This window comes from Streptomyces sp. NPDC029159 (assembly GCF_055564055.1).
On the sequence record NZ_JBVHWT010000015.1, the window covers coordinates 57672 to 114583 of the forward strand.

The 56912-nt window shown below is 72.4% G+C and carries 49 protein-coding genes and 3 pseudogenes (1 of these 52 only partly in view); 27 read left to right on the forward strand and 25 right to left on the reverse strand.

All coding sequences use genetic code 11. The features are described from left to right. The 5 genes from ACZ4U4_RS25260 to ACZ4U4_RS25280 form a co-directional block, all read left to right on the forward strand. Positions 1–84 carry the 3' portion of a GntR family transcriptional regulator gene (locus ACZ4U4_RS25260; protein WP_467878469.1) on the forward strand. 669 nt of this gene lie to the left of the window's left edge, so only the last 84 of its 753 coding nucleotides appear in the window; its start codon lies off the left edge, out of view; its stop codon occupies positions 82–84. Beyond that, a complete protein-coding gene (locus ACZ4U4_RS25265; protein ID WP_467878472.1) occupies positions 81–1193 on the forward strand; it encodes a DmpA family aminopeptidase in 1113 nt (370 codons plus the stop codon). The genes ACZ4U4_RS25260 and ACZ4U4_RS25265 overlap by 4 nt, the downstream gene beginning before the upstream one ends. A gap of 127 nt (positions 1194–1320) precedes the next feature. Next, a complete protein-coding gene (gene nhaC / locus ACZ4U4_RS25270; protein ID WP_467878474.1) occupies positions 1321–2838 on the forward strand; it encodes a Na+/H+ antiporter NhaC in 1518 nt (505 codons plus the stop codon). A gap of 70 nt (positions 2839–2908) precedes the next feature. Further along, positions 2909–4309, forward strand: coding sequence for an L-lactate MFS transporter (locus tag ACZ4U4_RS25275; RefSeq protein ID WP_467878477.1), 1401 nt, complete (start codon positions 2909–2911; stop codon positions 4307–4309). Then, positions 4278–4439 carry an MFS transporter small subunit gene (locus ACZ4U4_RS25280; protein ID WP_467878479.1) on the forward strand — a complete coding sequence of 54 codons (162 nt, stop codon included), beginning with the start codon at positions 4278–4280 and terminating at the stop codon, positions 4437–4439. Before ACZ4U4_RS25275 ends, ACZ4U4_RS25280 begins: the two co-directional genes overlap by 32 nt. Before the next feature lie 50 nt (positions 4440–4489). Here the strand turns inward: ACZ4U4_RS25280 and ACZ4U4_RS25285 are convergent, their stop codons facing one another. The 6 genes from ACZ4U4_RS25285 to ACZ4U4_RS25310 form a co-directional block, all read right to left on the reverse strand. Continuing rightward, positions 4490–4900 (reverse strand): RidA family protein, encoded by a 411-nt coding sequence (locus ACZ4U4_RS25285; protein ID WP_467878483.1) that lies wholly within the window; start codon positions 4898–4900, stop codon positions 4490–4492. Between the two features lie 60 nt (positions 4901–4960). Next, complete coding sequence (locus ACZ4U4_RS25290) at positions 4961–5476, reverse strand: MarR family winged helix-turn-helix transcriptional regulator (RefSeq protein WP_467878485.1); 516 nt, start codon at positions 5474–5476, stop codon at positions 4961–4963. Between the two features lie 95 nt (positions 5477–5571). Next, a complete protein-coding gene (gene narI / locus ACZ4U4_RS25295) occupies positions 5572–6315 on the reverse strand; it encodes a respiratory nitrate reductase subunit gamma (protein WP_467878487.1) in 744 nt (247 codons plus the stop codon). Then, entirely contained in the window at positions 6312–6932 is a 621-nt protein-coding gene (narJ, locus tag ACZ4U4_RS25300; protein WP_467878489.1) for a nitrate reductase molybdenum cofactor assembly chaperone, read from the reverse strand. Before narJ ends, narI begins: the two co-directional genes overlap by 4 nt. Further along, a complete protein-coding gene (narH, locus tag ACZ4U4_RS25305; protein ID WP_467878491.1) occupies positions 6929–8560 on the reverse strand; it encodes a nitrate reductase subunit beta in 1632 nt (543 codons plus the stop codon). The genes narJ and narH overlap by 4 nt, the downstream gene beginning before the upstream one ends. 1 nt (position 8561) lies before the next feature. After that, positions 8562–12239, reverse strand: a complete 3678-nt coding sequence (locus ACZ4U4_RS25310; protein ID WP_467878772.1) for a nitrate reductase subunit alpha — start codon at positions 12237–12239, stop codon at positions 8562–8564. Between the two features lie 471 nt (positions 12240–12710). Here ACZ4U4_RS25310 and ACZ4U4_RS25315 point away from each other — a divergent pair, with 471 nt between their 5' ends. Then, positions 12711–13532, forward strand: coding sequence for a lipase family protein (locus ACZ4U4_RS25315; protein ID WP_467878494.1), 822 nt, complete (start codon positions 12711–12713; stop codon positions 13530–13532). Here the strand turns inward: ACZ4U4_RS25315 and ACZ4U4_RS25320 are convergent. Next, positions 13525–13773: a hypothetical protein gene (locus tag ACZ4U4_RS25320; protein ID WP_467878497.1), complete on the reverse strand. Its 249-nt coding sequence runs from the start codon at positions 13771–13773 to the stop codon at positions 13525–13527. The two genes, ACZ4U4_RS25315 and ACZ4U4_RS25320, sit on opposite strands and share 8 nt — an antisense overlap. 208 nt (positions 13774–13981) lie before the next feature. Beyond that, the gene (locus ACZ4U4_RS25325) at positions 13982–14509 is read right to left on the reverse strand and encodes a sugar O-acetyltransferase (RefSeq protein ID WP_467878775.1); all 528 of its coding nucleotides are present in this window, start codon (positions 14507–14509) and stop codon (positions 13982–13984) included. A 114-nt stretch (positions 14510–14623) separates the two neighbouring features. On the opposite strand from ACZ4U4_RS25325, the gene ACZ4U4_RS25330 reads away from it, so the two are divergent. Further along, a complete protein-coding gene (locus tag ACZ4U4_RS25330; RefSeq protein WP_467878499.1) occupies positions 14624–15553 on the forward strand; it encodes a LysR family transcriptional regulator in 930 nt (309 codons plus the stop codon). Between the two features lie 61 nt (positions 15554–15614). On the opposite strand, the gene ACZ4U4_RS25335 is transcribed toward ACZ4U4_RS25330, so the two are convergent. Together ACZ4U4_RS25335 and ACZ4U4_RS25340 are read right to left on the reverse strand one after the other, a co-directional pair. Further along, entirely contained in the window at positions 15615–16124 is a 510-nt protein-coding gene (locus ACZ4U4_RS25335; RefSeq protein ID WP_467878502.1) for a hypothetical protein, read from the reverse strand. Beyond that, on the reverse strand, positions 16121–17056 hold the full coding sequence (locus ACZ4U4_RS25340) for a class I SAM-dependent methyltransferase (RefSeq protein ID WP_467878505.1): 936 nt from the start codon (positions 17054–17056) through the stop codon (positions 16121–16123). The genes ACZ4U4_RS25335 and ACZ4U4_RS25340 overlap by 4 nt, the downstream gene beginning before the upstream one ends. A gap of 472 nt (positions 17057–17528) precedes the next feature. Between ACZ4U4_RS25340 and ACZ4U4_RS25345 the strand changes: the two genes are divergently transcribed. Further along, positions 17529–18203 (forward strand): ribonuclease FAU-1 family protein, encoded by a 675-nt coding sequence (locus tag ACZ4U4_RS25345; protein WP_467878507.1) that lies wholly within the window; start codon positions 17529–17531, stop codon positions 18201–18203. A 1016-nt stretch (positions 18204–19219) separates the two neighbouring features. Here ACZ4U4_RS25345 and ACZ4U4_RS25350 read toward each other — a convergent pair. From ACZ4U4_RS25350 to ACZ4U4_RS25360, 3 genes are all read right to left on the reverse strand, one after another. Then, on the reverse strand, positions 19220–19777 hold the full coding sequence (locus ACZ4U4_RS25350) for a transglycosylase SLT domain-containing protein (RefSeq protein ID WP_467878510.1): 558 nt from the start codon (positions 19775–19777) through the stop codon (positions 19220–19222). Between the two features lie 1162 nt (positions 19778–20939). Continuing rightward, complete coding sequence (locus ACZ4U4_RS25355) at positions 20940–21356, reverse strand: hypothetical protein (RefSeq protein WP_467878512.1); 417 nt, start codon at positions 21354–21356, stop codon at positions 20940–20942. Positions 21357–21603: 247 nt separating this feature from the next. Beyond that, positions 21604–22512, reverse strand: a complete 909-nt coding sequence (locus tag ACZ4U4_RS25360) for a hypothetical protein (protein WP_467878514.1) — start codon at positions 22510–22512, stop codon at positions 21604–21606. A gap of 356 nt (positions 22513–22868) precedes the next feature. Here ACZ4U4_RS25360 and ACZ4U4_RS25365 point away from each other — a divergent pair. Next, positions 22869–23018 (forward strand): annotated as a pseudogene (locus ACZ4U4_RS25365) (site-specific DNA-methyltransferase); the annotation flags it as partial. Here ACZ4U4_RS25365 and ACZ4U4_RS25370 read toward each other — a convergent pair. The 3 genes from ACZ4U4_RS25370 to ACZ4U4_RS25380 are packed head-to-tail and all read right to left on the reverse strand — an operon-like array spanning position 22967 to position 23779. Continuing rightward, the gene (locus ACZ4U4_RS25370) at positions 22967–23287 is read right to left on the reverse strand and encodes a hypothetical protein (RefSeq protein WP_467878517.1); all 321 of its coding nucleotides are present in this window, start codon (positions 23285–23287) and stop codon (positions 22967–22969) included. The pseudogene ACZ4U4_RS25365 and the gene ACZ4U4_RS25370 sit on opposite strands and share 52 nt — an antisense overlap. Then, positions 23277–23591 (reverse strand): CASTOR/POLLUX-related putative ion channel, encoded by a 315-nt coding sequence (locus tag ACZ4U4_RS25375; RefSeq protein ID WP_467878778.1) that lies wholly within the window; start codon positions 23589–23591, stop codon positions 23277–23279. The genes ACZ4U4_RS25370 and ACZ4U4_RS25375 overlap by 11 nt, the downstream gene beginning before the upstream one ends. Beyond that, complete coding sequence (locus ACZ4U4_RS25380) at positions 23576–23779, reverse strand: hypothetical protein (RefSeq protein ID WP_467878520.1); 204 nt, start codon at positions 23777–23779, stop codon at positions 23576–23578. The genes ACZ4U4_RS25375 and ACZ4U4_RS25380 overlap by 16 nt, the downstream gene beginning before the upstream one ends. Before the next feature lie 125 nt (positions 23780–23904). Between ACZ4U4_RS25380 and ACZ4U4_RS25385 the strand changes: the two genes are divergently transcribed. From ACZ4U4_RS25385 to ACZ4U4_RS25435, 11 genes are all read left to right on the forward strand, one after another. Next, positions 23905–24189: a phosphopantetheine-binding protein gene (locus ACZ4U4_RS25385; protein ID WP_467878523.1), complete on the forward strand. Its 285-nt coding sequence runs from the start codon at positions 23905–23907 to the stop codon at positions 24187–24189. Beyond that, entirely contained in the window at positions 24186–27467 is a 3282-nt protein-coding gene (locus ACZ4U4_RS25390; RefSeq protein WP_467878525.1) for a non-ribosomal peptide synthetase, read from the forward strand. Before ACZ4U4_RS25385 ends, ACZ4U4_RS25390 begins: the two co-directional genes overlap by 4 nt. Further along, complete coding sequence (locus tag ACZ4U4_RS25395) at positions 27464–30106, forward strand: type I polyketide synthase (RefSeq protein ID WP_467878527.1); 2643 nt, start codon at positions 27464–27466, stop codon at positions 30104–30106. Before ACZ4U4_RS25390 ends, ACZ4U4_RS25395 begins: the two co-directional genes overlap by 4 nt. Continuing rightward, positions 30103–33384: an amino acid adenylation domain-containing protein gene (locus ACZ4U4_RS25400; RefSeq protein WP_467878530.1), complete on the forward strand. Its 3282-nt coding sequence runs from the start codon at positions 30103–30105 to the stop codon at positions 33382–33384. The genes ACZ4U4_RS25395 and ACZ4U4_RS25400 overlap by 4 nt, the downstream gene beginning before the upstream one ends. Further along, entirely contained in the window at positions 33381–34217 is an 837-nt protein-coding gene (locus tag ACZ4U4_RS25405; protein WP_467878533.1) for a thioesterase II family protein, read from the forward strand. Before ACZ4U4_RS25400 ends, ACZ4U4_RS25405 begins: the two co-directional genes overlap by 4 nt. Beyond that, on the forward strand, positions 34210–34401 hold the full coding sequence (locus ACZ4U4_RS25410) for an MbtH family protein (protein ID WP_467878535.1): 192 nt from the start codon (positions 34210–34212) through the stop codon (positions 34399–34401). Before ACZ4U4_RS25405 ends, ACZ4U4_RS25410 begins: the two co-directional genes overlap by 8 nt. Before the next feature lie 17 nt (positions 34402–34418). Next, positions 34419–36029, forward strand: a complete 1611-nt coding sequence (locus ACZ4U4_RS25415; RefSeq protein WP_467878537.1) for an amino acid adenylation domain-containing protein — start codon at positions 34419–34421, stop codon at positions 36027–36029. A 17-nt stretch (positions 36030–36046) separates the two neighbouring features. Next, positions 36047–39157 carry a condensation domain-containing protein gene (locus ACZ4U4_RS25420; RefSeq protein ID WP_467878539.1) on the forward strand — a complete coding sequence of 1037 codons (3111 nt, stop codon included), beginning with the start codon at positions 36047–36049 and terminating at the stop codon, positions 39155–39157. Beyond that, the gene (locus tag ACZ4U4_RS25425) at positions 39154–40041 is read left to right on the forward strand and encodes a TIGR03621 family F420-dependent LLM class oxidoreductase (RefSeq protein WP_467878542.1); all 888 of its coding nucleotides are present in this window, start codon (positions 39154–39156) and stop codon (positions 40039–40041) included. Before ACZ4U4_RS25420 ends, ACZ4U4_RS25425 begins: the two co-directional genes overlap by 4 nt. A 333-nt stretch (positions 40042–40374) precedes the next feature. Then, positions 40375–40989, forward strand: coding sequence for a helix-turn-helix transcriptional regulator (locus tag ACZ4U4_RS25430; RefSeq protein WP_467878545.1), 615 nt, complete (start codon positions 40375–40377; stop codon positions 40987–40989). A 394-nt stretch (positions 40990–41383) separates the two neighbouring features. Beyond that, complete coding sequence (locus tag ACZ4U4_RS25435; RefSeq protein ID WP_467878546.1) at positions 41384–42004, forward strand: flavin reductase family protein; 621 nt, start codon at positions 41384–41386, stop codon at positions 42002–42004. 48 nt (positions 42005–42052) lie between these two features. On the opposite strand, the gene ACZ4U4_RS25440 is transcribed toward ACZ4U4_RS25435, so the two are convergent. The 3 genes from ACZ4U4_RS25440 to ACZ4U4_RS25450 all read right to left on the reverse strand — a co-directional run bounded on the left by ACZ4U4_RS25440 (position 42053) and on the right by ACZ4U4_RS25450 (position 43696). Beyond that, complete coding sequence (locus ACZ4U4_RS25440) at positions 42053–42289, reverse strand: DUF2277 domain-containing protein (protein ID WP_467878548.1); 237 nt, start codon at positions 42287–42289, stop codon at positions 42053–42055. An 80-nt stretch (positions 42290–42369) separates the two neighbouring features. Next, on the reverse strand, positions 42370–43065 hold the full coding sequence (locus tag ACZ4U4_RS25445; protein WP_467878550.1) for an alpha-ketoglutarate-dependent dioxygenase AlkB family protein: 696 nt from the start codon (positions 43063–43065) through the stop codon (positions 42370–42372). Positions 43066–43117: 52 nt separating this feature from the next. Beyond that, a complete protein-coding gene (locus ACZ4U4_RS25450; protein WP_467878552.1) occupies positions 43118–43696 on the reverse strand; it encodes a hypothetical protein in 579 nt (192 codons plus the stop codon). Between the two features lie 608 nt (positions 43697–44304). On the opposite strand from ACZ4U4_RS25450, the gene ACZ4U4_RS25455 reads away from it, so the two are divergent. Next, positions 44305–45057, forward strand: coding sequence for a DUF4232 domain-containing protein (locus ACZ4U4_RS25455; protein ID WP_467878554.1), 753 nt, complete (start codon positions 44305–44307; stop codon positions 45055–45057). A gap of 302 nt (positions 45058–45359) precedes the next feature. Further along, positions 45360–46133: a glucose 1-dehydrogenase gene (locus tag ACZ4U4_RS25460; RefSeq protein ID WP_467878556.1), complete on the forward strand. Its 774-nt coding sequence runs from the start codon at positions 45360–45362 to the stop codon at positions 46131–46133. Between the two features lie 107 nt (positions 46134–46240). Here ACZ4U4_RS25460 and ACZ4U4_RS25465 read toward each other — a convergent pair whose 3' ends face one another. After that, complete coding sequence (locus ACZ4U4_RS25465; RefSeq protein ID WP_467878559.1) at positions 46241–47185, reverse strand: ScbA/BarX family gamma-butyrolactone biosynthesis protein; 945 nt, start codon at positions 47183–47185, stop codon at positions 46241–46243. Between the two features lie 193 nt (positions 47186–47378). On the opposite strand from ACZ4U4_RS25465, the gene ACZ4U4_RS25470 reads away from it, so the two are divergent. Continuing rightward, positions 47379–48041 carry a ScbR family autoregulator-binding transcription factor gene (locus ACZ4U4_RS25470; RefSeq protein ID WP_467878562.1) on the forward strand — a complete coding sequence of 221 codons (663 nt, stop codon included), beginning with the start codon at positions 47379–47381 and terminating at the stop codon, positions 48039–48041. Positions 48042–48078: 37 nt separating this feature from the next. On the opposite strand, the gene ACZ4U4_RS25475 is transcribed toward ACZ4U4_RS25470, so the two are convergent. Next, on the reverse strand, positions 48079–48738 hold the full coding sequence (locus ACZ4U4_RS25475; protein WP_467878565.1) for a ScbR family autoregulator-binding transcription factor: 660 nt from the start codon (positions 48736–48738) through the stop codon (positions 48079–48081). A gap of 645 nt (positions 48739–49383) precedes the next feature. Between ACZ4U4_RS25475 and ACZ4U4_RS25480 the strand changes: the two genes are divergently transcribed. After that, positions 49384–50496 carry a PP2C family protein-serine/threonine phosphatase gene (locus tag ACZ4U4_RS25480; RefSeq protein WP_467878568.1) on the forward strand — a complete coding sequence of 371 codons (1113 nt, stop codon included), beginning with the start codon at positions 49384–49386 and terminating at the stop codon, positions 50494–50496. Between the two features lie 18 nt (positions 50497–50514). On the opposite strand, the pseudogene ACZ4U4_RS25485 reads toward ACZ4U4_RS25480, so the two are convergent. From ACZ4U4_RS25485 to gntA, 3 genes and pseudogenes are all read right to left on the reverse strand, one after another. Next, positions 50515–50694: pseudogene (locus tag ACZ4U4_RS25485) on the reverse strand (zinc-binding dehydrogenase); the annotation flags it as partial. Between the two features lie 330 nt (positions 50695–51024). Continuing rightward, entirely contained in the window at positions 51025–51459 is a 435-nt protein-coding gene (locus ACZ4U4_RS25490) for a VOC family protein (protein WP_467878570.1), read from the reverse strand. Between the two features lie 141 nt (positions 51460–51600). Next, positions 51601–52269, reverse strand: a complete 669-nt coding sequence (gene gntA, locus ACZ4U4_RS25495; RefSeq protein ID WP_467878573.1) for a guanitoxin biosynthesis heme-dependent pre-guanitoxin N-hydroxylase GntA — start codon at positions 52267–52269, stop codon at positions 51601–51603. Between the two features lie 638 nt (positions 52270–52907). On the opposite strand from gntA, the pseudogene ACZ4U4_RS25500 reads away from it, so the two are divergent. Both ACZ4U4_RS25500 and ACZ4U4_RS25505 read left to right on the forward strand, forming a co-directional pair. Then, a pseudogene (locus ACZ4U4_RS25500) lies at positions 52908–54291 on the forward strand (family 2B encapsulin nanocompartment shell protein). Continuing rightward, the gene (locus ACZ4U4_RS25505; RefSeq protein WP_467878575.1) at positions 54278–55597 is read left to right on the forward strand and encodes a SufS family cysteine desulfurase; all 1320 of its coding nucleotides are present in this window, start codon (positions 54278–54280) and stop codon (positions 55595–55597) included. Before ACZ4U4_RS25500 ends, ACZ4U4_RS25505 begins: the two are co-directional and overlap by 14 nt. 173 nt (positions 55598–55770) lie before the next feature. Here ACZ4U4_RS25505 and ACZ4U4_RS25510 read toward each other — a convergent pair whose 3' ends face one another. After that, positions 55771–55986, reverse strand: a complete 216-nt coding sequence (locus ACZ4U4_RS25510; RefSeq protein ID WP_467878578.1) for a hypothetical protein — start codon at positions 55984–55986, stop codon at positions 55771–55773. Positions 55987–56265: 279 nt separating this feature from the next. Between ACZ4U4_RS25510 and ACZ4U4_RS25515 the strand changes: the two genes are divergently transcribed. Further along, a complete protein-coding gene (locus ACZ4U4_RS25515) occupies positions 56266–56835 on the forward strand; it encodes a GNAT family N-acetyltransferase (protein WP_467878581.1) in 570 nt (189 codons plus the stop codon). Positions 56836–56912: the final 77 nt, after the last annotated feature.

Consider the following 56912-nt stretch of genomic DNA (forward strand, 5'->3'; position numbering starts at 1 on the left):
GAAGTCCGTGGCGAGGAGGCTCCGGGGGCACGGAGTACGGGACGTACGCGGCGTACGCAGCGCACGGGACGTACCGCACCGTGACGCCCGCCCACCGCCCCCGTGACCTGGGCATCGCCCCGGGCATCCTGCCTCCCGGCCCCTCGAACTCCCTCACCGACGTGCCCGGCGTCCGCGTCGGCCACGTCACCCTGGACCACCATCGGCATGACGCGGAACTCCCGGTACGTACCGGAGCGACCGTCGTCGTCCCCGCGCCCGGCTCGCTCTTCCGTGACAAGCCGGTCGCGGGCCTGGAGGTTGTCAACGGATTCGGGAAGGCGGCGGGCCTGAGCCAGGTCGCCGAACTGGGCGTACTGGAAACGCCGTTGGCCCTGACGAACACGCTCTCCGTCGGTTCCGCCTTCGAGGGCCTGGTCCGGCACGCGCTGGACGGGCACCCGGAGATCGGCGCCACCACCGGCACCGTCAACCCGGTGGTCTTCGAATGCAACGACGGCTGGCTCAACGACATCCGGGGCCTGCACGTGCGCCCGGACCATGTGCTCGACGCGCTGAAGGCGGCGTCGGACGCCCCGGTGCCGGAAGGGGCGGTGGGGGCGGGCACCGGCATGGTGTCCTTCGGCTGGAAGGCAGGCATCGGCTCCAGCTCCCGCCTCGTCGATGCCGGCGGCGGCACCGGTTTCACCGTAGGCGCCCTGGTCCTGGCCAACTTCGGGCCGGCCGACGACCTGACCGTGCTCGGCGTCCCGGTGGGCCGCACCCTCACTCCGCACCAGGCGGGGGAGCAGGCCGAGTTCGCGCGCGGCGCCGGCTCCTGCGTCGTCCTCATCGCCACGGACGCCCCGGCCGACGCCCGTCAGCTGCGCCGCATCGCCAAGCGCGCGACGGTCGGTCTGGCCCGTACCGGCGGCATCGTCCAGCACGGCAGCGGCGAGTACGCCCTGGCCTGGTCGACGACGCACCGCGTCCCGCACCGGCCGTCCGGCCCCGTACGCACCGCCTCGGCCCTCGCCGAGGACGGGCCCCTGATCGACATGTTCTTCCGGGCCGTCGCCGAAGCCACCGAAGAGGCCGTCCTCGGCTCACTGTTCGCGGCCCGCCCCGTGACCGGCGTACGAGGCCACCACGCCCCCGCACTTCCCGCGGAGCGGGTCGCCCACCTCGTACACCACCCGGCGTCCACGCCGTAGCGGCACCTCACCTCCGTCACAAGAACCACGGAAGCCACAGCAGTAGGAACCGCAGGGGCCTTCGGCGCGCCGGACCGCCCGGCGGCCGACTGCACCCTGCCCTCAACCACCCTGAAAAGAGCGACTCATGCCAGAAACCGCTCCGGCCGAGGCGTCCCGGCGCACGCCGACCTTCCTCCAGGCCCTCACCCCCGTCGTCGTGATGATCGTTCTCCTGGTCACCGGAACGGTCTGGCTGGACATCGCCCCCGTGATCCTGCTCATCGTCGCCGGCACCTTCGCCGGGGCCTTCGCCCTGCGGCTCGGCCTGGGCTGGGAGCAGATGATGGCCGCCATCTGCCGCAAAATCGATTCGACGATGCCGGCGCTCCTCATCCTGATATCCATCGGGATGCTCACCGGCACCTGGATGGTCGGCGGAACCATCCCGATGATGGTGGACCTCGGGCTCCGGGCGATCGACCCGCACTGGATCATTCCGGTGTCCTTCCTGATCACCGCCGTCGTCTCCACCCTCACCGGAACGTCGTGGGGCTCGGTCGGTACGGTCGGCGTCGCCCTCATCAGCGTGGCGGGCGGGCTGGGCGCCTCGCTCCCCATGACGGCGGGCGCGATCGTGGCGGGCGCGTACTTCGGCGACAAGATGTCCCCCCTGTCGGACACCACGAACCTCGCTCCGGTCGTCGCGGGCACCCACCTCTTCGCGCATATCCGCCACCTCCTCTACACGACGGTCCCGGCCGCGCTCGTCTCGCTGGTCCTCTACTTCTTCCTCGGCCTGACGCAGAGCACCGGCGCGGTGCGGGAACCGGGCCACCAGACGCAGGAACTTCTCGACTTCCTGGGCTCGTCGTTCACGTACAGCCCGCTGCTGCTCCTGCCGCCGCTCGTGGTCCTGGCCGGCGCGGTGCTGCGCAAGCCGCCGCTGCCGACGATCATCCTGTCCTCCCTGATCGCGGCGGTGCTCGGCGGCGTGCTGCAGGGCTTCTCCCTGAGCGACCTGAGTACGGCCGCGTCCCAGGGCTTCAGCGTCGATCTGCTCACCGGCCACGCCGGGGCCCCGCACTCGGTACCGGCCGCGGCCCAGACCCTCCTCAACCGCGGCGGGCTCGCCTCCATGACGAACGTCGTGCTGATCGGCCTCGCGGGCTTCGCCTTCGCGGGCATCATCACCGAGGCCGGCTGTATGGACGTCCTGATGGCCCGCCTGCTCCGGCGCGTACGGCGCACCGGCGGCATCGTGCTGGCGACGGTGGGATCGTCGGTCGGGGTGGCGCTGGCCACCGGCACCTCGTATCTGACCATCCTCGTCCCCGGCGAGGCGTTCAAGAAGGTCTACGCCGACCACGGCCTCGAACCCAAGAACCTCTCCCGCACCCTGGAGGACTCCGGCACCGTGATGGTGCCGCTGATCCCCTGGAGCGAGGCCGGTATGTACATGTCGACCGCGCTGGGCGTCGCCACTCTCTCGTACGCGCCGTACGCCTTCCTCTGCTACCTGGGCGCCGTGTTCGCGGTGATCTGCGGCTACACCGGAATCGGCATCGCCCGGAGCAAGCCGGCCCCGCCGGTGGAACGGACGGAGCCGACCGGGGCGGGGGCGACGGGGCCGGGGGACACGCCCGCCGAGCCCGTACGTCCGTAGGCCCCGTCACGGAACTCGGGTGGCAGGACAACCCTGTTCAACGGCGGGTGACCTTCGTAGGGTGCCGGTCATGACGTCGCCCGGATTCTTCGCGCGTTCCCGCACCCTCGCTCCTCCAGGCTGGAGCCGGTGGCTGGTGCCGCCCGCCGCGCTCTCGGTCCATCTGTCGATCGGGCAGGCATACGCATGGAGCGTCTTCAAGCCGCCGCTCGAATCCTCGCTCGGGCTGTCGGGGACGGCGAGCGCGCTGCCGTTCCAGCTCGGGATCGTGATGCTCGGGCTGTCGGCGGCGTTCGGCGGGACGCTCGTCGAACGGCGGGGCCCGCGCTGGGCGATGGCCGTGTCGCTGGTCTGCTTCTCCTCGGGGTTCCTGCTCGCCGCGCTGGGCGCGTACACCGAACAGTTCTGGCTGGTCGTGTTCGGCTACGGCTTCGTCGGCGGTATCGGGCTCGGCATCGGCTACATCTCCCCGGTCTCCACACTGATCAAGTGGTTCCCCGACCGCCCCGGAATGGCCACCGGCATCGCCATCATGGGCTTCGGCGGCGGCGCGCTGATCGCCTCGCCCTGGTCGGCGCAGATGCTGGAGTCCTTCGGGGACCGCAGCTCGGGTATCGCGGCGGCCTTTCTCGTGCACGGGGTGACGTATGCCGGGTTCATGGCTCTCGGCGTGCTGCTCGTCCGGGTGCCGCCGGAGGGCTGGCGGCCCGCCGGATGGGAGCCGGCGAGGGCGGAGCGGGCGCCGTTGGTCACCACGGCGCAGGTGTCGGCCCGGAACGCTGTACGGACGCCGCAGTTCTGGTGTCTGTGGGTGGTGCTGTGCATGAATGTGACGGCCGGGATCGGCATCCTGGAGAAGGCCGCCCCCATGATCACGGACTTCTTCGCGGGCACCTCGGCCGCGGTCGGCGCCTCCGCCGCCGCGGGCTTCGTCGCACTGCTCTCCCTCGCGAACATGGCGGGCCGGCTGCTGTGGTCATCCGCCTCGGACGTGATCGGCCGCAAGAACGTCTACCGCGTCTACCTGGGCGTCGGCGCGCTGATGTACCTGGTGATCCGGCAGGCCGGAGACACCTCGAAGCCGCTGTTCGTCTGCTGCGCGCTGGTGATCCTCTCCTTCTACGGGGGCGGCTTCGCGACGATCCCCGCATATCTGAAGGACCTGTTCGGCACGTACCAGGTAGGCGCCATCCACGGACGGCTGCTGACGGCCTGGTCCACCGCCGGCGTCCTCGGCCCGCTGATCGTCAACCGGGTCGCCGACTCCCAGAAGGACGCGGGCCACTCGGGAGCCGGCCTCTACGGCCTTTCGCTCGACATCATGATCGGCCTGCTCGCGGTGGGCTTCGCGGCGAACGAACTGGTCCGCCCCGTCCACCCGCGCCACCACGAGCCCGCGCCTCGGATCGGACACCAGCCCACACCGGAGGAGACGACCGATGACGAACCCGGCCCCCAGCGCACAGCCTGACCCCGAGAACACATCCGCTGCCGTCCCTCGCCGCGCCCTCACCGTCGCCGTCTGGCTCTGGGTGGGCCTGCCGCTCGCCTACGGGCTGTACGAACTGGTCAGCAAGGCGACGAAGCTCTTCACCGGCTGAACTGCCGAGGCCGGCGCGGTCGGTCGCCGTGGCAGGGAAGTTCCTTCGGCTCAGGAATCGAGCACCGCGGCGACGGCTTCGATCTCCACGAGCTGGCCGTCGTAGCCGAGCACGGTGACACCCATCAACGTGCTGGGCACGTCATGGTCGCCGAACGCGTCCCGGACCACCTCCCACGCCGTCACCAGGTCCTCCCGCCGGTGGGAGGCGACGAGAACGCGCGTGCTGATGACATCGCGCAGTGACGCGCCGGAGTCCGCCAGAGCGGTCCGCATGTTCTCCACGGCCTTGGCCGCCTGCCCTGCGACGTCTCCGAGCGCCGCAGTGGAGCCGTCCTCGTTCAGCGGGCACGCTCCGGCGAGGAAGATCAGCCGCGACTCGGCCGGAGCCGTGGCCGCGTAGGCGTACTCTGCGACATCGGACAAGGACGCGGAGCGAATCAACGTGACGGCACTCGGCACGGGCTTCCTTTCGCGGGAGATCGGGGGCACTGGAGCGGAGGTGAGGGGTCCGGGCCGGTCTCAGGTCTCGTCCGTCGGCCCGGAGGCAGCTTCGGTGAGGGCGCGCAGGCCGCGGACCAGGCCGGCGCGGGTGTCGGTGGGGAGGGTGCCCACCAGCGCGGCGATCTCGCGGTGCCGGTAGGCGAGGACCGCGCCGACCAGTTCGGTGCCGGCATCGGTGAGGCGTAGGGAGACCTCGCGGCGGCTGTCCGGGTTGGTCCTGCGGTCGACGAAACCGCCGGAGACCAGCCGGTCGATCATCCGCAGCGCCGTGGAGGCGTTCACGTCCAACGTGGCGGCCAGCGCGGCGAGTTTGACCGGCCCGCGCTCGTCGAGGACGACGAGGGTCCGCAGCTGCGGGAGGGTGAGGGTGCTGCTGACCCGGGCGAGGGCGCGGGCCGAGACCGCGACCAGCAGACGGGAGGCGGCCATGACCGCCTCGGTGACCTCGTCCGTCTCCCTGGCGAGCGCCGCGTGGTCGCGGGCCTCGCCGTGTCCGGACGCGGACGGCGTGCGCCGACCGGTCTCCCTGCCCATCGCTCGGCCCCCGTCCACGTCGCCGTTCCGTCGCGGTCGGCAACGTTACCGTGCGAACGTCACCGTTCCGTCGCGGCCGGGCGGCGGGCCCGGCGTCAACGGCGCCGCCGGCCGGGGCTCTTACGGCGGACACCGACGGCAGGGTGACGGTACGGGACGGCCGGGGTGCGGGAGCGGTAGACGAGGTAGGGGCGGACGAGATAGCCGAGCGGCGCGGTGAAGGCGTGCACCAGGCGGCTGAACGGCCAGAGCGCGAACAGCGCCATGGCCAGCAGGGCATGGACCCGGTAGACGACCGGGGCGTGGGCCATGGCGGCCACGTCCGGGTCGAGGGCGAAGAGGCTGCGGAACCAGACCGAGACGCCGACGCGGTAGTCGTAGGAGTGGGCGGACGCCCCGGTGGCGGTGGCGGTCAGCCCCGCGAGCAGCACCGTCGCCAGCAGCGGGTACACGACGCGGTCGCTGCGGGACGTCGCGGCCCGGACGGCGGGCACCCGCAGCCGGCGGTACAGGAGCACGCCGAGGCCCGCCGCGGTGGCGAGCCCGGCGGCGCCCCCGGCGAACAGGGCGTTCGCGTGGTACATTGCCTCGCTGACGTGCAGCCGCTCCGTCAGCCACTCAGGGACGAGCAGCCCGGCGATGTGACCGGCGACGACGAACAGCAGGCCGTAGTGGAAGAGGGGGCCGCCGATGCGGAGCAGGCGGCTCTCGTGCAGCTGGCTGGAGCGGGTGGTGAAGCCGAACCGGTCGTAGTGATGGCGCCAGGCCGTACCGCCGGCGAGCAGGGCCAGGGACAGGTAGGGCAGGACGCCCCACAGGGCGATCTGGAGGTGGGTCATTGCCGGGCTCCTCGGTCGCTCGCTTCCGGCCGTGCGGGGAAGGGGTCGAGGCCCACGGACTCGGCCGGTGGTCCGTCGCGGGTCAGCAGCCCGGCGGCCTCCCGGCTCGCGGCCGTATCGCCCGGCAGGCGCGTGCAGACGGCCCGGAGCAGGTCCGCGTACGGGCTGCGATGGGCGACAAGAGCGTGCCGGAGGGCTTCGAGGGCGGGGCGGTGGGAGGTCAGCAGGGGGATACCCGCATCGGGGACGCGGGCGGCGAACTCCAGCATCAGGGGCAGGAAATCGGGGAGTTCGTCCTCCGGCGGGAGCCAGCCGTGGCTGCGGTAGAGCGCCTTGAGGCGGGCGAGGGAGGCACCGCGGCGCCGGGTGTCGCCGTCGGTGTAGTACGTCAGGTACAGGCAGCGGCGCCGGCTGCGGTCGAAGGTGGTGACGTAGCGGGCGGCGAGCGTGAGCGGGGGCGTTCCTTCCGTCCGCGCGCAGAAGCCGAGCAGCAGCGGCGCTTCGGGCAGCGGGACGCGGGCGAGGGCGGAGCGGACGGCGCGCACGCGGTGCGGCCAGTCCTGCTCCGGGTAGCCCAGGAGCAGCGCGACGGACTGGAGGAGGGCGGAGTCGGTCATCGCCGTTCCCCTCCGCGCGGGAAGAGGCCCTCGGGGCGTCCCACGCCGTTCCAGTTCAGGAGGTTGAGGCGGCCTCGCAGGCCGCCGCTCCGGCCGGTGGGCGGGGCGGGGAAGGCACCCGGGCCGAAGCCGTCCGGCATCATGCCCGGCCCGCCGTCGGCGTCGAGGCTGCATCCGCCGGCGGCGTCGGCGTCGGGGACGGTGCCCTGGTAACCGGTGGGGATGACGTAGCGCTCGTCGTACTTGGCGACGGCCAGCAGCCGGTAGAGATCGAGGACGTCCGCCTCCGTCATGCCGACGGCGGCGGCGATGGCCGGGTCCTGCTCCTCGCCGAGGTTGACGCGCCGCATGTGGGCACGCATCGCGGCGAGCCGGCACAGGGCCGCCTCCACCGGCTCCGGATCGCCGGCCGTGAACAGGTGGGCGAGGTACTCCACCGGGATGCGCAGCGCGTCGATCGCGCCGAACAGCCCGGCCGGCTCCTCGCCGTCGTGTCCGGTCGCGGTCAGCGCGTCCACCACCGGGGACAGCGGGGGGACATACCAGACCATCGGCATCGTGCGGTACTCGGGATGCAGGGGCAGCGCCACCCGGAAACGGGTGATCAAGGCACGGACGGGGGAGCGGCGGGCGGCCTCGATCCAGTCGTGCGGGATGCCCGACTCCTCGGCGTCGCGGACGACCGCGGGATCATCGGGGTCGAGGAAGCAGCCGAGCTGCGCCTCGTAGAGGTCCTGTTCGCTCTCCTGGGACGCGGCCTCGCCGACCTTCTCCGGGTCGTAGAGCATGACGCCGAGGTAGCGCAGCCGGCCCACGCAGGTCTCGGAGCAGACCGTCGGCTCGCCGGCCTCGATCCGCGGGTAGCAGAAGGTGCATTTCTCGGCCTTGCCGGTGGCGTGGTTGAAGTAGACCTTCTTGTACGGGCAGCTGCTCACGCACATCCGCCAGCCGCGGCAGCGGTCCTGGTCGACGAGGACGATGCCGTCCTCCACGCGCTTGTACAGCGCGCCCGAGGGGCAGGCCGCGACGCAGGACGGGTTGAGGCAGTGTTCGCAGATGCGCGGCAGGTGGAACATGAACGCCTGCTCGTACTCCAGGCGCACCCGCTCGCTCATCGCGCGCAGCACGGGGTCGGCCACGAGCCGGTCGGGGCCGCCGCCGAGGTCGTCGTCCCAGTTGGGGCCGCCGGTGACGGCGGTCGGGGTGCCGTCGGTGAGGGAGCGGGGCGGGGCGCTGGGAACGTCGTCGCCGAGGGGCGCGGTGGTGAGGATCTCGTAGTCGTAGGTCCAGGGCTGGTAGTAGTCGTCGAGGGTGGGGAGTTCGGGGTTGGCGAAGAGGCGGGCGAGGCGGCGGGCACGGCCGCCGGCACGGGGGACGAGACGGCCGTGTTTGAGCTGCCAGCCGCCCTTCCAGGTGTCCTGGTCCTCGTAGCCGCGGGGGTAGCCCTGGCCGGGGCGGGTCTCGACGTTGTTGAACCAGGCGTATTCGGTGCCGGTGCGGTTGGTCCAGGTCTGTTTGCAGGTGACGGAACAGGTGTGACAGCCGATGCACTTGTCGAGGTTCATGACCATGGCGACCTGGGCCATGACCCGGCGGCGGGGGCCGGGGCCGGTGCGATTGCGGGCCATGTCAGTACTCCACGTTCTGCGAGCGGCGGCGGATCGTCGTGACGGCGTCGCGCTGATTGCCGTTGGGGCCGTAGTAGTTGGGGGCGAACGACAGCTGTCCGTAGCCGCCGATGAGATGGGTCGGCTTGATGAGCAGCTTGGTGAGGGAGTTGTGGACGCCGCCGCGCCGGCCGGTCGCCTCGGACCGCGGGACGTTCACCAGGCGTTCCTGGACGTGGTACATGAAGACCGTGCCGGCCGGCATGCGGTGGGAGACGACGGCGCGGGCGACGACCACGCCGTTGGCGTTGACCGCCTCCACCCAGTCGTTGTCGTCGGCGCCGATCGCCTCGGCGTCCTGCGGGCTCATCCAGATCACCGGGCCGCCCCGGGAGAGCGTCTGCATGAGCAGGTTCTCCTGGTACTCGGAGTGGATGGACCACTTGGAGTGCGGGGTGAGGTAGCGGACGGTCACCGCGCGGCCGTCCTGCGGACCCGCGCCCGGCCCCGACTCGCCCAGCTCCGCGAGGTTCAGCGGCGGCCGGTAGACGGGGAGTTGTTCGCCCAGTTCGGCCATCCAGTCGTGGTCGAGGTAGAAGTGCTGGCGGCCGGTGAGGGTGTGCCACGGTTTGTGGTGCTCGGTGTTGACGGTGAAGGGCGAGTAGCGGCGCTCCGGCGCCTCCTTGCCGGACCATTCGAAGCTGGCGCCCACCTGGACCGGCCGCGCCTGGGTGTCGGAGAAGAGCACCCGGCGTTCGGCGGCCGACGCGGCGAGGTCCCCGAAGCCGGCACGGGAGCCGACGCGGTCGGCGAGCCGGCCGAAACCCTCGGCGGCCAGCCGGCCGTTGGTGGTGCCGGACAGGGCCAGGATCGCCTCGCACATCTTGACGTCCGTGTCGAGCAGCGGCCGGCCCGTGGCCGCGCCGGACCGGGCGGTGCCACAACGGGCGGCCAGCCAGGCCGCCTCAGGACCGGGCACCACCGTCACGCCCTTGACCGTCATGCCGTGCTCCTCGGCGAGCGGCCCGAAGGCGGCCAGCCGGTCGGCGAGGGCGGTGTAGTCACGCTCCACCAGCGTCACGTCGGGTGCGTTGCGGCCCGGCTCGGGCGGCGTCGGCCCGGTACGCCAGTCGTCGACACGGCCGCCGGGCTGCGCCGTCTCCCCCTTCGTCTCGTGGTGCAGGGCGGTGGCCACCAGGTCGTACGCCACGTCGAGGCGGCCGCGGGCGAGTTCGGCGACCTTGCGGGCGAGGCCGTGGAAGATCTCGAAGTCGGTACGGGCCTGCCAGGGCGGGTCGATCGCGGGGCTGAAGGCGTGTACGTAGGGGTGCATGTCCGTGCTGGACAGGTCGTGCTTCTCGTACCAGGTGGCGGCGGGCAGGACGAGGTCGGAGAAGAGGGTGGTGGAGGTCATCCGGAAGTCGAGGGTGAGCAGCAGATCGAGCTTGCCGTGCGGTGGGTCGTCGCGCCAGGTGACGGAGTGCGGACGCCGGTCGGGCGGGGCCTCGGCGGCGGTGGCGCCGTCCCGGGCGCCCAGGAGGTGGCGGAGGAAGTACTCGTTGCCCTTGGCGGAGGAACCGATGAGGTTGGCGCGCCACACGGTGAGCACACGCGGCCAGTTGCGTGGTGCGTCGGGATCCTGGCAGGCGAAGTCCAGTTCGCCCGAGGCGAGACGTTCGGCGACCCAGTCGTGGGCCTCGCGGCCGCTCTCGCGGATCCGGCGGCCGAGGTCGAGGGGGTTGGCGGAGAAGGTGGGGTAGGACGGCATCCAGCCGAGCCGCGCGGACTGCGCCACCAGGTCGGCGGTGTGCTGCCCGGCGAAGGTGCCGCGACCGGTGGGCGAGGCCAAGGTGTCGGCGGCGTACGACTCGTGACGCCACTGTCCGGTGTGGAGGTACCAGTAGGGGGTGCCGGCCATCTGCCGGGAGGGGCGGACCCAGTCGGCGGCGGAGGACAGCTGCTGCCAGCCGGTGTAGGGCCGCACCTTCTCCTGGCCGACGTAGTGGGCCCAGCCGCCGCCGTTGACGCCCTGGCAGCCGGTGAGGAGGAGCAGGGAGAGGAACGAGCGGTAGATGGTGTCGGAGTGGAACCAGTGGTTGGTGCCGGCCCCCATCACGATCATCGCGCGGCCGCGGCTCTGCTCCGCGGTCCGGGCGAACTCGCGCGCCACCCGGACCGCCGCGGCGGCCGGGACGGAGGTGATCTCCTCCTGCCAGGCCGGGGTGCCGGGCCCGGTGGCGTCGTCGTAGCCGGTGGGCCACTGCCCCGCGAGGCCCGGGCGGGCGACCGCGTACCGGGCGAGGAGCAGATCGAAGACGGTGGTGACCGGGCGCCCGCCGATCTCGCGGACCGGCACGCCGCGGACCACGGTGCGGCCCGGCTCGTCGAACCGGGGGAGCAGCACCTCGGCGCCGCTCGCCGGACCGTCCTGGTGCCCTTGGAAGGAGAGCAGCGGATCGATTCCGTCGAGGTCGAGGTTCCACCGGCCCTCGCCGCCCTTGGCCCACCGTTCTCCCAGCGTGCCCTTCGGGACGACGACGTCCTCGGTGTCCGCGTCGACGAGCACCGGCATCCAGCGCCGGGACTCGGCGTCGGCGTGCGGGGCCAGGCCGAGGTCGGCGGCGGTGAGGAACTTCCCCGGGACGTACCGCCCGCCGTCGCGCTCCTCCAGGGCGACGAGGAAGGGCAGGTCGGTGAAGCGCTTCACGTAGTCGGTGAAGTAGGGGACCTGCCGTTCGACGAAGAACTCGGTGAGCACGACATGGCCCATGGCCATGGCCAGGGCGCCGTCGGTACCCGGGTGCGGGTGCAGCCATTCGTCCGCGAACTTCGTGGCGTCGGCGTAGTCGGGCGAGACCACGACGACCTTCTGGCCCCGGTAGCGGGCCTCGGTCATCCAGTGCGCGTCGGGGGTCCGGGTGACGGGGACGTTCGAGCCCCACAGCAGCAGGTAGGCGGCGTCCCACCAGTCCCCGGACTCCGGTACGTCGGTCTGGTCGCCGAAGACCTGCGGTGAGGCGATCGGGAGGTCGGCGTACCAGTCGTAGAACGAGATCATGGGCGCGCCGATGAGGGAGTGGTAGCGCGCGCCGACGGCGTGGGAGGCCATCGACATGGCCGGGATGGGCGAGAACCCGGCGATGCGGTCGGGGCCGTACTCCGTGAGGGTGTGGACCTGGGCCGCGGCCGCGATCTCCAGCGCCTCGTCCCAGCCGATCCGGACGAGTCCGCCGCGGCCGCGCGCCGACTGGTAGCGGCGCCGCCGCTCCGGGTCCGAGGTGACCTCCGCCCAGGCGGCGACCGGGTCGCCGCCGAGCCGACGCTTCGCCTCGCGGTACATGTCCACGAGGACGCCGCGCGCCATGGGGTGGCGTACCCGGGTCGGTGAGTAGGTGTACCAGGAGAACGACGCGCCGCGGGGGCAGCCGCGTGGTTCGTACTCGGGCCGGTCGGGGCCCACCGAGGGGTAGTCGGTCTGCTGGGTCTCCCAGGTGATCAGGCCGTCCTTGACGTAGACCTTCCAGGAGCACGATCCGGTGCAGTTGACGCCGTGTGTGGAGCGCACGACTCTGTCGTGGGCCCAGCGGTCGCGGTACGGGCTGTCGTTGACGGTCTGGTCCGTGCGGTGGACGGCTCGCAGATCCGCGGTGGCCGGCGCCTTCCGCAACAACTGCCCTGCCCGGAAGAGCTGTTCGGCCACCTCGGACACGGCGCGTGCCGCCTCGGCCCTGGCCTTTCCTCGTCGCCGCACCACGTTCACCGCTCTCTCGCGCAGACGGCAGAGCAACGCCGACCGGAGGCAGGCGCTCTCAGTTGCCAGCCCAGCATGCCGCCGTCGGGCGCCCGGAATTCCCCTCATCCCGGGCATTTGATGAGAGGTGGCCAGACTTTTTCTTGCACTTTGCAATACTTGTCATGCGCATATGTTTTGGGGTGGCGGAGCGCGCGTGTCGTCGCGGCGCGGGGCCGGGGCGTCGAGAGGGGCGGCCCCGTGTTCGGTGACCAGTGGCTGAGCGGCGGTGTCTTCGGCGTCCCGCGCTGGACCGTGTGGGTGGGGGACGGGTGTTGGGTCCGGAAAGGTCGGCGCCGGAGGCGTATGACAGGAAGGGCGGCCTGCATGACCGACGGGCCGGTCAAGCCGATTCCCGGAACCCGGGCGAGGAGCTCTGCTGTGGCTGTCCCCGTGACGATCGATCGCCGTTCCACCGACTACAGCCTCAAGCGCGCCTACTGGCTCGCGCTGGCTTCGGACCTGGCGTACAAGGACGAGGCCACCATCGACGCGCAGGCGGGACAGTGGGGGTTCGGCACCGTACGGCACCATGAAACGCGGTTCACCCCTCCGTTCCCGCTGGAGGACACGCAGGCATACACCATGGCCGACGACGACGTGATCGTCACCGCGTTCCGCGGCACCGAACCGAAGGAGATCCGGGACTGGCTCTCCGACGCCACGGCTCCGCCCCGGCGGGGGCCGGGCGGCACCGGATACGTCCACGACGGGTTCGGCGAGGCCCTGGAGTCCATCTGGCCCGACGTGAAGAACACCCATGCCGAACTGCGCACCAACAACCAGACCGTATGGTTCACCGGACACAGCCTGGGCGGGGCCCTCGCCATGCTCGCAGGCGCCCGCATGTACCTGGAGGACCCGCGGCTGGCGGCCGACGGCGTATACACCTACGGCCAGCCCCGCACCTGCGACGCCACCCTGGCCAAGGCATACAACAAGGGCTTCAAGGACCGGATGTACCGCTTCGTGAACAACAACGACGTCGTCCCTCAGCTGCCGCCCGCACCCCCCTTCGCGCACGTCGACGCGCTGCGCTACATCGACTCCCGGGGCACGGTCCGTGACGCGATGCCGTTGGTCGGCGGACTGCTCGACCACGCGGCCGGCCTGACCGCCGACCCGTTCGCGCCGGCCAGCGACGGAATCCGCGATCACTTCATGCACAGCTACCTGACCGCACTGGAGAAGAACGTCACCTGATCCCGGTCCGGTACATGGCGCCGATGCCGTGGTGAATGCCCTGGTGCAGGCGCTTCTTCGGCGCGGTCGCGGTAGCCGTCCCGGCCCGCCGGGCAGCCGCCCTGAGCCCGCTGGAAGCCGTCACGGAGACGTGACGCACGGCCTCCGCCCCGCCGCGCCACACTTCGCCGGAACCGAGCGTCACCGCCGGGCGCAGAGGGCGGTCGCCACCGATAGCGCAGGTGGCCGCGTCGAGAGTCACCTCGCCTTCTCCCTCGGTGCCCCGGAGCCGATCCGGGGCACCGAGGCCGTCCGCTCGCTGCGCGGAGACCTGCGCCACTGCCGGGCCGCGGGGGGGGGGGGGGGGCGGGCGGTGCGCCGCCGAACTCGACGGGCGCGCCCGTCTGGTGACGAGGCATCAGAATCAGACCGCAGAGGCGCTGCGCACCCGGCCGGCAGCCCGGCCGGGCTCAGTCGATCTTCTTGATCACCCGGGCGGGCACTCCCGCGACCACGGTGCCGGCCGGGACATCACGAGTGACCACCGCACCGGCGGCGACCACTGCACCGGCACCGATGGTCACCCCCTGCGTGATCACGGCAGCCGTCCCGATCCAGACGTCGTCCTCGATGACGAGCGGGGCGAAGGAGAGGTACTCGCGGCGCTCGGCCAGGGGCAGCGGATGGCCTCCGGTGATGAGGCTGACCTTCGGGGCGATCATGACGCCGTTGCCGATACGGATGCCTCCCTTGTCCATGAAGGTGCATCCCTGGTTGACGAAGACGTTCTCCCCGAACGTGGTGTTCAGCCCGTACTCGGTGAAGAACGGCGGGTAGATCGTCACCGATTCCGGCAGCGGGCCACCGAACACAACAGAAAGTAGTTCCGCGCGCCCTTCGCTGTCGCTGAACGGAAGCACGTTCAGTCGAGACGTCGCATCGGTCACCTCCACGATCCGCTCCGCATGGCGCGCGAACTCAGGCGTCCGGACATACATGACCTGCTCTGTGCGGGTAGACATGCGTTGATCCCACCACCGCGCAGAACACTCGATCAAACAACCTGCACCACACCAGACACAACCAATGGTTGTGGAAGTAGGGTGGGGGACGTGGATGTTGAAGCGCTGCGGACGTTCGTGGCCGTCGCCGGGACCGGCCAGTTCCAGGCTGCGGCCGACGAGTTGGGGATCAGCCAGCAGGCGGTCTCCAAACGGATCGCGGCCCTGGAGAGGCGCATCGAGGTCACGCTGCTGGTGCGGACCTCCCGAGGCTCCCGGCTGAGCGTGGACGGGCAGGTCTTCCTGCCGCACGCCAAGAAGGTCCTGGCGGCCATCGACCAGGCCGAGCAGGCCGTGCGCCCCGGCAGCCGTCCCTTGCGCGTCGATGTCCTCAATCGGCGCATCTCCCCGGCCCAGGCCGTCTACCGGTTCTACCGCTCCCACCCCGAGACGGACCTGGACGCGATCACGCTGAGCGAGGAGAACGCCGCCCAGGCCGCGCAGGCGGTGCTCGAAGGGACCGTCGACGCATCCTTCCGTGCCCTGCCGGCAGACCAGGTCCCGGCCGGGATCAGCACCGAACGACTCCTGGACGCACCCCTGGAGCTCCTGGTCGGCCCCGGCCACCCACTGGCTGACGCGCCCCGGGCCACTCCTGCGGACCTGGCCGGCCATCGCATCTGGATCCCCGGGATCAGACCGGGCACGGAGTGGGCGGCGTTCTACCAGGCGCTGTCCGAGACCTTCGGCCTGAGCATCGACGCGCTCGGCCCCCACTTCGGTGACGAGGCCCTGATGGACGCACTGGCCGACTCGGCCTCGCTGGCCACCCTCGTCGGCAGCGGCGACCGTTACCTGTGGCCCCGGACCCACGACCTGCGGCGCATCCCGTTGCACGACCCGACCCCGGTCTACCCGCACATGCTGCTGTTCCGCAGCGGAGACCAGCACCCCGTGCTGACCGCACTACGCGACCATCTGCGCACCACAGGCCCGCGCACCCCGCACGACGTGTGGACGCCGGACTGGGTGGACCGCTGACCAGACGGCCGAATGAACAGACATGCCCTGGGCGGCAATTGCACGAGGCCGCCCGAGTCGTCTACCGCACGCGGTGGTACCAGCGTCGGTGCACCGCGGGTTCGACGCACAGCACGGCGGCCCCCGCGACCACACCGACGAGCAGAGCGGATCCGCCGCCGTTGAGGAGCGCGCCGAGGCAGGCGGCGGCAACGGCGAGCGGGCGCAGCAGGGTCAGCGGACCGAGGCCGATGACCATCGCGAGGGTGCCGGCGCGGAACGGCAGGGCGAAGTAGGCGGCGAGCGAGAGCAGTACGGCGAGGGCGTAGGCGGTGAGCGGGAGCAGGTAGCCGTGGCCGCCGGCGGTCAGCGCGTCGTAGGCCCGGGCCCGGTCACGCGCGGTCAGCAGCAGGAAGGCGGCGGTCAGCATGGGGGCGAGCAGCAGGACGGTCCCGACGGCCAGCCCGCGCAGGGCGGCCCGGGCGGTGGCCTGGTGTTTGCGGATGCGGGCGTCGCTGCCGGCATAGGCGCGGAAGCCGCTGAACGCCGCGTCGACCAGCCCGAGGAGGAGAAGTGGTACGGCGGGCGTCATCGGGCGGTTCCTGCGAGGTGCTCCGGGCCGGCCAAGCGGCGTGCGTCCCGCCCGAGGGCGCGGCGAAGCGGCGCCTCCAGGTGCGGGCGCACTCCGATGATCGGGCGCAGCGTGGTGCAGAACGGGTTCGCCGCACCGCGCGGCTCGTACAGCAGCGCGCGGATGCCGGGTACTGCGGCGGCGCGCAGCAACGTCTCGTCGCTGTGCGCGCGCCGCGCGGAGACGACGCCGTCGTGGCGGCCGAGCGGGTTGCGCATCCGCGCACGGTGGAAGACCCAGGCGCCCATGGGCGCGAGACGGGTTGCGGCGATGTCGAAGTGGCAGAAGGCATGCGCCGGTGAGGCGGCCTGGGCCCGGAAGAACTCGGTCAGGGCGGGACCACGGAAATGGTGCAGCAACCCGGTGGAGACGTAGACGCTCGCGGCCTCCGGCAGGTCGAAGGCGTTTCCGTGGACGAAATGGCAGGCGAGCCCTTCTGCCCGGGCCAGGCGGTCCGCCTCGCCGATCAGCGAGGCGTCGAGGTCGACCCCGACCAGCTCGACGTCCGTACCGAGGGCGTGAGTGGCCGCCAGCCGTCGGACCAGGTAGCCCAGGCCGCAACCGACGTCGACCAAGCGGTACGGCCCGGGCTGCCCGGTGGACTCCCGGATCGCGGTGAAGAGCGGGCCGAGGAGGTGGACCAGGCGTTCGACGATCCGCAGTTCCTCGCTCAGGCGCTGAAGCTCGGTGTGCACGCCGATGAGCAGGCGGTCCACTGCGTGCGGGTCGAGTACGCCGTCCCGGTCCGCGGGCAGCCCGGCGACGATGCGGGCCGCGCGCCCATCTCCGTTCTCACGGAGCTGCTGGATCACCTCGGCGCGCCGGACCGGGAGCCGGTGACCACTGTGCGGATCCACCGCCGTGATCAGATCGGAAATCTCAAGCTGCTGCACGAGGCAGAACCCTACGGGCCTCCTCGTCAAACCCGACGGGCCACTGCCCCTGCCGCGGAGCGTTCACGACCTCCCGCACTCCTTCGACGCCCGTGCTGCCGAGGCCCGTGCACAAGTCGATGCACTCGCGGGCACCGGCCGCCTCCCGGCTGGTGCACAGTGCGGCCCGTCCTCGTGGAGGGAGTCAGCTCCGCCGCTCCGTCAGCGCTGCTGCCGACGGCGTGGGCTGAACTCGCGGCCCTGTCCTGAAGCAGCCGTCCGCGGTACCCGGCTCTTCGAGCTGGGGAGAGAGCACGCCCCTCCGACAGCGCCGACGGGGGTTCGCCGCCAACGGGGCCTGTCTCCACCGGATGTCAGGCAAGCCCGCCTGTGCAAGCCACCCGTACAGCGCCTTGCACACCCAGGCAGGCCGCGCTGAGGTGGTGCCCATCCCGCCGGGCGTCCGGGGCGGGGCGTCGCTGAGGAGGGCTTGATGGGGAGCTTCAAGGTGGGGGAGACAGTCGTACGACGCGACGTGCACCGCTCCGGTCAGGTGTGGAGCGAGCATGCGCTGCGCATCGTCGCCGACACCGGCGAGGCCCTGGTGGCGGCCTGCCCGCCGGGAGCTGAGACCCGCTGGCCCGCCCTCTACGTAAAGGCCCGCGCCGACGGCGACCGATCGGTGCGCACGGAGGCGTTCGACGCGATGGCGACCGGCGGGTGGGAGCTCGCGGACGCGATGTGGCAGGAGACCGAGCTGTTGCTGTGGAAGCCGTCGGCGGCATGGTTCAGCGTCAACGCCTTCTACACGAGCGCCGGGCTGCGGAACTGGTACGTGAACTTCGAACGCCCCGCCATCCGAACCGGCGACGGCTTCACCACCTTCGACCTCACCGTGGACCTGGTCATCGACCCCGACCTGACCGGCTGGCGCTGGAAGGACGAAGACGAGTACGCGCACGTGCGGCGGCTCGGCATCGTCACTGACACCGAGCACCGGGCCGTGGCAGCAGCTCGTGACCAGGCCCTCGCCATGCTCACTGAGCGCTCCGGCCCGTTCGCCGATGCCGCCGCGTGGTCGGCCTGGCGGTGGAACCCGATCTGGCCCGTCCCGCGGCTGCCGCGCCCAGCGAAGGACAGGGAAGGGGGTGCGCTGGCGGAGAGCTGAACCGTGGGCTGGATGGTTGCCTTCAGGGGCACGTCCGGCGCCACCCCGGGACGCGGTTCCCGGGCCGGCAAAAGGGGCGCATCTCGCCCGCCGACCGCCGCGCCGGCGGCTCTTCACCCCGCGCCGACCCGGTCCCGAGAGTGGTCGCCGGGGGCGTAGCGGCCCCAGGTTCCTCCAGCTTCGGTGACCAGGCGAGTGGTGGTCTTGTCGTGGTAGCCGAGTGCCTCGGCGATGACGGGGCTGGGGCTTGGAGGACGAGGTGGCGGATCGATGAGGTCCGGGCTCGCTGGAGGGGAACGCCGAGTGGGCTTAGTCCGTCCCGCAGAGCACCCAGGTGCATCGGCTGGGTCGCCCGGCGGCCGGGAAAGAGCCAGCGGCACTTCGCGTTGACTGCGGCTGTTCTGCCGGGCAGGGCAGTGATGTAGCCCGGCAGAAGCGTCGCCGAACCGCAGCAGGAGGTGGGCGTCGTCGCGGAGGACGTTGGTCAGGCAGACGATTCGGCTTACCGGTTGAGCGAAGAGGAGGACCAGGCAGGCGGCGATTCGGGCGCGGGGGCGCTGCTGCCGTCGGTGAGCACTCGTCGCAGGGGGTGAGTCGCTGGCGCTCGTGACCAGGGCGCGTTTCTTCGACCTCATCGTGGAGCTTCGCGACTACGCCGCGACCTGCGTCTCCCTGCTGGCCGTCCTTGAGACCAGCCCGTAGAGAAACCTTCGCCGAGCTTGAGAACACGGTGAGGACTTCATCGCCGGCTGACGAAGGCGCGGCCGACGTCGAGCTCGGGGATGTCCAGCGGCTTCGACAAGCCGTCTCGACCGTGCACGGCCTGTCCCCGCTCGGACACCTGGACCTCGGCTACGTGAGCGCCGGGGGGGCGGCGCCGGGTGGGGAGCGGCGAGGCCGGGCAGGAGGTGTGTCCTGTCCGGCCTCACCGGTGTCCTGAGCCCCGCCACTCCAGGGGAGCGGCTGTCCCCAGGGCCCAGGCGGGCTGTGTGTGCTCCGCCGGGACGATCGGGGGATCAGTAGGCGGAGTTGACGTTGTCCATCGAGCCGTAGCGGTCGGCGGCGTAGTTGGAGGCCGCGACGATGTTGGCCACCGGGTCGGTGAGCGAGTCCTTGGTGCCCTCGACGTGGTACGTGTCGAAGGTCGGCTGGATCACCTGCAGCAGGCCCTTGGACGGGATGCCGTTCTGGGCGTTGACGTCCCAGTTGTTCTGGGCCTGGGGGTTGCCGCCGGACTCGCGGATGATGTTCTTCTTGACGCCGTCGTAGGAGCCGGGGATGTGCTTGGCGTCCATGACGTCGAGCGCGGTGCGAATCCAACCGTCGAGGTTGTCACCGTGCTCCTTCTTGCCCTGTTCGACCAGCTTGGCGACCTGCTGGGACCCCGCGTCCTTCGCGTCGGCCTTGTCGGCCTGGCGCGCCACGGTGGCGGCGGAGACGGCGGCGGGGGTGTGGGTGGGGGCCGGGGCGGCGTGGGCCGGGGTCGGGGCCAGTGTGGCGGCGGCTGCGGCGGCGCCGGCGGTGGCGAGGCCGGCGATCGTGTACTTGCGGAAGCGGGTGGTGGTGGCAGTCATGGTGTACCTCTCCATTCGGGGGACATCTCGTGGGGAGGCCGACAGGGGGTCGGCGGCACGCACGCTGTGGTGCGTGCTCGACGCGGCTGTCGCGTCGTGGGGCCGGGGTCAGGCACAGGCGGAGTCGTCGTCCGCCCGGTCCGGCGCTCGGCTCCCCGGTACGTCCACCACGTTGCGAGAGGGCTGCTGCCCGGCGCAAACATGTGACCTACGACCGCAGATAGCAGGAGACGACGGGCGGGGGCGTGTCGGGTGCTCGTGGTACAGGTGTCTGCTACTACCGGGCTTCCGGTGTGACGGGGGTCCCGTGTCTGCCCTCACATTCCAGCGCGAATTCGGGGCATATCGGACTGCGTGGGGTGGCTGAGAGTTCAGTGGCGGTTACTGTCCGGCCGGGGCGCCCGAGAGGCGGTGGGGTGTTCGCTCGGTCGAATCGACCGACCGGTGGTGCCGCCGCGGACGCCCACGACCTGATCTTTACGCCGTAAATCCCTGCCGTCTCCGTGCGAGGCGGCGCCGGAAGCGAACCGCGCGCCGCAGGCGGAACCCGCCCGCAGGAAGGCCGTCGCGGTCGAAGCCGGGCCTGAGCGTACGGCCCCGGCGCCTGCCGTGTTGGTGACCGCACAGGTCAGCGTCTGAGGGTGTCCCGTGCTTCAACCGGCCGCACCGGAAGCCCTTCAGGCATCGCGAGCGGGCTCGCCTTCGGTGGAGCCGGCGCGACGGCGCCATCGTCCGGCCGCGCAGAGGAGGACCCGCAACTGCAGGCATGCGCGCAGCGGCCAGCGGCCACGAAGCCCGCCAACTCGAAGCGATGCAGCGGAGTTGGGAACGGGAGTGGGAGCGGGAGGGGCGGTTGAGGGCGAGGGTGAGGACGGCGGTGCGCCCTGCTGGGGCACGGACGTGCCGGACCCATTCCGTGGAGCTGGACGACCGTCGTTCTGGGGCTGGGCGGGAGTTGAGGGAGGGAACTCTGGGCGGGTGGGGTTGCGGGCACCCTCGGCGCGTACAAGCGCGCCGATGGCGGCGAAGATGTCTGCGGGCATGCCGGAACTCCTGCGGTGCTGAGGTCGTTGATGCGGAAGCGGCAGGCCGCGGGCACCCCTTGGGCCCCGCCACGAGGAGGGCGGGGTGGGATAGGGGTGTGGGGCGCGGCCGGGTCCGCTCAGCAGCGCAGAACGGTTACGCGGGCGGGCGTTCCGGCGTCAACGGTCGGCAGAACGGCCCAGGGAGCGGCGAGTCCAGCTGTGGCGGACACCGTCACGGGCGTTTCCCGCACCGCCGTGCCGCTCGGCCCCGTAGGAGCCTGCGGCCGCAGATGGCAGGCCGTGGCGTGGCACAGCCGCCGGAAGCCGTTGCCGGGGTGGCGCGTGCCGCCCTCCGCCTGTCCCCACACGTCGGCCTTGGGGCCGCAGGTCTGGTCCGCCAGGCCAGTGGCGGCGAACGTTTCGGCGGCGGAGTACTTCGCGGCCGCGGGCGGCGCTGCATCGGAGTAGGCGCTGGTCAGCGCGGTGAACAGCAAGGCCAACAGCGCCAGGAGCACCAGCATGCGGCCGCGGCCGGTGCTGACGCTGTCACGCATGGAGGTCTCCCAACGCTCTTCCGTGGAAAGCCTCCCCGAGGAGAGAACGGGGTATTCGGGAGCCATCGGAATGAGTCGACTATTCCACTCGTTCCGGTTATGAAGTGGATATCTGAGTGCAAGGGGGTGAAGTTGCAGCGAGCCGGCCGTGGTGGGGCCGCCGCGGAAACACAACCCCGCGGAGGCACAGCCGGGGCCGCTTCCTCGCCCTCTGCGTTGCCTGCTCGGCGGGGAGGTGGCCGGCGCGTCAGGCGGTCTCGCGGGCGCGGGCGTAGTGGCGCGAGAAGCCCGCCAGCGGTTCGCCCTCCGCGCTCCACGGCCAGGGCGTCGCCACGCCGCCGGTGGCGCGCAGCACGGTCGCGGCATCGCTCGGCCGCGCGGCCTTGATCAGCGCGTAGGCCAGCAGGTTCAGATCGGCGAGCGCCTGCGCGTGGTGGAGGAATCCGGGGCTCGGCCAGTAGTGGGCCGCACGGTCGAGCACGGCGACGGCGTCATGGCGGCGCCAGAACTCCCCGGCGCCGAGGGCGATCACGCCTCCGGAAGCCATGGCACGCTGGTGGTTGCGGACGAGCGCGGTGAGCTCCAGGCCGGCCGCGGGGGCGTTGGGCGGCATGTCGCGGACGCTGTCGAGCAGGTCCAGCACCTGGCCGCTGGAGCCGCACTCCTCGGGTGAGAGGTACCCCAGGGCCTGGAGGTGGGCCTCCCGGTTCCACGGGTCACGGGCCTTGATCTCACGCCAGACCGCCGACAGTTCGGTGGACGGGCGGCGCTCCAGGCGCAGCGTCGCCAGGTACACCGTCCAGGGCGTGGGGTCGGCGGGCAGCAGTTCGGCGGCGAGCCGGCAGGACCCCCGGGTCGCGTCGAGGTCGATCGTGGAACCCTCCTGCCCGGCCTGGAACAGATCCGACCAGGCATGCAGCAGCACAGCGGACTGGTTGCCCGGGGCGCGTTCCCGCCAGATGCCGGGCAGAGCCCGCCCCGCGGCTCCCGCGAGCACCCTCAGGCGGTGCGCCTTGCGGTCCCAGTCCTCACCGGCGTCGTCCAGGACGTCCGCCATCAAGGCCATGACAGGCGTGTCGAGGGAACCGCGGTCCCAGCACGACTCGACGCGCCGCCGCACCTGCCCCAGGGCGGTGTCGTCGAGTTCGGGTAGCAAGCGGGGGTTACTGCCTCTGCGGCGTCTGAATACGGGCATTTCCGCGATGACCTTCCCGAGGAGATACGGGCGGGACGAAGTTCCGGCATCGTACGGGCGAGGACCCAGTCCGCAATCGGGCGGCCCGTCATCCGAGACGCGGCCGGTGCTCAGGCACGTGCGGGAGCCGTGGAATGCCTTTGAACGGACGTGCCGTCCGGGCCGCATATGAGACGCAAAGGCGCGCTGGTCAGCACAGGTCAGTGGGGGATGGAGCGGGGCTCCTTCCCGGTGACGAGGCGAGACAGTAGAACGGAATTCCGGCCGCACCAAACGACCCCCACTCCTGGCCCTGGCACGCGGCACGGGGCGTTGGGCGCGACCGCACCGGCCGCACCGCACGCGCCAAGTACGTCACCGGCAACAGCGCGCACGACCTGGAGAACTTCCCCGGAGAAAACCACGACCAGCGCAGCTACCGGAGCTGGCTGACCGCCCTGCTCACCGAGGCGTACCGGGCGGCCACCGGCTGGACGCCAGGGCTGCGGCCGTCCTCCCCGCGCTGCTGCAGGACGCCTTGGGACTGCTCAGCCTCGTACGTGCGGTGCGTGACCTGCCCGGACTCGTCCTGCTGCCTGCTTCCGATGCGCTGAGGCGCCGCCGCCATGTACGGGGTGACATAGCGGTCGAGGCCGCGGACCGCTTCGTGCCGTTCGACGAGGGCCTCGGCGTTGTCGGCGCACACCGTACGCTCCGGCCCGCCGACGTCCATCGGGTCGAGGACTTCACCGGGCACCCCTTATGCCCGGCGGGGTCTGCGCCCGCCGGATCAGCAGATCGTCCTCCGCGACCACCAGGATCCTGTCCTCGGCCGAAATCACCGTCTCCATCGGTGGGTTGACCTGCACCTCGCCGTTCTCCCGGCGCAGTCCGACGGGGACGCCCAGCTCGAATCCGTTGAGTGCCTCGCCGTAGGTGCCGCCCGCCAGGGGGCCCGGCGCATACGGGTAGATCTCGTTGCCCTCGAAGCTGAGCAGCTCGTTGAAGACGGTCGACAGGCCGGACTGCCGGTGCGACTGGACGATCAGCCGTACGGCGATGTCGTCAGCACACCGATCAGGGCGCTGACGATGAAGATCCCGCCGATCGTCACGACCAGCATCAGCCCGAGGAAGACCGGCCCGCCGGTGTCCCCGCCCATCGTGCCGGGGTCGAGCGTGCGCAGCACACTCATCCAGACGACACCGCGGGCGCCGAGCGTGCCGCTGCCCGACAGTGCAGTGGGCATTTCCCCTTTGGGCGTGAGGGTGGGAACTGGCCGGTGCGGCTTACATCTTGTGGGGCGGACAGAGGTTTCACGCATCACGGCGGGAAACCGTCGCATCCTTCACAGCCGGAAGGGGGCTTGTGGCCATGGTTTCCAAGTCCGGGCCAGCGGATCAGATCTCGGGCGAGGACGTGCGGCGCACGATCGGTGAGATCTGGAGACAGGTGCTGCGCGTCGAGAAGCTGGGCGACCGCGACAACTTCTTCGAACTGGGCGGTCATTCGCTGACCGCTTCGCAGATCATCTCCCGTATCGAGCGGTCGCTGCACGTCGAGGTCCCGATGGGCGAGTTCTTCGAGCGGCCCACCGTCGAGCAGCTCACGGAGTTCGTCCTGCGGTGTCGCGGACACGAGGGAAGTGCGCAGGCGTGAGCACGGGCATGGGTGCGGACACGGCCCTCTCCTCGGCCCAGCAACGACTGTGGTTTCTGTGGCAGTTGCGGCCCGACGGCAATGAGTACAACGTGCCCAGGGCCACCCGGCTGCGCGGCGCGCTGGACAGCGACGCCCTGCGGCGGGCCCTCGACCGGCTGGTGGCGCGGCACGACGCGCTGCGCGCCTCCTTCCCGACCGTGGCCGGTGCGCCGGTGCTGCGGATCGCCGCCGAGGCGAGCGTGCCGCTGTCGCTGACCGATCTGAGCGCGCTGCCCACGGCCGAGCGGGACGTGGCGCTGGACGAGGCGGTGACCCGCGCCGCCCTGGCGCCGTTCGACCTGGCGCACGGCCCGGTGCTGCGCGCGGAACTGATCCGTCTGGCCCGGGACGACCATGCGCTGGTCCTCACCTTCCACCACATCGCCGTCGACGGCTGGTCCATGGGCATCATCGACCGCGAACTGGCCGCCCTGTACGCGGCCATGATGGCCGGCGACGACGACCCGTCGGCCGCACCGGCGCGCTCCTACCGCGACTGCGTCGCCGCCGAGCGACGGCTCCTGGCGGGGCCCCGCCGCCACGAGGCACTGGACCACTGGCGCGCCGAACTTGCCGGCGCACCGCTCGAACTGGCCCTGCCGACCGACCGGCCGCACCCCGCGGCACCGAGCTTCGCGGGGGACAGCCGCGTCTTCCCCGTCCCGCCCGAACTGGCGGAACGCGTCGACGCCGTCGCCGTCCGCCACCGCGTCACCCGCTTCATCACCCTGCTCAGCGGTTATGCGGCCCTGCTCTCCCGGATGACCTGCGCGCCCGACCTGGTCATCGGCGTACCGGTCAGTGGCCGTACGGAGATGGAGGTCGAGGGCACCGTCGGGCTGTTCGTCAACATGATGCCGGTGCGCATCCGCTGCACCGCGGACACCACCTTCGGCGCGCTCCTGCACCAGGTGCGCGACACCATCCTCGCCGGGCACGAATACCAGGACCTGCCCTTCCAGCTGTTGGTCGAGGAGGTGCAGCCGGACCGCTCGACCGCCCGCCACCCGCTGTTCCAGACGGTGGTCACCTACGAGGACCTGCCCACCGAAGGCACCGCCCTCCCCGGTCTCGACGCGTCGCCGCTGCCGATCCCGACGCGGACGGCCAAGTACGAACTGGCGCTGCATCTGGCGGGCAACCGGCAGCGCACCGAGGCATGGGTGGGCTACCAGACGGACGTCTTCGACGGCCGCAGCGCCGAGCTGATCGGCGACCGCTACCTCCGCCTCCTGTCCGCGGCCCTCGACGACCCGGACACCCCGGTGTCGCAGCTGCCCGTACTCGGGTCCGAGGAGGAGCGGATGCTGCTCACCGACTGGGCCGGAGCCCCGGAGCGGGCGGCACGGGGATCCGTGCGGGAGCGGGTCGACCAGCTCGTCGAGCGGCAGGCGCGGGCCCAACCGGACGCCGTGGCGGTACGCAGCGACGAGGGCACCTTGACCTATGCCGAACTGGACCGCGCGGCCGACCGGATCGCGGCCGGGCTACGCGCGGCGGGCGCGGGACCGGGAACCCTCGTGGCGACCTGCCTGCCGCGCGGCGCGGACCTGGTCACCGCGCAGCTCGGCGTCCTCAAGAGCGGCGCGGCCTATCTGTCGCTCGACCCCGCACATCCCGCGCCCCGGCTGACCGCCCTCCTCGCCGAGGCACGTCCGCTGCTGGCGCTGACCGGCCCGGAGCACCGCGCGGGCCTGGAGTACGGGCGGGTGGAGACGCTCAACTCCCTGCGGGACGAGGCGGACGCACCGGACGGCCCGCCCGCCGGTCCCGGTGATCTCGCCTACGTGATGTACACCTCCGGATCGACGGGACGCCCCAAGGGCGTGCTGGTCGAACACCGCGCGCTGGCGAACCTGGTGGCCTGGCACCGCGCGGAGTTCGGCATCGGACCGGGCGACCGCGGCACCCTCATCGCCGCCCCCGGATTCGACGCGTCCGTCTGGGAGACCTGGTCGGCCCTGACCGCCGGCGCCACCGTGGAAGTGCCCGCGGCCGAGACCGTCCTGTCGCCACCCGAGCTGCGCTCCTGGCTCACCGAACGGCGGATCACCAGCGCCTTCCTGCCCACGCCTCTCCTGGAGCGCATGCTCCGGGAGCCCTGGCCCGCCGCATCGGCCCTGCGGTCCGTGCTGACCGGCGGCGACCGGCTGCACGGAACGGGCCGGCACCCGCTGCCCTTCCGGCTGGTCAACAACTACGGCCCCACGGAGAACACCGTGGTCGCCACCTCGGGCACGGTCCCGGCCGATGGCGGCGAACGGGACACCCTGCCCGGCATCGGGCGGCCCGTGACCGGCACCGAGGTGTATGTGCTGGATGCGGAGTTGCGGCCGGTGCCGGTGGGGGTGCCCGGTGAGCTGTACCTGGGCGGGGAGGGGCTGGCGCGGGGGTATCTGGGGCAGCCTGCGCTGACGGCGGACCGGTTCGTGCCGCATCCGTTCAGTCGGGCGCCTGGTGCGCGGTTGTACCGTACGGGCGATCTGGTGCGCTGGCGGAGCGACGCGGGTCTGGATTTTCTGGGGCGTAACGACCATCAGGTCAAGATCCGGGGTATCCGGGTCGAGCCGGGTGAGATCGAGAACGTGCTGCGCGCCCACCCCGGCGTCCGCGACGCCATCGTGGCGGCCCTGAGTCCGGACGGCACCGCGGAGCCCGAACTCACCGCCTATCTGGTGCCCGCCGACGCGTCCGGAGCCCCCGACCTCGCCGCGCTCCACGACCACATGACCCGGCACCTGCCCCGCCATATGCACCCACGCCGCTACCTCCTCCTGCCCTCGGTGCGGCTCACCGCCAACGGCAAGGTCGACCACACGGCGCTCGCCGAGGGCGCCCGGGAACTCTCCCCGCCGCCCGCCAGCGCCCACCGGCGCGCCAGGACACCACTGGAGCAGCTGATCAGCGACGTATGGGCGGGGGCGCTCGGCCACGAGTCCTTCGGGACGGACGACAACTTCTTCGACGCGGGCGGCCATTCGCTGCTGCTGGCGTCGGTCCGCGACCGGCTCACCGCCGAACTGGGCACCCCGGTGCGGATCGCCGACCTCTACGCGTACCCGACCATCGCCACCCTCGCCCGGCAACTGTCCGGCGCCCCGGGCAGCACGGCCGAGGACCGGCCCGCGGGCCGTACCGGCGACGGGGACGGCGGCGTCGAGCGCCGTCGACGCGGCGCGGCCCGGCTGACGGCGATGCGGGCGCGGACCTCTCACGGAAGGGCTGAACGACAGTGACCGCCGAGCACTTCAACGAGCACACCGAGGCGGAAGGCGCCACGTACGGCGACGATGCGGACGACACCCGTATCGCCGTCGTCGGCATGGCCTGCCGCTACCCCGGAGCCGTGACCCCGGAAGAGTTCTGGCACAACGTGGTGACCGGCGTCGACGGCGTACGGACCCTGACCGTGGACGAACTGCGGGAGTGGGGCGAGGACCCGGAGCGCTGCTCCGATCCGCGCTATGTCCGCGAGCACGGTGCCGTCGCGGACCTCGGTGGCTTCGACGCCGACTTCTTCGGCGTCTCGGAACGCGACGCCGACCTGCTCAACCCGCAGCACCGGATCTTCCTGGAATGCGCCTGGGAAGCGCTGGAGCGGGCGGGATACGACCCGCTCGCGGTCCCGGGCACGACCGGGCTGTACGCGGGAGCCGGACGCAACGGTTACGCCTCGGTGATTCGGGGCCGGACCGACCGCTTCCCGGGCGTGGACGACCTCACCCTCAGCCTCGCCAACGACCCCGAGCACCTGTGCACCCGGGTGTCGTACGCCCTTGGCCTGACCGGACCGAGCGTGGCGGTCATGACCGCGTGCTCGACCTCGTTGGTCGCGGTGCACACGGCGGGCCTGGCGCTGCTGGCCGGTGAGTGCGACACGGCACTGGCGGGCGGCGTCACGCTGCGGGCCCCCCGGTCCGGCTACTGGCACCGGGAAGGCGGGACCATGTCACCGGACGGGCGCTGCCGGACATTCTCCGAGGACGCGCGGGGCATCGTGGCCGGCGACGGCGCCGGGGTCGTCGTCCTGCGCCGGCTGCGGGACGCGATCGAGGACGGCGACCACATCCACGCGGTGATCCGCGGCTCGGCCGTGAACAACGACGGCCACGACCGCGCCGGCTACACGGCCCCCGGCGTACGAGGCCAGGCGGAGGTCATCCGCCGGGCGCAGCTCGCGGCCGGGGTGTTCCCGGACGACATCTCCTACATCGAGGCACACGGCACGGGGACGCCGGTCGGCGACCCCATCGAAGTGACCGCGCTGGCCCAGGTGTTCGGCGCGGCCGGCACCGGCGACCGCACCGCGCGGGACACCGGCGCCGAAGGGCCCGTGGCCCTGGGCTCGGTCAAGACGAACATCGGGCACACCGACACCGCCGCCGGAGTCGCGGGCCTCATCAAGACCGTCCTGGCACTGGAGGACCGCACCCTCCCGGCCACCTTGCACTTCACCGGCCCGAACCCGCGGATCGACTTCGGGGCCACGCCCTTCGGCGTCACCACCCGCACCCGCAAGTGGGAGACCAGCAGGCTGCCGCGGCGGGCCGGCGTCAGCTCCTTCGGGATCGGCGGCACCAACGCGCACGTGGTGCTGGAGGAGGCGCCTGACGCCGTACCGGCCGCGCTGCAGCCCGCCCCCGCCGAGCAGCTCCTGGTCCTCTCGGCCCGGACGCCCACCGCCCTGGACACGATGGCCGGGCGGCTGGCCGAGCATCTGCGCCGGCACCCGGAACTGCCGCTGGACGCCGTCGCCCGGACCCTCCAGCTGGGCCGGCATGCGTTCGGCCACCGCCGCCACCTGGTCTGCGCCGACCGCGCCCAGGCCCTCGCGGCGCTCGCGGCACCGGCGGCGGACGACGGCGCAGCACACCCGGAGGGCGAGCCGGGCGGGACACCGGCCGTCCTCGCGTGCGCGGGAGCGGACGCGTGGGAAACCGGCTCCGTCCGCGGGCTGTACGCGTCCTTCCCGGCCTTCCGGGACGCGGCCGACGCCTGCTGCCGGGCGCTGGCCGCGCCGCTCGGCCGGGAGGTGCGGCAGCTGCTGACAGCGGACGCGGCGGTGACGGCCGGTCCGGAGCCGGAGCGAGTGGCGCGCTTCACCGTCGCCTACGCGCTGACCCGCACGCTCATGGACTGGGGGGTGGCTCCCGCGTCCGTCACGGGGCAGGGGCCGGGCGCCCTGGTGGCCGCGGGCGTCGCCGGGGCGCTGCCGCTCGCCGACGCGCTGCGGATCGCCGGCTCGGCGGCGCTGGGCGCGGAGCCGCTGCGGGAGGCGGTCCGGGCGGCCGCCTGGCGCACCCCCGAGAGGTCCTGGACCCATGCCGTCACCGGCGCACCGGTGAGCCCGGTCGAGGCGGCCGACCCGGGCTTCTGGACGGAGCTTCCGGAGCGGACACCACCGCAACCGGCCGACGCCCGCGCCGCGCTGCTCGACGCCGTGGGCCGGGCGTGGCGCGGCGGCGCGACGATCGACTGGGACCGCCTGCACACCGGAGCGGACCGAAGCCGGGTGCCGCTGCCCACCTACCCCTTCGAGCGGCGGACCCATCTGGTGCGGCCCGCGCCCGTACCCGAGACGGCCCGCGTCCCGGAAACGGCCGCCGCCCCGGCCCCGGTGGAGACGGAACGGCCGGGGCCGGACGCGCCCGAGCCGGTCGGGCAGGCCCTGCTCGCGCTCTTCCGGCAGGTGCTCGGCACGCCCGAGGACGTCAGCGATCCGGACTTCTTCGAACACGGCGGGGACTCCCTCGCCGCCGTCGAGCTGCTCTCCCTCGTCGAGGCGCGGTTCGGCGCGGCGCTCTCGCTCGACGACGTATTCGACCACCCGACGGTCAGCGGCCTGGCCCGCGTCGTCGAAGGGAGCCTCGCATGACGCACCCGACCGCTCCCGGGACCGAGCCCACCGGCGCGGCGGACACGTACCCGTCCCACCCGGCGTCCTTCGCCCAGCGGCGCCTGTGGTTCCTCGACCAGCTCGACTCGGGTAACGGCGCCTACAACCTGGTGGCCGCCCTCCGGCTGCGCGGGTCCCTGGACACCGAGGCGCTGCACTGGTCCCTGAACCGCGTCGTGGACCGGCACGAGGTGCTGCGCACGGTCTTCCGGCCCGACGGGGAAGGAGAGCCCCGGCAGCATGTGACGCCCCGCCGCCCGCTCGCCCTCCCGGTCACCGACCTGACGCGGCAGCCGCCGGAAGACCGTGACGAGCGGGCCCGGACGCTCATCGAGACGGAGACCGAGCGGGCCTTCGACCTCGCCACGGGCCCCCTCCTGCGGACCCGTGTGGTGCGCCTGGACCAGCGGGACCACGTGCTCGCCGTCATCTGCCACCACACTGTCTGCGACGGCTGGTCCATGGACCGGCTCTTCGCGGAGCTGTCCGAGCTGTACGCGGCGCGCACCGCCGGGCGCGCCCCCGCGCTGGAGCCGGTGCCGCTGCAGTTCGGGGAGTACGCGGCCCGGCAGCGCGGCGCACTGGAGGGCGCCGAGGCCCGGGCCGCGCTCACCCACTGGCGGGACCGGTTGCACGGGGCGCCGACGCTGCTGGAGCTGCCCACCAGCTTTCCCCGCCCCGCCGTTCAGGGCTTCGACGGCGCGACGCACACCGTGCCGCTGAGCCGCGAGAGCTGGCAGGCGGTACGGGCCGTCGCGGCGCGGCACAAGGCCACGCCGTTCATGCTGCTGCTGGCGGCGTTCGCCCTCCAGCTCTCCCGCCTGTCGGGCGCCGAGGACCTGGTCATCGGCAGCCCGAGCGCCGGCCGGGCCCGGCCCGAACTCGCCCCCGTGATCGGCATGTTCGTCAACACCCTGCCGCTGCGCATCGATCTGTCCGGCGATGTGACGTTCGAGGAGCTGCTGCGCCGGGTGCGCCGCAGCGCCCTGGACGCCTTCCCCCGGCAGGACGTACCGCTGGACCGGATCGTCACGGAACTGGGCACCGAGCGCGCACGCAGCCACGACCCGCTGTTCCAGGCGATGTTCGCGCTCCAGCAGCCGCTCTCCGCGCCCGAACTGGCCGGGCTGGCGACGGACATCTTCCCGGTGAACCCGCGGACGACCTTCGCGGACCTCTGGCTGGAGATCCGGCCCCACGCGCCCGGCGCGGACGGCACCGGCGGCGCGGACTGCTGCTTCCGTTACCGCACGGAACTCTTCGACGCGGAGACGATCGGCCGCCTGGCCCGGCAGTACCAGCACCTGCTGCGCACCGCGCTGGACGCCCCCCGGACCCGGCTGTCGCGGTTCTCCCTCACCGACGAGCAGGAGACGGACCGGCTGCTGCGTCAGGGGAACCGGAGCGCGCAGGCACACCCGTGGGACGGACCGGTGCACGAGGCCGTCGACCGGCAGGCGCGGCGTACGCCCCGGGCCACCGCCGTGGTCTTCGCGGACGAGCGGCTCAGCTACGCGCAACTCGCGGGCCGGACGAGCCAGTTGGCGTGGCACCTGGCCGCACACGGCGCCGCGGCGGACACCCCCGTCGCGGTCTGCCTGCCCCGCGGTACCGGCCTGGTCACCTCGGTCCTGGCTGTCATGGCGAGCGGCAGCGCGTATCTGCCGCTGTCGCCCGAGGACCCGCCGGCCCGGCTGGTGCGGATGCTCCGCGCGGCGGGCGCCGCCCACATCCTCACCACGCAGGAGCTGGCTCCCGTCCTCGCCGACGCGGGCGTGCCCGTCACGGCCGTGGACACCTTTCCCTGGGAGGAAGGCGGGTGGCCGGACCGGCCCATGGCCCCCGGCCGGGCCGGCCCCGACCACCTCGCGTACGTCATCCACACCTCCGGATCCACCGGCGCCCCGAAGGCGGTGGGTGTCCCGCACCGCGGACTGGCCAACCGCATCCGTGGCATCCAGGACACCCACGGGCTGGACGCCACGGACCGTGTCCTGCACAAGACGCCCGTCACCTTCGACGTCTCCCTTTGGGAACTGCTGTGGCCGCTGACGGCGGGGTCCACGCTCGTCGTGGCGGCGCCGGGCGGCCACCGGGACCCGACCTACCTCGTCGAGGTGATCGAACGCGAGCGGGTCACCACCGTGCATTTCGTGCCGCCGCTGCTCGCCGCCTTCCTCGAAGAGCCCGGGCTGCACCGCTGTGCGTCGCTGCGCCGGGTGCTCTGCAGCGGCCAGGAGCTGCCCCGCGCCACCCGCGACCGCTGTCTGGAGCGCCTGCCCGCCCGGCTGTTCAACGCGTACGGGCCCACCGAGGCGTCGATCGAGGTGACCGAGGAGGAGTGCGCGCCGAAGGCCGCCGGGGGAGGGGCACCCGATCCGCGGGTCTCCATCGGGCGGCCCGTGACCGGCACCGAGGTGTATGTGCTGGATGCGGAGTTGCGGCCGGTGCCGGTGGGGGTGCCCGGTGAGCTGTACCTGGGCGGGGTGGCGTTGGCTCGGGGGTATCTGGGGCAGCCTGCGCTGACGGCGGACCGGTTCGTGCCGCATCCGTTCAGTCGGGCGCCTGGTGCGCGGTTGTACCGTACGGGCGATCTGGTGCGCTGGCGGAGCGACGCGGGTCTGGATTTTCTGGGGCGTAACGACCATCAGGTCAAGATCCGGGGTATCCGGGTCGAGCCGGGTGAGATCGAGAACGTGCTGCGCGCCCACCCCGGCGTCCGCGACGCCGTCGTGGTCGCCACCCGCCCGGACGGCGCCACGGGGGTACGGCTCACCGCGTATCTCGTGCCGTATGAAACCGACGGACCTCGGCCGGCACCGGACGCCGACGCCCTCGTCGCCGCGGTGGACGGCCGGCTGCGCGCCTCTCTGCCCGGGTTCATGGTCCCGTCGCGGACCGTCGTGCTGCCCCGCCTCCCGCTCAACGCGAGCGGCAAGGTCGACCGCGCCGCCCTGCCCGCGCCCGCCGCCCCCGCACCGGCCCCCGAGACCGTCCGCGTGGCACCCGCGGACCACGTCGAAAGCACGCTCGCACGCATCTGGTCCCAGGTGCTCGACCGGCCGGGGACCGATGTCACCGAGGACTTCTTCGCCCTCGGCGGGGACTCCCTCAAGAGCATCCAACTGGTGCACCGGGCGCGGGAGGCCGGACTGTCCCTGCGCGTCGGCGACATCTTCCACCACCCCACCGTCCGCGACCTCGCGGCCCATGTGCGGCGCACGGCCGCCCCCGCCGAGCCCCGGGAGGACCGGTGAAGAGTCCCTGGCTGCTGCGCTTCCCGCCGCGCCCCGACGCGCGGGTGCGCCTGGTGTGCCTGCCGGGGGCGGGCAGTGCGGCGTCCATGTACCACCCGTGGTCGGCGCTGCTCCCCGAGGAGGTGGAGATCTGCGCCGTCCAGCTGCCGGGCCGCGGCGCGCGGTTGCGGGAAACCGCGTTCCGCCGGATGGAACCGCTGGCCGACGCCCTGACCGAGGTGTTGCGCGCCGAGTGCGACCGCCCCGTGGTCCTCTTCGGCCACAGCCTCGGCGCCCTGATCGCGTACGAGGTGGCCGCGCGGCTGCGGGAGCTGCCGGACACCCCGGTGGCCGCGCTGATCGTCGCGGCGCACAAGGCGCCACACCTGGGCAGCGCGGAGGCGTCCGGCCACGATCTGCCGGACGACGAACTGCTGGCCTTTCTCGACCGGTTGGGCGGCACGCCCGCGGGGGTGCTGGCCCGGCCGGACATCCGGCGGCTGGCACTTCCCGCCCTGCGGGCCGACTTCGAGCTGGACTTCACCTACGCGTACCGCGAACGGCCCCCGCTGGACATCCCCCTCAGCGCGTTCGGCGGCACGGACGACGCCCTGGTGTCGGAATCCGAACTCGTCGCCTGGGGCCGGCACACGGCGCGCGCCTTCCGGACGTGGCGACTGCCCGGCGGCCATTTCTTCCTCACCGGCCCGCACGGCGCCGACATGCTCACCCGGATGCGTGCCCAGCTGCTCACCCTCGCCCGGCCCGGCCTGCCGGACCACGGCACACCCCGCACCGGAATCCCCCGCACGGAAACCGTTCACACAGGAGAGGACCACGTTGCCCATGTTTGAGGACGATGAGGACCGCCGGTACACCGTGGTCCGCAATCACGAGGACCAGTACTCCGTCTGGCCGGCGGACCGCCCCGCCCCGACCGGCTGGGAATCCGTGGGCGTCACGGGCCCGAAGTCCGTATGCCTGTCCCACATCGATACGGCGTGGACCGACCTGCGCCCCCTGAGCCTGCGTTCCTGACGAGGAAGAGATCCCACGTGCTGGCACAACTGACGCTGCACCGGCTGTTCGAGGAACAGGCGGCGCGCACCCCCCACGCGCAGGCCGTGACGGACGGCCGACAGACCCTGACCTACCGTCAGCTGGACGAGCGGGCCGCCCGTCTGGCCTCCGCCCTCCTGCGGCATGACCCCGCGCCGGGCACCCGGATCGGCCTCTACCTGCGGCGCGGGGCCGACGTGGTGGCCGCGGTGCTCGCCGTCATGAAGGCGGGCTGCGCCTACGTACCGCTGGACCCCGCGTACCCGCACGACCGGGTGCGCTACATGGCCCGCGACGCGTCACTGGACCTGGTGGTGACCGACCAGGACGTGGACGCGGTGTTGCCCGACGCCACCGTCATCACCGTCGATGACGCCGTACGCTCCCAGCCTCCCCTGGAGGGCGGCCGGGTGACGGTCACCCCGGACATGCCCGCCTACGTCATCTACACCTCCGGGTCGAGCGGCGACCCCAAGGGCGTCGAGGTGTCCCACCGGAACGTCACGGCGCTGCTGGCGGCCTGCGACCGGGTGTTCACGCTGCGCGGCGACGACGTGTGGACGCTGTTCCACTCGCCCTGCTTCGACTTCTCCGTCTGGGAGATGTGGGGCGCCCTGGCCCACGGCGCCAAGCTGGTCGTGGTGCCGTCCGAGGTCGCCCGTTCGCCCGAGGCGACCCTCGACCTCGTGGTGTCCGAGCGCGTCACCGTCCTCAACCAGGTGCCCTCGGTGTTCCGCTATCTGTCCCGGTCGGCGGTGGCCCGTGCCGAGGACACCGCCGACCGGCCCGCAACGGCCCTGCGGTACGTCATCTTCGGCGGTGAGCCGGTGGATGTGGACGCCGTCCGCGCCTGGCGCCGGCTCCACGGCACCCGTACGGAGTTCTTCAACATGTACGGCATCACCGAGACGACGGTGTTCGCCACCTGCCGAAGGCTGCCGGAGAGCGAGATCGACCCACGGCCGACGACCGCCCCCGATGCCCCGTCCACCCCGGACGCCCCGGCTCCCACGGGCGCAGCCGCCGACCCGGAGCTGAACATCGGACGCCCGCTCGACGGCTTCGAGGTGGTGCTGCTCGACGAATGGGGAGGCCCCACCCCGCCGGGAAGGGTCGGCGAACTCTGCCTCGCCGGTGACCAGCTGGCGATCGGCTACCTGAACCGTCCGGAGCTGACCGACGAGCGCTACCCCCTCCTCGACGTGGCGGGTACCGGCGAGGCACGGCGCTACTACCGCAGCGGCGATCTGGCCGTGGCCCGGCCGGACGGCAGCTGGGAGTACGCGGGACGCGCCGATGACCAGGTGAAGATCAACGGCTACCGGATCGAGACGGGCGAGATCGAGGCCGCGCTGCGCACCACCGACGGCGTCCAGGACCTCGTGGTGCTGCCGGTCACCAGCCGGATCGGCGAACGCATGCTCGCGGCCTGCTTCACCCCCGGGCCCGGCGTCGACCAGGAGGAGCTGGGCGCGCGCCTGGCGGCCCGCGCCGCGGCGGCGCTGCCCGGCTACATGGTGCCGCGCCGCTTCGTGCCCGTGCCCGAACTGCCGCTGAGCCCTTCGGGCAAGACCGACAAGCGCGCACTCGCCGCACACGTGTCATGACTCACACCGGAGGCCCCATGGCTGACGCGACCGGCAACCGGCCCCACGGCCGTGGCACCCGGTGGTCCGCGCCGCACGACGCCCTGCCCCTGTCCGCCGTACAGGAGGCCATGTGGATCGCCTGGCAGCGCGACCCCGAGACGCCGGCACACGTCGTCCCGCTGGCCCTGGAGGTCAGCGGCGACCTGGACACCGAGCGGCTGCGGGCGGCCGTCACCGAACTGGCCCGCCGCCACCCCATGCTGCGGGCCCGCGTCGAACCGGGCGCCACGGGAACCCGCCTGACCTGGGCCGGGGCGCCTCCCGTCCCGTTCGCGGTCCATGCCGTCGGCGCCACCGCCGACGAAGCCGTCGTGGCCGCCCGCCGGCCCCTCGACCTGAGCCGCGGCCCGCTGGCCCGCGCCGAGGTGCTGCGCTGCGCGGACCGCACCGTGGTGCTGCTCACCGTCCACCATCTGGTCCTGGACGGCACCTCGATCCCCCTGCTCCTCGACGACCTGCGCCGCGCCTACGCCGGAGACCTGCTCGGCGGGCCGGACGCCCCCGGCCCGCTCGTCGCCCACGCCCGGCGCTCCTGGGAACTGGCCCTCGGGGACGACGGCGCGCCGCTGCGCGCGTACTGGCGCACCGCGCTCGCGGGAAGCACCGCCCCGGCCCGCCCGCTGCCCGTACGGGCCGAACCGGCCGGCTACCGCCAGTGGTCCTGTGCCATCGACCCCGAACTGGTCCGGCGCGTCCGGAAGCTGGCCCGCGAACTGGACGTCACGTACTTCACGGTCATGTTCGCCGCCCTCTTCGTCACCCTGCACCGCCACACCGACGCCGACGACCTCATCGTCTCGGCGCCCTACCACGGACGGCCCGATCCGGCCCTCGCCGAGCGGGTCGGCTGCTTCGTCAACGTCCTGCCCTACCGCGAACGGCTGTCCGGCGCGCGCACCTACGCGGAGCTGCTGACCGGACTGCGCGCCCAGGTGCGCGCCGGCACCGCCCACGGTGAGCTGCCGCTGCCCGCGATCCTGCGGGCCGCGGACCTGTCGGCGCCGGACGAGCGGGACCGTACCCACCAGGTGGTCCTCTCGTACCTGCAGTTCGGGAACCACGAGGGCACCGGCGGGCGCGGCGCCGACGTGAGCCGGATCGCGCTCACCGGCGGGGACGCACGCGGTGAGCTGCGGCTCCTGGACGTGGCCGATGTGGCGGACCACCGGCTCAGCGCCCTGCTCGTCGAGGACGGCCGCGGCAGCCGCATGCTGTGGAAGGACCCGCACGGCACACTGGGCGCGGACCTGCTCGCCTCGCTGGCCCGCGACCACCTCGCCGTCGTGGCGGACATGGTCGACGCCCCGCACCGCACCCTCGCCGAGGCCCGGGACGCGCTGCCTGCGCTCGGCGTTCCGCCGGCATCCCTCGGCCCCGCGGCACCCGCGCCGGCGGTCGCGGACGGGCCACGACCGGACGGGCCGCCCGCACCCACTCCCGTGGCCCGCACGCCTGTCACCTCCCTGGTCTCGCCCACCGCCGCCGCGCTCGCCGAGATCTGGCAACAGGTCCTGGGCGCGCCCGTGACCTCGGTCGAGGACTCCTTCTTCGAGATGGGCGGGCACTCCCTGCTCGCCACCACGCTCCTGACCCGGATCGGCCGGCGCTTCGGCGTCGAGCTGTCCTTGCGGGAGCTCTTCAGCCACCCCGGCTTCAGCGAGCTGGTCCGGGCCATCGACGCGCGCCGGGCCCCCGCCCTGGCCGGGGACCGGCCCCGGGTCCGGCCCGCGGACGCCTCGGTGGCCCGCCCCACGCCCGGCGAGGCGTTCCCGGCGTCCGGTTTCCAGGAGAGCATCTGGTTCGCCCAGCGCCTGGACCCCGTCCACGCGACCTATCACGTACCGCTGTCCTGGGAGGTGACGGGAGACCTGGACCCGGCGGCGCTGCACCGCGCGCTCGCCCTGCTGATCTCCCGGCACGAGATCCTGCGCACCCGCTTCGTCGACCGCGACGGCCGCCTGTACCAGGACGTCACCGAGGCGTGGACGCCCGACGTGGAGCATGTCGACCTCACCCGGTGGAGCGCGGCCGAGCGTGAGGCACGGCTGCGGCGCTGGGCGGCCGACGCCGCGCACGACCTGGTGCCGCGCAGCGGACGGCTGCTGCGCGCCGCGCTGTTCACGGTGGCGCCGCACCGCCACGTCCTGGCGTTCTGCGTCCACCACCTCGTCCTCGACGGCGAGTCGGTGCCGCTGTTCGTACGGGAACTGGAGCGCTGTTACGCGGCGGCCGGACCGGCGGCGGCCCCGCCACCGGCGCCCCCGCACCAGTACCGCGACCTGGTGGCCGCCGAGCGGAACGGATCGCCGGCGGCGGCCGGCCTCGCGTACTGGCACGACCGGCTGGCGGGCGCCCCCAGCTCCCTGGACCTCGGCGCACCCTCCGCCCCCGAGCCCCCGGGGAACCTCGGGCTGCGGCTGGCGCCCGGCCTGGCCGGGCGGCTGCTGCCCGTGCAGCGCGCCGAGAAGACCTCGGCCTTCATCATCCAGGCCACCGCGGTCGCCGCGGCACTGCACCGCTGGACCGGGCGGGAGGACCTGACCTTCGGCATCCCGGTGGCGAGCCGTGGCGAGGTGGGGTTCCAGGACGTCATCGGACCGTGCCTGAACACGCTGGTGCTGCGCTCCCGCTGCACGCGCGAGACGTCACTCGCCGCGTTGCTGCGGGCCGTCCGGGAGGACGTCATCGCGGCCTTCGAGCACCGCGCGGCCCCGTTCGACGACGTGGTGCGCGCCCTCGCGCCGACGCGGTCCCGCGGGCACACCCCGTATGTCGACGTCCTGCTCAACAGCGTCAGCCTGACCCGCTGGTCGGGGACGCTCGGAGCGGCCGAGCTGACTCCGGTGGACTTCGTCGCCGCGCGCACGGAAACCAGTAAGTTCCCGCTCACCATCACCTTCGCGGAAAACGGCACCACGCTACGGGGCTCGCTGGCCTATCGCGGCGACCGGATCAGCAGTGCGTCGGCCGGGCAACTGGCGGATGAAATCTCCGCGGTTCTCCATGAATTCGGTGCGCTTCTCCGGCAGCCGGTGTTCACTCCGCAGCCCCTTGAACTCTCGGGAAGGAATCACGAGAACTCATGAATGCATTCCGGTTCGGGGTCAACCTGAATTCCGCGACGAGACACCGGGAATGGACGGACAAGTGCCGTGCCGCGGAAGCGCTCGGCTATGACGTCCTCACGGTGCCGGACCACCTCGGTGTGCAGGCCCCCTTTCCCGCACTGGTCGCCGCCGCCTCGGTGACCGAGCGGATCCGGGTGGCCCCTTTCGTGCTCAACAGCGCCTTCTGGAACCCTGTACTGCTGGCCCGTGAGGTGATGACGACGGACCGGCTCACCGACCGGCGGCTCGACGTGGGGCTGGGCACCGGATACGTCCGCGCGGAGTTCGAAAAGGCCGGCGTGGAGTGGGGTACGGCCGGAAGCCGGGTGAGCCGCCTGGAGGCGACGGTCGTCGAATTGACACGGCTGCTGGACAATCCCCGTGAACTCGGCGACACCCAACCCCCGTTCCGGCCCCCCATGGTGATCGGCGGCAACGGTGACCGGGTGCTGCGGCTGGCCGCGCGGCATGCCGACATCGTCGCGTTCACCGGCGCCGTTCTCAAACCGGGTGCGCGGCGGGGTACGTTGGAGCTGCTGGACGCCGCCGCGGTCGCGGAACGGGTCGACTGCTTCGAGCGGGTGGCCGGGGAGCGCGCCGCCCGTGTCGAGCGCAACATCCTGGTCCAGGCGGTGGTGGTGACGTCCCGCCGCCGGGAAGCGGCCGAGGCGCTGAGCCGCCGGATGCCCCACCTGACGGCCGAGCGGGCGGCGGACGCGCCCACGGTGCTGATCGGTTCTGTGAAGGAGATCACGTCCCAACTCCTGGAACGGCGCGATCGATTCGGTTTTTCGTACATCAGTGTGCATGAATCGGCCATGCGTGATTTTGCGCCGGTGGTCGAAGCGCTCGCCGGACGGTGATGTGCCGGGAGGTGGTGCCGGGGTCGAGGAGTGTCAGGGCCCGGCGCTACCGCCGAAACGGGTGACTGAAAACAATCACCCCGAAGAGGTCATCCCAGGCCAGAGTTTGCAACTGATTATCCGAATACAGGATTCCGCTTGGGCTACATTGGGTCCGACCACATGACCCGTGCATGCGAGGGGTTGCCGGAATGTGTCAAGCACGCACGACACATTCCGGTACGGCATGACACGGCTCCGCGCAGCGGACTGCCCTCCCGTCAGGAGGGGCGGGCCGATTGTGCGGGGTGCCCTATCGGGGGGGGATTCTTGAGAAGCTCGATTGCTGTAGCCGTGCTCGCCGATGACCCCATTACGGAAGAGGGGGCCATTGTGCGGTTGACGTCGTACGAGGAGATAGCGCCGCATTCCCTGGACTGCCGGACCGCTGACGTGCTGCTGGTGCTGGCCAACGAAGTGACCGGGACCATGCTGACGAGAGTGGAGCGTGTGGGCCGCGAGTGCGCCCGCAACGGCCGTCGGCTGCCCGTCGTGCTCGTCGCCAATGAATTCCCGGAGCACTCCATGCTGCGCGCGATCGGCCTCGGACTGGTCAGCCTGCTGCACCGGCGCAACAGCAGCTTCGACGCCGTGGTGCGCGCCGTCGTGGCGGCTGCGCCCGGCCGCGCGAAACCGGGCGACGGCGTGCAGCAGCGGCTGATCAGCCAGATCCACGCGCTCCGGGACAACGCCCTGGTACCGCACGGCCTCAACGTCGCGGGCCTGGTGGACAGAGAGGTCGAGGTGCTCGGGCTGCTCGCCGACGGTCTGAACACCAAAGAGGTGGCGGAAAAGATCGGCCGCTCCGAGCGCACGGTCAAGAGCGTCATCCACGATCTGGTGGCCCGCCACAATCTGAGAAACCGCACCCATGCCGTGGCCTTCGCCCTACGTACCGGCGTGCTGTGACCCGACGCGCCCCGGCGCCACGGCGACCACCTGCCCGGGAGTCCTGTAACGGCTCCCGGAGGTGCCGCCGCGCCCCTTCCGGGATCCGTGTCGGTGCGGGACGGAAGGGCGCGGTTGCCATGCTGGCGGCGGTCGGAGGAGATGCGGAGGTAGGCGGCGGGGCGCTTCGGGGTGTACGAGGCCAGGTGGTCGTACAGGTTGAGGGTGACCTGTCCGCCGCGGGCGTGGGCGGGGACTTCGAAGTCCTCCCAGTGGCGAGGGCGGTGGCTGGCACGGTGTCGGCTCCTGGTACTCGATGGTCCCGATACCAGGCACTTTCCGTCGAACTCCGCGGTTGGGCGGTGCCGTGGATCCTTTATGGAATCCGCGGTTTCGCTCATGGATACTGATCACCATGCGCGTTGACTTCGACCCCGCCGAGATGCCCCGTACCGACTTCTACCGGCTGCTGACCGCCACCGTCGTACCCCGTCCCATCGCCTGGGTGTCGACGGTCACCGCGGACGGCACGCCCAATCTGGCCCCGCACTCGTTCTTCACCATCGCCTCTGTCGCCCCGCCCGTCGTGCAGTTCACCTCCGTGGGGCGCAAGGACTCGCTGCGTAATGTCGAGGCGACCGGGGAGTTCGTGGTCAACTTCGCCCCCGAGGGGCTCGCCGCGCAGGTGAACGACACCGGGACGGATTTCCCGCGCGGCGTCAGCGAGTTCGAGGCCGCCGGGATCGCCGCCGAGCCCGGCCTGCGCGTCAAGCCGCCGCGGGTTGCCGACTCGCCGGTGGCGTTGGAATGCGTGCTGCACAGCACGGTGCGGATCGGTGACTCCACCGTGGTCTTCGGGCGCGTGGTGCACGCCGCGATCTCCGAGGAGGTCCTGGTCGACGGGCACGCCGAGATCGGCCGGCTGCGTCCGCTGAGCCGCCTCGGCAAGGACGAGTGGGGCACGCTCGGCGAGGTCCGCGAACTCTCCCGCATCCGGCACACGGACTGGCAGGGGCCGAGCAGCCCGGACGCCTGACCTGCGGAAGGTGCTCCGGGGCGGCCGTCCGCGCCGCCCCGGACGCCTTTACCGGGCCTCGCCCCCGGTGGCCGGGTGGCCGCCCCGGACCTGGAGTCCGTCCAGCAGCTCGCGGGTGGCGGCGGTCACCGCGTCCACCGCTTCGTCGAACACCTCGCGGTTGTGGGCGGCCGGGGCGCGGAACCCGGAGACCTTACGGACGTACTGCAGGGCCGCCGCCCTGATGTCGTCCTCGGTGACCTCGGGTGTCATGGGCGGGCGGAGCGTCTTGATGCTGCGGCACATGCTCCCAGTCTGCCCCCGCCAGGGCCCACCGGGCAGCCGGGCGGGTACGGGACCCGCGGCCGACCGGAACGGCCCGGCGGTCAGCCGAGACCGGTGACCCGCATCGTGATGTTGAGCCGCCCGCCGCGCAGCCCGCACGCGGGATCGCAGCTGCCCGGATACACCTTCGGCACCCCGTGGTACGCGAACCGGGACGGTCCGCCGAACACGAAGAGATCGCCGGAGCGCAGCTCCACGTCGCTGTACGGGCGGCCGCGGTTCTCGGTGTTGCCGAACCGGAAGACGCAGGTGTCACCGATGCTCAGCGACACGACCGGCGCCCCGGACCGCTCCTCCTTGTCCTGGTGCATCCCGAGCCGCGCCGCCTCGTCGTAGAAGTTGATCAGCGCCGTGTCGGGGGTGTAGCCGCCGCCCGCCGCCGCGTCCTCGTACGCCTCGGTCACCGCCCGCCGTCCCAGCGCCACCATCCAGTCCGGGAAGGCGGCCACCTGCGCGCCGTTCACATCGTCGGCGGTGCGGGTGTACGCGTACGGCTGCCAGTGCCAGCCGATACAGACCGTCTGGACCGACATCACGCCACCGCGCGGCAGCTTGGTGTGCCGGATCGGCACCGGGCCGCGCGCCCACTCCCGGCACGCCGCGACCAGCTCCCGCTGCGCCGCCACGTCCAGCCAGTCCGGGACGTGCACCGCCCCGGGCGCGAGCTGCCGCCGGACGCGCGGGGCGCCGCCCGCCGGGCCGCCGAGCCCCTCGAAGCCGGGCAGTGGCGTCGTCATCCGTCTCCCTTCGCCCCAGGTGGGTCCCTTCCAGGCTGCCACTTCCGCCGCGCTACGCGGGCGGCCCGGGCAGGGTGCGGGTGACCCAGCCCCGGTCGATCACCCAGGTGTGTCCGTCGGCGGTGGCGCCCCGCATGCCGTCGAGGGTTCCGGGGCCGGCGAGCGCGGCGAGCCGGGAGTCGCCGAGGGCCGCGAAACCGACCGTACGGGCAGGATCCCAGCCGGTGCTGTGCCGTAGCCGCCTGCTCATCTGCGCCCAGCCCGGCGCCGCCGCGGCGATCACCCAGGCATCCGGCTCCGGAGCGGTCAGCCGGTCCGCGAACCGGAGCCACGAGGCGGCTTCTTCCGGCCAGTCGACGGTGGCCCACACCTGCCGCCCGGCCGCCCGCCACGCCCCGGCGAACGCCTGCGCCGCCGCGACCGACACCGCGTCCCGGCTGTGCCCGACGACGACCGCGTCGGTACGGGAGCGACGGATGCCCTGCGGCTCCGTCAGCAGAGCGAGCACCGCGGCCAGTTCGGCGTCCGTGTGGCCGGTGGGCGCGGGGACGCCGCTGAGCTGCGCGGTCACCTCCGCTGTGGAGAGCAGGGGACTCGCCGCACGCCGTTCCTCACCGTCATCTGCGGGCATCGCGCCCCCTCGTCCGGCGGGTGTACGCGCGTCCCGGCGGTGCCCGCCACCGGGCCCCGGACCGGCCTGCGCCGCCTCACTGCCATGGATGTTCACACCCCGATTCTGCGCCGCTTCCCGGCAGCGGACCGGCGGAAATCCGCCATGGTGATCGGCGGCTCCGACGGCCCGTCAGCCCTCACCGCGACGGCGGCGATCACCCGCCTCCCGGCCCTGGACACGGCGCGGACGGCCGCCGTACCGTCCGCCGGCGTACGCTGTGCGGTCCGCCCCCGAACGACGTACCCGCCCTACGCAACGGAGCCGGTCGGCGGATGGACGCCCCGGTCGCCCGGCCCGGTCCTGCCGGCCGTCGCGCAACCGGCCCGGGACCTGCGACGTCACGAGAGACGGGGCCGTCCGAAGGCGCCGGGGAGCCGGGAGGTTCATACTGCCGTCGAGGGTCGGCGCGGCCGACGGGAGACCGAACGCACCGCGTCATCGTTAGTGAGGCGTTAGCGCGCCGTTAGCCACCTGCCAGCGCCCCGGGGCACGCTGGTCGGGCAGCCGATTCGACCGCGCGTACCCACGCAAGGCGGGTACCCACCCACCACCCGAGGGGGAGCCGCATGTCGCTCACCAGCAAGGCTCTCGGCCGCGGCCGCCGTCTGGCAGCCGGGTCGCTGATCGCCGTCGCCGCGCTCGCACTGACCGCCTGCCAGGACGGTTCCGGCAGTTCCGGCTCGCACGCCGCCCCGGCCTCGTCGCCCACCGCCGCAGGTCAGGACGGGCCCCGGCCGTCCGGCGGTGGGGCCCGGCCCTCCGACGGCGGGCCGAGCGCCGAAGCCAAGGAATCCGCCGCGCCCGGCGACACCCCCGGAGCGGGAAAGCCGACCCCCGCGAGCCCCGGGCACCGGCCCGGCAAGGCCACCCCGGGCGCCGGGAGCGAGTCGCCGTCCGCGCTCGCCGCATCGGACCGCTGCACCTCCGACCAGCTGTCGCTGCGCCTGGACGCCCCCGATGCCGGCGCCGGGAACTTCCGCTACCCGCTGACCTTCACCAACAAGGGCAAGAAGACCTGCACGCTGCGCGGCTACCCCGGCGTCTCGCTGATCTCCCGGGACGGCACCCGCATCGGCAGGCCCGCCACCCGCGAGGGCGGCGCGGGCGGCGTCGTCCGCCTGGCGCCCGGCGCGAGCGCCCACGCCCTGATCCACACCGTCAACGAAGGCGTCTCCGACACCCCGTGCTGGAAGCGCGGCGACTACGTGTACGTCTACGCGCCGGGCTCGAAGGAGTCCATGACGACGGGCAGTGGCAACCTCCGGGTCTGCGGCGGCGAGTTCACCATCACCGCGGTCGAGCCCGGCACCTTCAGCTGACGCGGTCCGTCCGCCGGAGCCGGCCCCACGGCGCGGTCACCACCTACCGGTGACCGCGCCGTTCGTATGCGGTGGGGGAGCGGGCCCGGTGTGCCATACCACCCCGCCGACCCCGGATTCCCGGAATGCGCCGGGCGCGTAATTTCCAGACCGTACGGTTTGGAAATGTCGTTGCTCCAGGTGGTTGTCAGGCATCCGAAAGCGACCTTCCGGGTGCTCGTTCACGGGAATCGCACAGGAAACCAGACCGCGGCGTCCCTTTTCCGGGAATTCCGTCGAAACGGGCGTGCCACAATCCGGCCGTGACTACCGAACACGGCCTTCTCGCCGGCAAAGTCGTTCTGATCACGGGGGCCAGCAGCGGCATCGGTGCCGCCGCGGCGCGGGTCTTCGCCGCCGAACAGGCCACCCTCGTACTCGCCGCCCGGCGCGCCGACCGGCTCGACGGAATCGCCGCCGAGCTGCGGGAAAAGGGCGTACAGGTGGTGTACGCACCGACGGACGTCACCCGGCCCGACGACGTGCGCAGGGTCGTGGACCTCGCACTCGACACCTTCGGCCGCCTGGATTCGGCGTTCAACAACGCCGGGGTCGGCGGAGACCAGGACGCCATGCATCTCATGGACGACACGGTCTACGAACAGATCATGGAAACGAATGTCCGCGGCACCTGGAATTGCCTGCGGTACGAAATACGGGCGATGCTGCAGAACCCGCGCGGCGGCTCCATCGTGAACAACAGCAGCGTCGGCGGATTGCAGTCCATTCCGGCCGCCGCACCCTACGTCGCGTCGAAACACGCCGTCGCCGGTCTGACCAAAGCCGCCGCGGCCGAATACGCGAACCGCTCCATCCGCGTCAACAGCGTCGCGCCGGGCACCACCCGCAGCGAGATCATCGCCGACTGGTTCGACCGCAACCCGGAGCTGGAGCCCCGGCTGCACGCCGCCACCCCGCAGGCGCGCACCGCCCGTGCCGAGGAGATCGCCGAGGCCGCGGCCTGGCTGTGCAGCGACCGCTCGTCGTTCGTCACGGGTGTGGTGGTGCCGGTCGACGGCGGCTTCACGATGGTGTGAGACGGGCGGCGGCACCGGTCCGGCCCGGGCCGCCCGGCGACGGCCGGAGTGCCGCGGTCCGCGGGATGCTCCCACGGCCCACCGGCCTCCGCCCGCCGGGGCCGCCGCTACTTCAGCACGCTGCGGAAGACCTGCCGGTCGTCCTGGTAGCCGTGCACCACGACCTGGAAGCCGTCCCCGTCGGCCGCACCGTCGAAGGTCTCCGCCTCGATCCAGCAGGGCGCGTCGAACTCGACGTACTGGTCGAACACCGTCGTGACCGACCGGGGCACGAACGAGGCCGGTGCCGTCAACCGCGCCGCCTGGTGGGCGGCTTCGATCAGCACCAGCCCCGGAGTGTGGTCGACCGGGTGGTCGTACAGCAGCCGGTTGGAGAAGTCGCACCGCAACTGCCAGCGCCGGGCCTGCTCGGTCGGCGACAGCGCCACCTCCGCCGGGTCGTGGCGTCCCACCCGCTCGGGCGCCACCGGCTCGGGCAGGTGCGGCTGGTCCCGGACGGCGTCGACGTGCGTACCGCGCAACCGCCGGTAGACGGCCGGGGCGATCCACTCGAAGTCCGTGGCCCCGCTGCCGATCCGCGCGCCCTCCGGGGTGGTCAGCTCCATCTCCAGACGCAGTCCCGTCAGCCGGGTGCCGCGCCGGCGCTGATTCGTACCGGACACGTGCAGGACGAGGTCGACCGGTACGCCTTCGGGGGGCTGGAAGGACGGCTCCAGGAAGAAGTCGAAGGTCCGCAGCAGCACCGCGTGGGACAGCGGCGCCCCGAACTCCGCATGGGCGATCAGCAGTCCGGCCTGCCGGATGGTCTGCGCCACGACCAGGGATTCGTGCCGTACCCCGCCGTCCCCGGCTCTGGTGAAGCCGGGCCAGCGTGCCGTGAGGGTGAACTCCAGCTCGCCGCGCCGCTCGCACCCCGTCAGAAAGACGGAGTCGTCGAAGCTGAGATGGAGGAACTCCTTGCGCACCGCGGAGGTTGCCCGCTCCGGCGCGTCGGGCTGACGTGAGCTGTGCGGCAGTTCAGGCCGGCCGGAGTGGCTCGGTATGAGCAACATTGGGCACTCGACTCCCCTGGTGCGGTGGTCTGGTACTGAACCGGCGGTTCCGGCAAATGCTAAGATACGTACTGCCCGGTTTTCTTTGCAATGCGTCGCTGAAGATAATGACGATCCGGTGTTCGAGCCCACCGGAAACCGGGTTCGTCCGGAGCCTCAGGCGCCGGCAGCGACTGACGAATGAGGTCTCCTGATGGCGCGGCAGGCACGGGCGATCCAGACTCGGCGCACGATTCTGGAGGCGGCCGGCGAGGTCTTCGACGAACGTGGCTACGACTCCGCGACCATCGCGGAGATCCTCGCCCGGGCGGGCGTGACCAAGGGCGCCCTGTACTTCCACTTCACCTCGAAGGAAGACCTCGCCCGGGGCGTGCTCGGCGAGGCGCTGACCACCGAGGGCGTCCTGCCGCAGGCGTCCAGGTTGCAGGAGTGGGTCGACGTCGGCATGGTCCTGGCCCACCGCCTGCCCCAGGAGCCGCTGCTGCGCGCCTCCATCACGCTCTCCGCCGACCAGCACGCCCGTGCGCTCCTCGGCACCTCCTGGCCCGGCTGGATCGACTACCTCGCCGGGATGCTGCAAGAGGCCAAGGACCAGGGCGAACTGCTGCCCCACATCGACCCGCAGGAGACCGCGGCCCTCTTCGTCGGCGCCTGGACCGGCGTCGAGGTGGTGAACTCCGCCATCGCCGGCGGTCGCCTCGAAGAGAAGATCGCCGCGCTCTACGACCACGTCCTGCCGGGCATGGCCGTCCCCGGGGTGCTCGGGCGGCTGGACACGGCCGCCGACCGCGGTGCCCGGATGTGGCGCGCGCACCGGAAGTCCGTCGGCGCGGACGCTCCCGCCTCGGGCGCCTGAACACCCCCCGCCACGGCGGGGGTTTGACCCGCCCGGCCTACTGCACCAACGCCGACGCGGCCCGCTGCCGCCCCCGCGGCGCCGTTCGCGGACCGGACGGCTCCGGGGTCTGCGGCGCCCCGGGGCCCGCGAGTATCGGCAGGAACGACCGCCACAGGCCCGTCACCGCGGACGGGGCGAGCCAGGTCGCGTCCTCGCGGGCCAGCACCTCGAACCCGGTCGTCGCCCCCACCAGCGCCGCCGCCGATTCCTCGGTCGCCAGGCCCGGGACCAGCAGGTTCTGTTCCCCGGCCCGGTCGAGGAGTTCGCATACGCACACATGCCAGCGCGCCCGGAGGTCGGGGCCGGAGCGGTGCGCGGACTGGCAGTTGAGGCGGTATCCGGCGCGCGCGACGACGTCGGTGGCCAGCTGCCGGGCCAGGACGTGCGTGGTGTCGACGAGTGCCTGGAGCGGATCCGGGGTGAGGTGGCGCACGGTGCGGGCGGCCTCGTGCAGCGTGCGCGCGGCCTCCTCCTCGACGGCCGCGGCGACCGTCGCCTTGGTGTCGAAATGGAAGTGCAGCGCGCCGGTGCTCACCCCGGCCCCCGCGCTGATCGCGCTGAGCTTCGCCCGCGGGTAGCCGTGCTCGTCGAAGGTCTGGGCGGCGGAGCGGATCAACGCCCGCCGGGTCTGCGCCGACCGGGGCTGCCGGCTCATCGGGCCCCTCCCAGGGCCCGGACGCGCCGGGCCGGACCGGACGCCGCGCCGGTGGGACGGCGCGCGAAGGTGGGGGGAAGGTGCGGGTGGGGGCGGGTCATGGCCCCATAAAACCAACGCCCCGGTCTGATTTCCACCGCCCGGAAGAGTGGTCGAGAGGCGGGATGCCTTGCGGGGAAAGGGAGTTGGGGAGGGGTTTGTGCGGAGCGGTCCGCTCATGGTGCCGGGGGGAGGAAACTGCCTGAACGGTGATAACCAGGGATGAAGCCCCGCCCGGTACTTCTGCCTCGGTGTTCCGCCCTGGCCACTCGGTCTGTTTTCCGGCCACTCGGTCCGGCTCGGCCCGGTGCGGCGCTCCGGTCGCTCGCCCCGGCAGCGGTCGCCGGGCCGACCGCGCGGCTGCGGCTGTGACGCTCCGGCCGCAGCTCGACCGGAGGCGCCGTCCTGGTGCTCCGTACCCAGGGTTGGCCGTCATGCCTTACCGTTCGCCCGGAGAGGGGGGACGTCACGTACCCCCTTCAGCCCGTCGCGCTGTCGTCACCGCAGGTAGGCGGCGTGCGGGCAGTCGGGGGAACGGGCGCGACGCGGGCACCGGCCCGGCGCGGGCCACCGGGCGTATCGGCCGCAGCGGTGCGAGCATGACACATGGCCTTTCATGAGCTGAGCGCGCTGCGGGACCGCCGGGACCCCACCCGGTATCTCGTACTGATCCCGCTCGCGCTCATCTGTGCCGTCTGTGTGGTCGACAGCCTCTTCCCGCCCGAGGTGCACCTCGGGCCGCTGCTGGTGGCCGCTCCCACGTTCACCGCGGCGTTCGCCGGGCCGCTGATCACCGGGGTGATCGCGGCGCTCGCCGTCGTCGCCCAGGTCGTCATCGGGATCATCAGCGGCGATGCGACCTCCCGCAACCACCAGGTGCAGATCGCCGCGCTGATCATCGTCGGCATCCTGGTGGTGATCTTCACCGCGGTCCGCGACCGCATCGAACGGCGGCTGGCCACCACCCGCTCGGTGGCCGCCGTCGCCCAGCGGGTACTGCTGCGCCCGCTGCCCGCCCGCAGCGGCCCCTTGGAGATCGCCTCGCTCTATCTCGCCGCTGAGGAGGAGGCGGAGATGGGCGGCGACCTCTACGCCGCCGCCCGCACGGACGACTCCACCCGGCTGCTCATCGGCGACGTCCGCGGCAAGGGACTGCCCGCGTACGGGCATGCCGCGCTGCTGCTGGGGGCCTTCCGGGCGGCCGCGCACCGCAAGGCGCCGCTGCCCGCCCTCGCGACGCACCTCGACGGCGCGATCCGCTGGGACACCGCGCAGTGGGGGAGCGATGTCCCGGACGAGGAGGAGGTCTTCGCCACCGCCACCCTGCTCGACATCCCCGACCGCACCCCACAGGTCCACACCATCACCTGCGGGCACCCGTCGCCGCTGCTGCTGCGCGACGGAGAGGTGCGCACCCTCGACGTCCGGCACGTCGCCCTGCCGATCGGCCTCGGCGGTCTCGGCGGCCCCGCGTCGTTCCGCGTCGACACCTTCCCCTTCGCGCCGGGCGACCTGCTGCTGCTCTTCACGGACGGTGTCACCGAGGCCCGGAACGCCGAGGGCGCCTTCTATCCGCTGACCGAACGCGCCGCCGCATGGAGCGGACACGGCCCGCGCGACGTCCTGCGGCTGCTCCACGCCGACCTGCTGAGGTACACCAGCGGACGGCTCGCCGACGACGCGGCGGCCCTGGCGATCCGGCGGGGCGGCACACCGTAGGGCGTCGCGGGGCCCGCGTTACGGGACGACCAGGATGCGGCCCTGCTGCACGCGGCTCTCCAGCAGCCGGTGCACCTCGCCGGCCTCGGTCAGCGGCAGCCGGGCGTGGACCGCCGCGCGCAGCTGCCCCCGGGCCGCGTACCCGGTGAGCTCGGTCAGATCCTGGAGCGCCTGCCCGGGGTCGGCGGCCCGCGCGGCGAGGAGGGAGTAGCTCGGGGAGACGGCGACGGCCTCCCGCGGCGCCGAGGAGGACGCGCGCGAACAGCACTCCGTCTACGGGTTCTGGCACGGCCACCTCAGCGAGCTGATCGCCGAGGAACGTCCCGACCTGGATGCCGAACTGCTCGCCCACGTCCTGCTCGGCGCCCTGCGGAGCGGACCGATCGTGCACCTGCTGGGGCAGGGGGAGGCCCAACGGCTCGCGGCATCGCTGCGGCTGCTGGCCACGGGGGTGCTGGAGGTGTGACGGCCCGGCCCGCAGGGGCCGTGCCGCCTCCGGGCGGGAGGCGCGTCACCTCCCGCCGCTGCTCAGTCGAGGCAGAACTCGTTGCCCTCGATGTCCTGCATCACGATGCACGACTCGTTGTACTCATCGGCGATCAGCACGTTCACGCAGGTCGCGCCGAGCTCGGTCAACCGTGCGCGCTCGGCTTGGAGCGCGGCGAGGCGCTCCGCCCCCACGAGTCCGGTCCCGGCGCGTACGCAGAGGTGGACCCGGTTCTTGACGACCTTGCTCTCGGGGACGCGCTGGAAGAACAGCCGCGGGCCCACACCGGAGGGATCCTGGCAGGCGAATGCCGAACCCTGCCGCTCGGGCGGCAGCGAGCGGTCGAAATCCTCCCAGGAGGCGAAGCCCTTCGGCGGCGGCGGAACGACGTACCCCAGCACCTCGCACCAGAAGCGGGCTACGCGCTCGGGGTCTGCGCAGTCGAAGGTGATCTGGACCTGCTTGATCGATGACATCGGCGCACCTTAACAAGGGACTTCGCGGCCCATCTCCCGTTGTGGACAACCGGGTTGCCGGGGGAGTCGCAGCCGATGCCTGCGGAAGGCGAAGGGTCCGGCGGGAGTCTCTCCGCCGGGCCCGTGCCGTGTCCGGCGAGGTCAGCTGTTCACCTGGGCGGAGAACGGGCAGACCCAGTCCGCCGGCTTCGGGCGGCCCGAGTAGCGCCGGGCCTCCGACAGCTTCTCGTACTCCAGCAGATTGGGGTTGATGTCGCCCTGCAGGTCGATGTCCTGCTTGCGGATCTTCTCCTGGAGACGGTCCCAGAGGCCGGCCGCCTTGATCCGGTCGAACTGTGCGTGGGAGTTGAACGCCAGCATCGGGAACGGCGGGCGGCGGCCGACCCGGACATGCGTCTCGTGCAGCCCGATCACGAAGAACGGGTGACCGGCGACGCTGAAGGCGAACGCCCCCGACTGCGGATCGTGGTCGTACCCCTCGGCCCAGCCGTGCGTCAGGCTGTCGTGGTCGTGCACGCCCTGCAGCTGCTGCCACATCAGCCGCTCGAACTCGGTCTCCGGCACCTCCAGCGGCCCGGAGAACGTCGCGACGAAGCTGGTGAAGGGCTTGGCCGTCCAGTCCACGGCCGCCACATACGCCTCAAGATCCTCCGCCAGCTGCTGCGCCGCCCCGTCGTCACCGAGCCAGGTGTAATGGCGATGGGTGATCCCGCCCTGCCGCCAGGCCGAACGACCGGCCAGGCAGGCGAACGAGTCACCGAGCAGGAACTGCCCGACCACTTCGGTGGCGGAGGGGGCGTCAGCCAGCATGTTCACGACCTTCGATGAGAGGTGCCCCGGGTGGGGATGACCGTGGCAGTCAAGAACGATCACGGCCCCGGCGTCAAGAAAACGCCAGAAGTGCCTCGTCGGCCATGGTGCACGACGAACCGTCGGCCGCGCAGTCCGTTCCTCCGCGGGGAACCCCTACTTCGCGGGCGCCGTAGCCCCCTGCTCGGCGCCCGCCGGGATCACTTCTCCCGGCCCGCCGCGTTGCCGCCGGTGCCCGAGCGAGGGCGCGACGGCCGAGAGAACGCTGACGAGGAGCTGCGCAGCGCCGGACCGGACGACTGGGCAGTTGTCTGATGCTTCGTCAAGTAAGAGATATAAGCCGCACTTGAGGCAGTACAAAGGTCCATCGTGAGGCAAATCGCGTCGTGTGAGGAGTGTTCGACGGAGCGCGACGGGGTGGCGCCGCGCGGTCCCGGGACGGAGACGTGTGCAGGACAGCGGCGGTACGACGGCGGGCGTTCGCTCACAGGTGCGGAATCCGCGCCTCCCCTGTGCGAAGAATTCCGGCCGCCCTCCGTGTGACGGCCGGTTGCGGGCCGTAGATCGGAAAATGACGATCAGCTCACCGCGTACCGGCCGGCCCCATCGGCAGGTACCCCCTACGGCAAGGAGCCCCTGTGAGCGACCGGACCAGCCTCGCCCCTGATGCCGCACGGCAACTCGCGACCACCACCAAGACCACACCCCAGATGCGCGGCATCACCCCGCGCTACCTCCTGCGCGCCCTGCCGTGGGTGGACGTCGAATCCGGTGTCTTCCGCGTCAACCGCCGCCGGACCTACGTCCTCGGCGACGACCGCATCAGCACCCACAACGACGGTGGCACGACCCGCGTCATCCCGGGCGACCTGCGGGAGGTGCCCTACCTCCGGGAGGCCGACGACGCGCTGCTCACCGAGCTGGCGGACGCCTTCACCGAAGTGCCTTTCGACGCCGGGCAGATCCTGGCCGCGGAGGGCGAGGCGCACGACCGCCTGTGGGTGATCGCCCAGGGGCGCGCCGAGAAGCGGGTGAGCGGACGCTACGGCGAGGACGCCCTGCTCGAAGTGGTCGCCGACGGCCAGTTCTTCGACCTCGACGCCTGGACCCGCACCACGCCCCTGCCGTACCGCGTCAAGGCGCTCACCCCCGGCGTGGCACTCTGCGTCGACCGCGCCACGCTCGCCGGGCTCTGTGACCGCGACGCGACGGTACGGGGAGCGCTGGACGCCTACCTCGCCGCGGACGGTGTCCTGCCGGGCGCCGAGGTGCCCGTCGATCTCAGCGCCGGGCACGTCGGCGAAACCGAACTCCCCGCGACCTACGTCGACTACGAGGACACCCCCCGCGAGTACCACATGACCCTCGCGCAGACCGTGCTGCGGGTCCACACCCGGGTCTCCGACCTCTACAACGGGCCCATCGACCAGACCCGCGCACAGGCCAACCTCACCGTGCACGCGCTGCGGGAACGTCAGGAAGCCTCCCTGCTCAACCACCCGGAATTCGGCCTCTTCGCCAATGTGGCCCCCGGGCAGCGGGTGCAGACCCGCACCGGCGCCCCGACCCCCGACGACCTCGACGAACTGCTGACCCGGGTCTGGAAGCAGCCCGCCTACTTCCTGGCGCACCCGCGGGCCATCGCCGCGTTCGGCCGGGAGTGCACCCGGCGGGGCGTACCCCCGGTCATCGACAACCGGTTCGGCAGCCCGCTGCTCACCTGGCGCGGCGTACCGCTGCTCCCCTCCGACAAGGTGCCGTTCTCCGGCGGCGCGGGCGTCGGCACCACCGAGATCCTGCTGATGCGCGTCGGCGAGGCCGAGCAGGGCGTGGTGGGGCTGCGCCCCGCGAAGGTCGAGGACGAGGTCGAACCGGGCCTGGCGATGCGGAACATGGGCGTCGACCGCAAGGGGCATCACGTCGTACCTGATGACGGCGTACTTCAACGCGGCGGTACTGGTCGAGGACGCCCTCGCGGTGCTCCAGAACGTCGAGGTCTCCCACTACCATGACTACTCCTGACCCCCTCCGGGGCTGGTGGCCGGGCCAGCCCCCGGAACCGTCCCCGACGCACACGGCGGCCCCGCCCTCCGGTCTCCCGGGCCGGCGCACCGCGTTCTCCCCCGAGGCGGCGCGCGCGGACGTCCCGATCCTGCACCGCACGGTGAACGGCCACCCGCTGGTCTGGCTGGACAACGGCGCCACCACCCAGAAGCCGCGCCAGGTGATCGAGGCCCTCGCCGCCTTCTACGGATCCGCCAACTCCAACATCCACCGCGGCGCGCACACCATGGCCCGCGAGGCCACCGAGGCGTACGAGGAGGGCCGGACGGCCGTCGCCGACTTCCTGGGGGCACCGTCGCCCGACGAGATCGTCTTCGCCCGCGGCACCACGGAGGCGATCAACCTCGTCGCCCAGAGCTGGGGGCGCGCCCACCTCGGACCGGGCGACGACATCCTCGTACCGGTCCTGGAGCATCACTCGAACATCGTCCCCTGGCAGCTGATCGCCAAGGAGACCCGGGCCCGTGTGGTGCCCGTGCCGCTGCGGCCGGACGGGCAGATCGACCAGGACGCCTACGCCGACCTGCTCTCCATGCGGACCCGGCTCGTCGCGCTCAGTCACGCGTCGAACGTCCTCGGCACCGTCCCGCCGGTACGCGAGATGGCCGCGCTCGCCCACCGCTACGGCGCCAAGGTCCTGGTCGACGGCGCCCAGGCGGTGGCCCACTTCCCCGTCGACGTCCAGGAGCTGGACGCCGACTTCTACGTGTTCTCCGGCCACAAGCTGTTCGCCCCCACGGGCATCGGCGCGCTCTACGCGAAACCGGATGTCCTGCGGGACATGGCGCCGTGGCAGGGCGGCGGCAACATGATCGAGTCGGTCTCCTTCGACCGGACCACCTTCGCGCCCGCCCCGCACCTCCTGGAGGCCGGCACCGGGCACATCTCCGGTGTCGTCGGCCTGCTGGCCGCGCTGAACTGGCTGACCGCCTTCGACCGGGACGCCGTCGCCGTCTACGAGGATTCCCTGCTGGCCTACGCCCGCCAGGCCCTGGCCGAGGTGCCGGGACTGGAACTGCTGGGCTCGGCACCGGACCGGATCGCGGTGCTGACCTTCACCCTCGCCGGACACGATCCCTCGCACGTCGCCTCCTGGCTCGACGGCGACGGGATCGCCGTACGGGCCGGGCACCACTGTGCCCAACCGGCGCTCGCCCACTACGGGGCACAGAGCGCGGTCCGTGCCTCGCTGGCGCTCTACAACACGACGGAGGAGGTGGACAAGCTGGTCGCCTCGCTCCAGCGCCTGCACGCGGAGACCTGACGTCCCGGCCCCCGGCGCGCCGCCCACCCGTCCGCGAGACCGGTGGGCGGCGAAGCGTCGGCCGGGCTGAAGCGACGGACAACGTCCCTTCTCCCGCCCTCCCTCAACTATGGGTGAATCTTTCACCAATGCTTTCAGGGTGGCGCGTCCGGTGTGGACGGTGAAAATCCTGGTCAGGGCAGTAGACGCAGCCGCGGAGGCGGGGGAATCTCGTCGTCGGGCCCGTCAACGGGCTCGGGTTCGGGTTCGGGGGTGTGCCGCCTTTCGTCGCCGGAATCGGGTTCGGGCTCCGCCGGATGCCCTTGGAGCGCCGCCATGGCGACTTCGAGGGTTTCCTTCGTCACTTGCATCCGGATCCGGGCCAGCCGTTCCAACTCGCTTCTCGACACGGTGTCAGCCTAGTGGTCTGGCCTGGACCTGTCCGTGATCGGGTCTTTCTCGCGCACCGGATCTCTCCTTCCTCCTCACGGGCGCCCGCTTCGTGCCCTTTCTCACCAACTTCTCTCCTTGGAAACACCGTTGGTGCCCAAATGGTTGCCTGTCAGGTGCGCCGGAGGCGGTCGTGCACCCCGTCGGTCCCGGAGCGCCCTCGGCCGCCGGTTCCGCCGAGTGCCCGGCCCGCCGAGTGTCCGGCCGTGGCCGTGCCCCGTCCGTGGCAGCATCGGCGTATGCAGTACCGCTATGCCACCGAGACCGACGCGCCCGCCATGGCCGCGCTCTTCGCCGCCAACCACCACGACGCCCTCACCCCGGAACAACGCGCCGACCAGGGGTTCGTCCAAGGGAGCCTGGACGAGGGCGCGTTGCGGACGATGGCCGCGCGCGACGGACTCCTCCTCGCGGACGACGACGGGCGGATCGCCGGGCTCCTCGCCCTCTCCGCCCCCGAAAGCTTGCCCACCCCGCCGCCCCCGGTCCGGGCGCTGCTCGCCGCGCAGGACACCCTCCGCTGGCAGGGACGCCCGCTGCGCACGGTGCGCTGGCTGCTGTACGGACCGCTGGTCGTGGACGCGGCCCACCGGGGGCAAGGCGTCGCGCGGCGGCTCTTCACCATGGCGTGCAGCGCCACCGCCGGCCGCGCGGACGCGCTCGTCGCCTTCATCGAGGCCGCCAACCGGCCGTCCTGGCGCGTCCACGTCGACGGATTCGGCATGACGCCCCTGGGCGACGTCGCCGTGGGCGAACGCGCCTACCACGTGGTCGCGGTGGCGCCCCGGGCGGACGCGCCGGGGCGCTGACGGGCGGCACCGCGCAGGCGCCTCCCGCCGAAGCGTCCGGCCGGAACCCGGGCCCGGGCCCGTGTTCCGGCCGGGAC

Bases quoted from the DNA above. Each gene is read 5' to 3' on its own strand.
- nhaC (WP_467878474.1), top strand. From the start codon at position 1,321: ATGCCAGAAACCGCTCCGGCCGAGGCGTCCCGGCGCACGCCGACCTTC.
- ACZ4U4_RS25275 (WP_467878477.1), top strand. From the start codon at position 2,909: ATGACGTCGCCCGGATTCTTCGCGCGTTCCCGCACCCTCGCTCCTCCA.
- ACZ4U4_RS25280 (WP_467878479.1), top strand. From the start codon at position 4,278: ATGACGAACCCGGCCCCCAGCGCACAGCCTGACCCCGAGAACACATCC.
- ACZ4U4_RS25290 (WP_467878485.1), bottom strand. From the start codon at position 5,476: ATGGGCAGGGAGACCGGTCGGCGCACGCCGTCCGCGTCCGGACACGGC.
- narI (WP_467878487.1), bottom strand. From the start codon at position 6,315: ATGACCCACCTCCAGATCGCCCTGTGGGGCGTCCTGCCCTACCTGTCC.
- narJ (WP_467878489.1), bottom strand. From the start codon at position 6,932: ATGACCGACTCCGCCCTCCTCCAGTCCGTCGCGCTGCTCCTGGGCTAC.
- narH (WP_467878491.1), bottom strand. From the start codon at position 8,560: ATGGCCCGCAATCGCACCGGCCCCGGCCCCCGCCGCCGGGTCATGGCC.
- ACZ4U4_RS25325 (WP_467878775.1), bottom strand. From the start codon at position 14,509: ATGTATGTCCGGACGCCTGAGTTCGCGCGCCATGCGGAGCGGATCGTG.
- ACZ4U4_RS25335 (WP_467878502.1), bottom strand. From the start codon at position 16,124: ATGACGCCCGCCGTACCACTTCTCCTCCTCGGGCTGGTCGACGCGGCG.
- ACZ4U4_RS25345 (WP_467878507.1), top strand. From the start codon at position 17,529: ATGGGGAGCTTCAAGGTGGGGGAGACAGTCGTACGACGCGACGTGCAC.
- ACZ4U4_RS25350 (WP_467878510.1), bottom strand. From the start codon at position 19,777: ATGACTGCCACCACCACCCGCTTCCGCAAGTACACGATCGCCGGCCTC.
- ACZ4U4_RS25355 (WP_467878512.1), bottom strand. From the start codon at position 21,356: ATGCGTGACAGCGTCAGCACCGGCCGCGGCCGCATGCTGGTGCTCCTG.
- ACZ4U4_RS25380 (WP_467878520.1), bottom strand. From the start codon at position 23,779: ATGCCCACTGCACTGTCGGGCAGCGGCACGCTCGGCGCCCGCGGTGTC.
- ACZ4U4_RS25385 (WP_467878523.1), top strand. From the start codon at position 23,905: ATGGTTTCCAAGTCCGGGCCAGCGGATCAGATCTCGGGCGAGGACGTG.
- ACZ4U4_RS25400 (WP_467878530.1), top strand. From the start codon at position 30,103: ATGACGCACCCGACCGCTCCCGGGACCGAGCCCACCGGCGCGGCGGAC.
- ACZ4U4_RS25410 (WP_467878535.1), top strand. From the start codon at position 34,210: ATGTTTGAGGACGATGAGGACCGCCGGTACACCGTGGTCCGCAATCAC.
- ACZ4U4_RS25420 (WP_467878539.1), top strand. From the start codon at position 36,047: ATGGCTGACGCGACCGGCAACCGGCCCCACGGCCGTGGCACCCGGTGG.
- ACZ4U4_RS25425 (WP_467878542.1), top strand. From the start codon at position 39,154: ATGAATGCATTCCGGTTCGGGGTCAACCTGAATTCCGCGACGAGACAC.
- ACZ4U4_RS25435 (WP_467878546.1), top strand. From the start codon at position 41,384: ATGCGCGTTGACTTCGACCCCGCCGAGATGCCCCGTACCGACTTCTAC.
- ACZ4U4_RS25440 (WP_467878548.1), bottom strand. From the start codon at position 42,289: ATGTGCCGCAGCATCAAGACGCTCCGCCCGCCCATGACACCCGAGGTC.
- ACZ4U4_RS25445 (WP_467878550.1), bottom strand. From the start codon at position 43,065: ATGACGACGCCACTGCCCGGCTTCGAGGGGCTCGGCGGCCCGGCGGGC.
- ACZ4U4_RS25450 (WP_467878552.1), bottom strand. From the start codon at position 43,696: ATGCCCGCAGATGACGGTGAGGAACGGCGTGCGGCGAGTCCCCTGCTC.
- ACZ4U4_RS25455 (WP_467878554.1), top strand. From the start codon at position 44,305: ATGTCGCTCACCAGCAAGGCTCTCGGCCGCGGCCGCCGTCTGGCAGCC.
- ACZ4U4_RS25465 (WP_467878559.1), bottom strand. From the start codon at position 47,185: ATGTTGCTCATACCGAGCCACTCCGGCCGGCCTGAACTGCCGCACAGC.
- ACZ4U4_RS25470 (WP_467878562.1), top strand. From the start codon at position 47,379: ATGGCGCGGCAGGCACGGGCGATCCAGACTCGGCGCACGATTCTGGAG.
- ACZ4U4_RS25475 (WP_467878565.1), bottom strand. From the start codon at position 48,738: ATGAGCCGGCAGCCCCGGTCGGCGCAGACCCGGCGGGCGTTGATCCGC.
- ACZ4U4_RS25480 (WP_467878568.1), top strand. From the start codon at position 49,384: ATGGCCTTTCATGAGCTGAGCGCGCTGCGGGACCGCCGGGACCCCACC.
- ACZ4U4_RS25490 (WP_467878570.1), bottom strand. From the start codon at position 51,459: ATGTCATCGATCAAGCAGGTCCAGATCACCTTCGACTGCGCAGACCCC.
- gntA (WP_467878573.1), bottom strand. From the start codon at position 52,269: ATGCTGGCTGACGCCCCCTCCGCCACCGAAGTGGTCGGGCAGTTCCTG.
- ACZ4U4_RS25505 (WP_467878575.1), top strand. From the start codon at position 54,278: ATGACTACTCCTGACCCCCTCCGGGGCTGGTGGCCGGGCCAGCCCCCG.
- ACZ4U4_RS25515 (WP_467878581.1), top strand. From the start codon at position 56,266: ATGCAGTACCGCTATGCCACCGAGACCGACGCGCCCGCCATGGCCGCG.